This is a genomic window from Kineococcus aridisoli (genome assembly GCF_050871885.1).
Classification (GTDB): domain Bacteria; phylum Actinomycetota; class Actinomycetes; order Actinomycetales; family Kineococcaceae; genus Kineococcus.
This window is the reverse complement of record NZ_JBJLSF010000027.1, coordinates 1-50,035: the sequence shown is the minus strand read 5'-3', so window position 1 is coordinate 50,035 and position 50,035 is coordinate 1. Positions and strand designations below refer to the sequence as shown.

The window sequence follows — 50,035 nt, the reverse complement described above, 5'->3', positions numbered from 1 at the left end:
GACGGCCGGCACGGATCTCCCGTGCCGGCCGTCGTCGTGCTGTCGCCGTCCGCTCAGGCGGGTGCGTGGAAGCGCTGCTGCGCCGCCTCGAGCCCCTTGACCACGAGCTCCTCGACGGCGTCCGCCGCGTCCGCGAGCAGGAACGGCAGGTCCTTCTTCTCCGTGGTGGAGAACTCCTTGAGCACGAAGTCGGCCGGGTCCTGCCGCCCCGGCGGGCGGCCGATGCCCACGCGCACCCGCGCGTAGTCCTTGCCGCCGAGCGACTTGGTGATCGAGCGCAGGCCGTTGTGGCCGCCCTCGCCACCGCCGCGCTTGAGCCGGACGGCCCCGAAGGGCACGTCCAGCTCGTCGTGGACGACGACCAGGTGCTCCAGGTCGACGTCGAAGTACTTCGCCAGGCCGGCGACGGGGCCGCCGGAGACGTTCATGTACGAGGTCGGGGCCGCGAGCACGACCCGCGGCCCCGGCGCACCGCCGGGCAGGACGCCGAGGCGGACCTCGGCGACCCTGGCGCCCGAGCGGTGGCGCTTGGAGGAGCCGCCGGTGCGCGAGGCCAGCTCGTCGAGGACCATCTGCCCGACGTTGTGCCGGGTGCGCTCGTACTCGGCCCCGGGGTTGCCGAGGCCGACGACGAGCCAGGCGCCGCTCACCGGACCAGGACCTCCTGCAGCGGGTGGATCAGGACTGGTCGGCGGCGGGCTCGGTGGTCTCGGTGGGCTCGTCGCGCACGATGCCGGCCTCGGCCTCGAGGGCCTCCAGCTCCGCCTCGGCCTGCGCGGCGGTCGCGGCGCCCGTCACGACGACGACGAGCTGCTCGGGGTCACCGGCCAGCGAGGAGCCCTCGGGCAGGGCGATCTGCGAGGCGGCGACGTGCGCACCGGCCTCGAGGCCCTCGACGGAGATGGTGACGGCGTCGGGGATGGCGGTGGCCTCGGCCTCCAGCGACACCGTGGTCAGCTCCTGCTGCACGACGGTGTTCGCGGCGGCCTCGCCCTCCAGGTGCACGGGGACGTCGACGGTGACCTTCTCGCCGCGGCGGACGACGAGCAGGTCGACGTGCTCGATGAAGCCCTTGATCGGGTCGCGCTGGACGTCCTTGGGCAGGACCAGGTGCGACTGGCCCTCGACGTCCACGGACAGCAGGACGTTGGAGGCGCGCAGGGCGATCATCGTCGCGTGACCGGGCAGGGTCACGTGCAGCGGCGCCTCGCCGTGGCCGTAGATGACGGCGGGGATCTTGTCGGCGCGGCGGATGGTGCGGGCGGCGCCCTTGCCGAACGCGGTGCGCTTCTCGGCGGACAGCTTGGTCTCGGCCACGGTGGTGCTCCTCGGGTCTCGGGGTGGTGGTGCTCAAGGCCCCGGGAGGGCGCGCCGACGCGTCCACCGCGTCGATCACGGCGGCACCGGAGCGCCGCCCTCGCCGAGGCAACCGGACCCGAGTCTACCCGCTCCCGGCAGCACGACCGCCCCCGAGCCGGGAGGGCTCGGGGGCGGTCGGGCGGCGGCCGCGCCGCGGGAGCGGACGGCTCAGCTGTGGCCGTCGAACAGCGAGGTCACCGACCCGTCGTCGAAGACCTCGCGGATGGCCCGCGCCAGCAGCGGCGCGATGGAGAGCACCTTCAGCTGCGGGAACTGCTGCGACTGCTGGATGGGCAGGGTGTTGGTGACGACGAGCTCGGAGATCGGCGAGTTCTTCAGCCGGTCGACGGCCGGGCCCGACAGGACCGCGTGGGTGGCGGTGGCGATGACGTCGGCCGCACCGTTGGCCTTGAGGGCCTCGGCGGCCTGCACGATCGTGCCGGCGGTGTCGATGAGGTCGTCGACGAGGACGCAGGTGCGGCCCTCGACGTCGCCGACGACCTCGTGGACCTTCACCTGGTTCGGCACGTTGGGGTCGCGGCGCTTGTGGATGATCGCCAGCGGGGCGCCGAGGCGGTCCGACCACAGGTCGGCCACCCGCACGCGGCCCGCGTCCGGGGAGACGATGGTGATGTTCGAGCGGTCCACGCGCTTGCCGACGTGGTCGGCGAGGATCGGCAGCGCCCACAGGTGGTCGACGGGGCCGTCGAAGAAGCCCTGGATCTGCGCGGTGTGCAGGTCCACCGACATGAGGCGGTCGGCGCCGGCGACCTTGAACATGTCCGCGATCAGGCGCGCGGAGATCGGCTCGCGGCCGCGGCCCTTCTTGTCCTGGCGGGCGTAGCCGTAGAACGGCGCGACCACGGTGATCCGCTTGGCCGACGCGCGCTTGAGCGCGTCGACCATGATCAGGTGCTCCATGATCCACTGGTTGACGTTCGCCGTGTGGCTCTGGATGACGAACGCGTCGCTGCCGCGGACGCTCTCCTCGAAGCGCACGTAGATCTCGGAGTTCGCGAAGTCGTAGGCGCTCGTGGGCACCAGCTCGGCGCCGAGCTCCCTCGACACCTCCTCCGCGAGCTCCGGGTGCGCGCGCCCGGAGATGAGCACCATCCGCTTCTCGCCGGTGGTGGTGATGCCGGTCATCGCTGGTTCTCCCTGCCCTCTGTCGTGCCCGTGCTGCCCTGGTCCGCGGCGGCGGCCGCGGCGGCCGCCTCCCGCTGCTGCGCCCGTGCGGCCGCCTCCGCAGCCGCCGTCCCGGCACGCCTGCTCAGCGTCCACCCCTCGAGGTTGCGCTGCGGTGCGACGTTGATCGCCAGCGCCCCCGCGGGGACGTCCTTGCGGATGACCGTCCCGGCGCCCGAGTAGGCGCCGTCCCCGACCGTCACCGGCGCGACGTACATGTTGTCCGACCCCATGCGGACGTGGTCGCCGACGGTGGTGCGCGCCTTGTTCACCCCGTCGTAGTTCACGAAGACCGAGGCGGCCCCGATGTTGGAGTGCTCGCCGATCGTCGCGTCACCCACGTAGGACAGGTGCGGCACCTTCGAGCCGCGCCCGATCGAGGCGTTCTTCGTCTCCACGAAGGTGCCGATCCTGCCGTCGGCGCCCAGGCGGGTGCCCGGGCGCAGGTAGGCGAAGGGGCCCACCGAGGCGCCCTCCCCCACCACGGCCGAGGAGCCGTGGGTGCGCTCCACGACCGCGCCCGCCCCGACCTCGACGTCGGTGAGGGTGCAGTCGGGCCCGACGACGGCGCCCGCGGCGACGCGGGTGGTGCCGTGCAGCTGCACCCCCGGGCGGATCGTCACGTCCTGCTCCAGCACGACGTCCGCGTCGATCCAGGTGGTCGAGGGGTCGACCACGCTGACCCCGGCGAGCATCCAGCGCCGCAGGGTCCGCGCGTTGGCCTCGGCGGCCAGCTGCGCCAGCTGCAGGCGGTCGTTGACCCCGCGGATCTCCCACTCGTCCTGCAGCGGCAGCGCCTGGACGCGGCCGCCGTCGGCGCGCACGAGGCCGAGGACGTCGGTCAGGTAGACCTCGCCGGCGGCGTTGTCGCGCCCGACGCGGGCCAGCGCGGCGCGCAGGACGGCCGCGTCGAAGGCGTAGACGCCGGAGTTCACCTCGCGCACGGCCAACTGCTCGGGCGTGGCGTCCTTGTGCTCGACGATGGCGCTGACCCCGTCGGCGTCGCGCAGCACGCGCCCGTAGCCCGCCGGGTCCTGCAGCTGCGCGGTGAGCACCGTCATGGCGTTGGCCCCCGCGGCGTGCGCCGCGACGAGCTCGGACAGCGTCCGCCCGCTCAGCAGGGGCACGTCCCCGTAGGTGACGACGACGGTGCCGGCGAGGTCGTCCGGCAGCGCGGCCAGACCGCACTGGACCGCGCGGCCGGTGCCGGGCACCTCGTCCTGCAGCGCGGTGAGCACGTCCGGGTGGCCCGCGCGCACGACCTCCCCGACGCGCTCGGCCTGGTGGCGCAGCACGACGACGAGGTGGTCGGGGGCGGTGGCGCGGGCGGCGCGCAGGGCGTGCTCGAGCAGCGGGCGGCCACCGAGGGGGTGCAGGACCTTGGGCACCGCGGACTTCATCCGGGTCCCCTCGCCGGCGGCGAGGACGATCACGGCGGCTGGCGACTGGGGGGTGGTCACGCGGGGCGCGCTCCTCGCGGCTCGGTGCGGTGGCCTCGTCTGCGTCGAGGCGGACGAGCCGAGGATAACGGCCCGGCGGCGGCCCCCCGTCCCCCACGGGCAGCGGCCGGTGCTCCCGGGAGAGGATTCGAACCCCTACTGGACGGGACCAAAACCCGCCGTGCTGCCGTTACACCACCCGGGACAGCTGCTGCCCGCCCATCCTGCCAGGCACCGCCGGGGCCCCGCGATCAGGCGGTCGCCGCCCGGTCGCCGCCCGGTCGCCGCCCGGTGGTCACCCGGTCGGCGCAGCCGGGCGCCCCGCAGGGCAGGATGGTGCCGTGACGCCGGACCCGACGGGACGCTCCCGCTCCCGCATGACGGGTGGTGAGCGGCGCGAGCAGCTCATCGGCGTCGGCCGCCGCCTGTTCGCCGCCAAGGGCGTCGAGGGCACCACCGTCGAGGAGATCGCCGCGCAGGCGGGCGTGTCGAAACCGGTCGTCTACGAGCACTTCGGCGGCAAGGAGGGGCTCTACGCGGTCGTCGTCGACCGCGAGATCTCCGCGCTGCTGGGCGCCATCACCACCGCCCTGTCCGGTCGCGGCAGCCCCCGCACGCTGCTGGAGCGGGCCGTCACGGCCCTGCTGGACTACATCGACGCCTCCACCGACGGCTTCCGCATCCTCGTGCGCGACTCCCCCGTCGCCCAGACGACCGGCAGCTTCGCCAGCCTCATCTCTGACATCGCCCGCCAGGTCGAGCACCTGCTCGTCGACGCGTTCGCCGCCCGCGGGTACGCGCCGCAGCGCTCGGGCATGTACGCGCAGATGCTCGTCGGCATGGTCGCCGTGACCGGCCAGTGGTGGCTGGACACCCGCGAGCCGGGCAAGGAGGAGGTCGCCGCGCACCTGGTGAACCTCGCCTGGAACGGCCTGACGGGCCTGGAGCAGGAACCGCGGCTGTCCTCGCGCGCCCGCGACGGGCACCGCGGGCCCGGCGCTGCGGACGACCGGGGCGGGGAGCCGAGGCCCTAGGGTTCCGGACGTGGCTGCTCCGGACGACACGACTGCCCGCGAGGCCGCGGACGAGGTCGACCGCATCGTCGCCGCGTGGCGGCGCGAGACCCCGCAGCTGGACGTCGAGCCGCTGGAGGTGCTCTCCCGGGTGGCCCGCCTGGCCCGCCACCTGGACCGGCTGCGCCGCGACGCCTTCAGCGCGCACGAGCTGGAGACGTGGGAGTTCGACGTGCTCTCGGCGCTGCGCCGCGCCGGCGCCCCGCACGAGCTGTCCCCGGGGCAGCTGGTCGTCCAGACGCTCGTGACCTCGGGCACGATGACCAACCGGGTCGACCGGCTGGCCGGGCGCGGTCTGGTCGAGCGCCGCCCCGACCCCGAGGACCGCCGGGGCGTGCGGGTGCGCCTGACGGCCGCGGGCACCGCCGTCGTGGACGCGGCGCTGGCCGACCTCGTCGACGCCGAGCACCGCATGCTCGGCGTCCTCGCGCGCGAGGAGCGGCGGGCGCTGGCGACGCTGCTGCGCCGGGTCGCCGCCCCCTTCGAGCAGCAGCCCTGACGCACGGACCCGACGCAGGGACCCGACGCACGCAGAGGGCCCTCCCGCGCGGTGCGGGAGGGCCCTCTGCGTCCACCGGTCCGGCGGGCCGGGCGTCGCCTCAGTAGGCGCCGCGGCCGCGCAGGACGGCGCCGGCCGTCTTCCACAGGATCATGAAGTCGAACGTGAAGGACCAGTTCTCCACGTAGCGCACGTCCAGGCGCACCGACTCGTCCCAGTCGAGGTCGGAGCGGCCGTTGATCTGCCACAGACCGGTCAGGCCCGGCTTGACGAGCAGGCGGCGGCGCATGTCCGAGCCGTACGCGTCGACCTCCTTCTGCAGCGGCGGGCGCGGGCCGACCAGCGACATCTCGCCGCGGACGACGTTGATGAGCTGGGGCAGCTCGTCGATGGAGTAGCGGCGCAGGACGCGGCCCACGCGGGTGATGCGCGGGTCGACCTTCATCTTGAAGAGCACGCCGTTGCCGTCGGTGGAGTCGCGCAGGTCGATGAGGCGCTTCTCCGCGTCGGAGACCATCGAGCGGAACTTGAACATCGGGAAGGTCTTGCCGTCCTTGCCGACGCGCTGCTGCTTGAAGAAGACCGGGCCGCGGTCGTCGACCTTGATGAGGACGGCGAGGACCAGGAACAGCGGGCTGAGCACCACGAGCGCCAGGCCGGCGGTGACGCGGTCCACGGTCGTCTTGGCCAGCCGGCGGATGCCCTCCAGCTCGGGGCGCTCCACGTGCAGCAGCGGCAGGCCGCAGACGGGGCGGATGGCCACGCGCGGGCCGATGACCTCGGTGAGGGCGGGCGCGACGACGAGGTCGGCGCGGGTGGCCTCCAGCTCCCAGCCGAGCCGGCGCAGGCCGGGGCCGTCGAGCTCGGGGCAGGCGGTGACGGCGACGACGTCGGCGTCCACGCTGGTCACGGCGTGGCGGACGTCGTCCAGGCTGCCGATGACGGGGATGCCGAGCTCGCGCAGCTCCGCGTCCTCGGCCGCGGTGCCCTTGCCGCCGGGCACGCAGGCCCCGACGATGCGCATGCCGTGGTAGCTGGCGCGGTGCAGCTGGCGGGCCATGCCGGCCACGGCCGCGCGGTGGCCCACGGCGACGACGCTCTGGCCGGCCTCGCCGCGGGTTCGCTGGGCGTGCAGGTGCTGGCGGGTGGCGTAGCGGCCGACGAGCGTGAGCAGCGTCGCGATGGGGAAGGCGACCACGACGTAGCCGCGGGCGATCTCCAGGTCGAAGGCCCAGGAGCTGGTGCCCACCAGGGCCACCACGGCGAGCGCCGCGGTGAGCACCCGGTGGAACTCCTCCGAGCCGACGCCGAGGAAGCGGGGTTCGTAGGTGCGCAGCGCACCCATCGCGATGACCCAGATGACCGGCAGCAGCACCGCGCACGCGACGACGGCGCGCCCGGAGGTCGTGGACAGGTCGGCGGGCGAGTCGTTGAAGCGGGCGAAGAAGCCGACGAACGCGGCGAAGGCGGCTGCCAGGGCGTCCACCGCGACGATCTTCTGCACGTAGGTGCGCTGCCAGGCGGGTGTGCGCTCGGTGAGGCCGAGCGCGGTGCGCTGGCGCGGGACGAGCAGCCGCTCGCGGCGCGCCGCGTCGGTGTGGTCGTCCGCCGGTGACGTGCCGAGGAGCCGGTCCTCCAGCTCCCCCCGGTCCGTCCTGGCTCCGGGTGCGTCGCTGATGCTCAAAGTCCCCCCTGGACTGGTCCTGCAGCTCCCCGCCGGGCGGCGGCGGCGGCACCCCGGTCGAACGCCCCCACGTGGAGACCGGGCGGTGCGTGGCTCAGAGTAGGGGAAAGCCACCCGAACGACGCAAGGGGTGGCAGTCCCGGTGACGATCGAAGGGCATGATCCCCCCGATCAGCGTCACCCGTTCGACGCAATGAGCACAGTCAGCGACAGACAGTGATCAAAGCGCTGATCGCTCACTCCACGAGCTCGGAGGCCTCCAGCCAGGTCTCCTCCAGCTGCGCGCGCTCGGCGAGCAGCTCCTGCAGCTGCGCGTCCAGCGCCGTCACCGCGACCGGGTCGGTGGCCTGCGCGGCCAGCTGCTCGTGCAGCTGCGCCTCGCGGCGGGCCAGCTTCTCCAGCTGCCGCTCCACCCGGGCCATCTCCTTGCGGGCGGCCCGCACGGCGGCCCCGTCCGCCGCCGTGCCCGCGGCGGCGGACGCGGCGGCCGCACCCGCCGCGGCCCGGGCGCCGTGGTGCGCCGCCCGCGCCTGCGCGCGCCGCTGCAGGTACTCCTCCACGCCCCCCGGCAGGTCGCGCACGGTGCCGTCGCCCAGCAGCGCGACCTGCCGGTCGGTGATGCGCTCGAGCAGGTAGCGGTCGTGGCTGACGACGACCAGGGTGCCCGGCCAGCCGTCGAGCAGGTCCTCCACGGCGGCCAGGGTGTCGGTGTCGAGGTCGTTGGTCGGCTCGTCCAGCAGCAGCACGTTCGGCTCGCCCATCAGCAGCCGTAGCAGCTGCAGCCGGCGGCGCTCGCCGCCGGACAGGTCGTCCACCCGCGTCCAGGCCCGCTGGGCGGTGAAGCCCAGCCGCTCCAACAGCTGCCCGGCCGGGACGTCCCGGTCGCCCAGGCGCACGTGCCCGGCGACCTTCTCGACGGCCTCCAGGGCGCGCAGCCCGCCGACCTCGTCGAGCTCGCGGACCTCCTGCGACAGGGTCGCCACCACCACGGTGCTGCCGCGCCGGACGCGGCCGGCGTCCGGGCGCACGGTGCCGTTCACCAGCCCCAGCACCGAGGACTTGCCCGCGCCGTTGACCCCGACGACCCCGATGCGCTCGCCCGGGCCCAGGCGCCATGTCACCCGGTCCAGCAGCAGCTTGCCGCCGAAGCCCAGCGTGACGTCCTCGAGGTCGACGACGTCCTTGCCCAGCCGGGTGGTCGCCATCTTGGCCAGCTCCACCGAGTCGCGCAGCGGCGGCACGTCCTCGATGAGGGCGTTGGCGGCGTCGATGCGGAAGCGCGGCTTGCTGGTGCGCGCCGGAGCGCCGCGGCGCAGCCAGGCGAGCTCCTTGCGCAGCAGGTTCTGCCGGCGCTCCTCGGTGACCGCGGCGACGCGGGCGCGCTCGGCGCGGGTCAGCACGTACGCCGCGTACCCGCCGTCGTAGGGGTCGACGACCCCGTCGTGCACCTCCCACACGCGCTCGCAGACGGCGTCGAGGAACCAGCGGTCGTGGGTGACGACGAGCAGCGCGCCGGAGCCCGCGGGCCAGCGCGAGCGCAGGTGCTCGGCCAGCCAGGCCACGCCCTCGACGTCGAGGTGGTTGGTGGGCTCGTCCAGGACCACGAGGTCGTGGTCGCCGGCGAGCAGCGCGGCCAGCGCGACCCGGCGGCGCTGGCCGCCGGAGAGCGTGGAGACCAGGGCGTCCAGCCCGCCGACGTCGGAGGCGTCCAGGTCGCCGAGCAGGCCCGCGACGACGTCGCGCACGCGCGACTGCGAGGCCCACGCGTGGGCGGGCTGGTCGCCGAGCACGGCCTCGCGCACGCTGGCGCCCGGCGCCAGCGCGTCGCCCTGCGAGAGCATCCCCAGCCGCAGGCCGCCGGTGTGGGTGACCCGCCCGGCGTCCGCCTCCTGCGCGCGGGTCAGCAGCCGCAGCAGGGTCGACTTGCCGTCGCCGTTGCGGCCGACGACGCCGATGCGGTCCCCCTCGGAGACGCCGAGGGAGACGCCGTCGAGCAGCGTGCGCGAGCCGTGGACGACCGTGAGCGCCTCGGCGCTGACGAGGTTGGCCATCAGCGCACCCCCCCGTCGCGGTGGCGGACGGGGACGGCGACCGCCTCCAGCACCCGGGCGCCCGGCACGGGGCCGGTGGCGGTGCGGACGCGGGCTCCGCCGGCGAGCTGCCCGGCGAGCTGCCCGGCGAGCTCACCGGCGATCCGGTCCGCCTCGGCGGCGGAGGCGGCCAGCAGCGCCACCGTCGGCCCGGACCCGGAGACGATCCCGGCCAGGGCCCCGGCCGCGGCGCCCGCGGCGAGGGTGCCGGTCAGCTCGGGGGCCAGGGAGCAGGCGGCGGCCTGCAGGTCGTTGGAGAGCGCAGCGCCCAGCTGCGCGGGGTCGCCGGAGCGCAGGGCGGCCTCGACGGCCCGCAACCGGCCCTCGTCGCCGGCCTGGGCCGTGGGCGCGGGCGCCAGCCCCGCCGCGCGCAGCCGGTCGCACTCGGCGTACACCGCGGGCGTGGGCAGGCCGCGCACGCCCGGCACGAGCACCCAGGAGAACGCCGCCTCGGTGAGCACGGGCGCCAGCTCGGTGCCGCGGCCGGTGCCGACGGCGGTGCGCCCGTGCAGGCCGAAGGGCACGTCCGAGCCCAGCTCGGCGCCCAGCTCGGCGAGCGCGTCCAGACCGGCGTGCAGGCCCCACAGGGCGTCGCAGGCGACCAGGGCCGCGGCGGCGTCGGCCGAGCCGCCCGCCATCCCGCCGGCGACGGGGACGCCCTTGCGCACGTGCAGCGCGACGGCCTCGTCGACGCCGCCGCGCTCGGCGAGCAGCCGGGCGGCGCGCAGCGCGAGGTTCGCGCCGTCCAGGGGCACGTCCGCGACGTCGGTGCCGTCCACGCCCTCGACGGTGACCGAGAACTCCTCGGCGGGCGCGGCCGTGACCTCCTCGTAGAGCGAGAGGGCCTGGAAGACCGTCACGAGGTCGTGGAACCCGTCGTCGCGGCGGGGGCCGACCTCCAGCAGGAGGTTGACCTTGGCGGGAGCGCGCACGGTGACCTGCGCGTCGGGAAGAGGCACCACGACGTCAGACCCTAGGCGCACCCGCGGGCGTCCCGGACCGCCGGGCCGGACGCCGACCCGGCGGGGCTCAGCGCCGCGGCGCGCTGAAGGTCGACCCCCGCAGCCACCGCGCCAGGTGCACCCCGACGGCGGCGACGTCGCGCCCGGCGGCGGCCGGGCGGCGCTCGCGCAGGGCGGCGGGCACGCGGCGCGCCGCGGCGGCGCCGGCCTCGACCTGCAGGGCGCGCCAGGCCCGGCGGGCCGTGGCGCGCGAGCGCGGGTCGTCCTCCGGGTCGTGCAGCGCCTTGCGGTAGAAGGCGCGCGCGCCGACGCGGGCGGCGTCGCCGTCGTTGGTGGCGTTGCGCTCGTGGCGGCGGTAGTGGGCGACGACCTCGTCGAGCAGCAGCAGCGGCTGCCGCCGGGCCAGGCGGCGCACGTAGTCCCAGTCGTCGCACATCGGGATCGACCCGTCGAAGCGGCCGACGGCGTCGACCGCGCTGCGCCGGATGAGCCAGACGGCGGGCGGGTAGCCGCGCCAGTCGTGCAGCACGCTGTCCAGGGTGGTGGGCGCGTGCACCGGCAGCGGCACGAAGCGCCGGCCCTCCAGGCCCCAGCGCCGGCGCATGAAGTCGGGCCAGCCGCCCTCGTCGAGCAGCTCCCCGCGGAAGTCGACGGTCTCGGCGAGGGCGTGCACGAACTCGACGGAGGGGTTCGCCTCCAGCGCGGCGGTCAGCGCGGCCAGCGCGTGCGGGAGCAGGACGTCGTCGGCGTCGAGGAAGGTGACGAAGCGCGCGGAGGGCGGCAGGTTGTCCAGGCCGGTGTTGCGGGCGGCCGCGATGCCCCCGTTGGGGCGGCGCACCACGCTGATGCGCGGGTCGCCGAGCTGCTCGGCCACGGCGCCGGTGCCGTCCGTGGAGCCGTCGTCGACGACGACGGCGATCCAGTCCCCGCGCGTCTGGGCCTGCAGGCTGCGCAGCGTCTCGGGGAGGGTGGCGGAGGCCTGGTACGCCGGGATGAGCACGGCGATCCGCCCCTCGGGCGCACCGGCCCCGCCCGCCCCACCGGCCCGGTCGGCCTCGTCGAGCCCGCCCACCTCGTCGACTCCGTCGACCACGTCCTCGCTCCTCGCTGACGACGCCCCACGGTGCGTCACCACTGCCACCGTAGCCGGGGCGGTGCCGCCGCGACGACGACCCTCCCCCTGCGTGAGGGTGACGGGGGCCCGGTGCGCTCGCGACCGCCCGGCTCAGGCCGGCGGGCGGGGTGCGGCCGGACCGGCCTCGGCGATGCGGGCGAAGTCCTCGACGCCGAGCTGCTCGCCGCGCGCGGACGGGTCGACGCCCGCGGCGCGCAGGGCCTGCTCCGCCGCGGCGGCCGAGCCCGCCCAGCCGGCGAGGGCGGCCCGCAGCGTCTTGCGGCGCTGGGCGAAGGCGGCGTCGACGACGGCGAACACCTCCTCGCGGGTGGCCGAGGTCGACGGGGGCCGCCGGCAGGTGAAGGCGACCAGGCCGGAGTCGACCCGCGGCACGGGCCAGAACACCGGCGGGGGCACGGACCCGGCACGGCGGGCCTCGGCGTACCAGGCGGTCTTGACGCTGGGCACGCCGTAGGTGCGGCTGCCGGGCGGTGCCACGAGGCGGTCGGCGACCTCGGACTGCACCATGACCAGGCCGTGGCGCAGGGTGCCGAAGCGCGCCAGCATCGACAGCAGCACGGGCACCGCGACGTTGTAGGGCAGGTTCGCGACCAGGGCCGTCGGCGCCGGCCCGGGCAGCTGCTCGACGGCCACGGCGTCGGCGAGGACGACGTCGAAGGAGGTCCCGGCCCGCGCGCGGGCCCCCACGGTGGTGGGCAGCTCGGCGGCCAGGACGGGGTCGATCTCGACGGCGACGACCCGGTCGGCGACCTCCAGCAGCGCCAGGGTCAGCGAGCCCAGGCCGGGGCCGACCTCGACCACGACGTCGTCGCGGTCGAGGTCGGCCAGGCGCACGATGCGCCGGACGGTGTTGGCGTCGACGACGAAGTTCTGCCCGAGGGTCTTCGTCGGCCGCACGCCGAGCCGGGTCGCCAGGTCCCGGACGTCCCTGGCCGTCAGGAGGGAGCTCAGAGCTTCTTGCCGCACACGGGCCATTGTCCGGCACCGGCGCGCTGGTACAGCAGCTTGGCGCGGTGGGTCTGCTCCTCGGCGGAGGCCTGGCTGGGCAGCCCGCTGCCGCCGACGGCCCTCCAGGTGGAGACGCTGAACTGGTACAGGCCGTGGTACTTGCCGCTGCTGGAGACGATGCTCGGGTTCCCGCCGGACTCGCACCGGGCCAGGGCGGCCCAGTTCAGCCCGTCGGCGCCGCTGACGGACCCGCCGCCGGAGCCGCCGGAGCTCTCGGCGGGCGCCGGAGCGGGGGCGGGGGCGGGCTTGGGCTTGGTGCCCACCTGCACGACCTCCTCCACGGGGGCGGCGTCGACGACCTCACCGGTGAGGTCGTGCTGGGTGCGCACGCCGTCGCGGAAGACGTCGGCGAAGCTGAGCGTCTTGGAGCCGTCCACGCCCGCGGTGACGACCTCGCGCTCGCCGGTGAAGAGCCGGTCGGTCTGCTCGGTGCGGCTGCCGTGCGGGATCGCCACGACCTCGGTGGAGGTGGAGCGGTCCACGCGCACGACGTAGAGCTGGAAGCCGGGGGTGATGCGCGTCTCCGGCAGGGCGGAGACCTCGTCGCCCGGGCGGACGAGGACGCCGGACTCGGCGAGCAGGCCCGCGACGTCGGTGGCGGTGGTGGTCAGCTGCTGCTGCTGGCCGTCGTGGACGACGGCGGCCTGCTTGGGCGTCACGACGTCCAGGGCCAGGCCCGCGCGGCCCAGCGGCTCGGAGCGGGAGGCGGACAGCTTGGCGCCGTCGGCGCGCACGTCCAGGTCGGCCAGCGCCTCGTCGACGGTGCGGGCGGTGGTCCAGTAGGTCCGCTGCTCGCCGTCGAGGGTGAGGGAGAGCTGGCGGCCGTAGCGGACGACGATGGTCTGCCCGTCGGTGACCTCCGTGTCCGGCGCGGGGGCCACGACGTCGTGCGCGCCCAGGACGACGCCCTGCGCCTCGAGCACGTCGGCGACGGTGCCGCCGAAGGTGCTCACCTCGCTCGTGCGCCCGTCGGCGTCCAGGACGACGTCCTTGTCGAGGGCGGTGAAGGCCGCGGTGCCGCCGACGACGACGACCAGAGCGCTGCCTCCCGCGGCGATCCGCACGGTCCTGGAGGTCTTGCCGACGGTGCGGGAGACGAGCTGGCGCAACTGCACGAGGAGGTCCTTCGACGATGTGCCCGGGCACGAGCTCCGGGTCAGGCCGTCGAGGAGGGACCCCCGTCCCCACGTCGGCCGCGCGACCCGGCCGTCTCGATCCGGCCGACAGGAGCGGACCGTAACCGCTCCGAGACTTCTTCGACAAGTCGCCGTGATCCCTGGAGCTGGTCCCGCGCGCGGGCGGAGGGCGCCGGGACCCGTCACCGGGGTCCGTCACCGGGGCCCGTCACCGGGGGCCGTCACCAGGGGCCGTAGACCGCTTCCGCGGTGGCGGCCAGCTGCCCGCACAGCTCGTCGAGGTCGGCGCCGAGCGTGGCCGCCATCGAGCGCACCGTGAGCGGGACGAGGTAGCCCGCGTTGGGCCGCCCGCGGTGCGGGACCGGGGTGAGGTAGGGCGCGTCGGTCTCGACCAGGAGGCGGTCGCGAGGCGCCGCGCGCAGCGCCTCGCGCAGGGGCTCGGCGTTCTTGAACGTCACCGTCCCCGCGAAGGAGAGGTAGTACCCGGCGTCGGCGCAGGTGCGGGCCATCGCCGCGTCGCCGGAGAAGCAGTGGAACACCGTGCGCTCCGGCGCCCCCTCCTCGGCCAGGACGCGCAGGACGTCCTCGTGCGCGTCGCGGTCGTGGATCTGCAGCGCCAGGCCCAGCTCCTTGGCCATCGCGATGTGCGCGCGGAAGGAGAGCTCCTGCACGGCGCGGCCCTCGGGACCGGTGCGGAAGGTGTCCAGGCCCGTCTCCCCCACGACCCGGATCCGCGGGTGGGCGGCGAGGGCGCGGATCTCCGCCAGCGCCGCGTCCAGCTCGCCGCGCTCGGCCAGCAGGGGCGCCTCGTTGGGGTGGATCGCCACGCCGCCCAGCAGCTGCGGGTGCCGCTCGACGGCCTCGACCGTCCACCGCGCCGCCGGCAGGTCGCAGCCGATCTGCACCGAGCGCGGGACGCCGGCCGCCGAGGCCGCCGCGAGCAGCGCGGCGACCTCGGCGGGCGAGGACTCGCCGTCCAGGTGGGTGTGGTTGTCGGCCACGGGGACCGCCAACGGGGGCGGTGCCGGCGGCCGGGAGGTGTCGCGCGGGCTCACCGCTGCAGCCGTGCCAGTTCCTCCTCGACGACGGCCGCGACGTCGAGCTTGGTGAAGATCGGCGTGGGCGCGGCCACCGGGGTGCCCGGCACGATCGGCGCCGGGCCCCACGCGGGCAGCGTCGCGCCCTCGCCCGTGCCGCGCCGGTAGTCGCCGGTGAGGACGGGGTAGGAGCGGGAGGCGTCGTCGAGGTCGGTCACCTCGCGCAGCTGCGGCAGCGGGGAGACGGTGCCGGTGCCGCCGAGGGCCTCGTGGACCTGCTGCGCCGAGTGCGGCAGGTACGGCGAGAGCAGCGTGCGGCAGTCGGAGACGGCCTGGGCGGTCACGTGCAGCACGGTGCGCATGCGCTCGGGGTCGGAGTTCTTCAGCTTCCAGGGCTCCTGCTCGGTGAGGTACTTGTTGACCTCGCCGACCACGCGCATGGCCTCCCCCAGCCCGGCGCGCTGGCGGTGGTGCTCGATGAGCTCGCCCACGGCCGCGAAGCCGGCGCGGGTGGTGCCCAGCAGCGCCCGGTCGGCGTCGGTGAGCTCCCCGGCGGGGGGGATCCGCCCGACGTTCTTGGCGATGAGCGAGGCCGTCCGGTTGACGAGGTTGCCCCAGCCGGCGACGAGCTCGCTGGTGGTGCGGGTGGCGAACTCCTGCCAGGTGAAGTCGGAGTCGTTGTTCTCCGGGCCGGCGGCGGAGATGAAGTAGCGCAGCGCGTCCGGCTGGTAGCGGGCCAGCACGTCGCGGACGTAGATGACGACGCCGCGGCTGGAGGAGAACTGCTTGCCCTCCATGGTGAGGAACTCGCTGGCGACGACCTCGGTGGGCAGGTTGAGGTTCCCCAGCGGCCCCGGCTGCCCGCCGCGCGCGCCGCGGCCGTCGTGGGCCAGCAGCTCCGCGGGCCAGATCTGGGAGTGGAAGGTGATGTTGTCCTTGCCCATGAAGTAGTACGACTCCGCCGACGGGTCGGTCCACCAGGCCCGCCACGCGTCGTCGTCGCCGGAGCGGCGCGCCCACTCCACCGAGGCCGACAGGTACCCGACGACGGCGTCGAACCACACGTACAGCCGCTTGGCGGGGTTGTCCTCCCAGCCGGCCAGCGGGACGGGGATGCCCCAGTCGATGTCGCGGGTCATGGCCCGCGGCTTCATGTCCTCCAGCAGGTTCTGCGAGAACTTCAGCACGTTGGGGCGCCAGCGGCCCGTCTGCGCGCGCGTCTGCAGCCAGGAGCCCAGGGCGTCGGCGACCGCCGGCAGGTCGAGGTAGAAGTGCTCGGTCTCGACGAAGACCGGGACCTCGCCGTCGATGCGGCTGCGCGGGTTCTTCAGCTCGATGGCGTCCAGCTGGTTGCCGCAGTTGTCGCACTGGTCGCCGCGGGCGCCGTCGAAGCCGCAGATCGGGCAGGTGCCCTCGACGTAGCGGTCCGGCAGCGTGCGGCCCGTGGAGGGCGAGATGGCGCCCATGCCCTTCCTGGCCACCATGTACCCGTTGCGGTGCACGCTGCGGAACACCTCCTGCACCACGGAGTAGTGGTTGCGCGTGGTGGTGCGGGTGAAGAGGTCGTAGGACAGCCCCAGGCCCTGCAGGTCCTCGGCGATGACGCGGTTGTAGCGGTCCGCGAGCTCCTGGGGGCTGACCCCCTCCTGCTCGGCCTGCACGAGGATGGGCGTGCCGTGCTCGTCGGTGCCGGAGACCATGAGGACGTCGTGACCCGCCATCCGCATGTACCGGCTGAACACGTCGGAGGGGACGCCGAAGCCGGCGACGTGGCCGATGTGGCGGGGGCCGTTGGCGTAGGGCCAGGCCACCGCGGACAGGACGTGGGTCATGCCCCGATCCTAGGGCGAGCGGGCGGGGCGGGCGGCCGGGCCGCCGGCGGGCCGGGGCCGCTTCGGCGGGCACGTGTCGGAGCCTCGCCGTAGCGTCGCCCCCGTGAGCGAGAACGAGACCCCGGACCCCACCCAGAACGCCGAGAAGGACCCCGAGACGTGGGTCACCGGCGACGAGCCCATGACGGGCCCGCAGCGCAGCTACCTGCAGACGCTGGCCCGCGAGGCCGGCCGCGAGCTGCCCGACGACCTCGACAAGGCGCGCGCCTCCGAGCTCATCGACGAGCTGCAGCGCGAGACCGGCCGCGGTCAGTGACGCACCACCGCTGAGAGGAGCGCGGCGCTGAGCGACAGCCTGCTCGTCGACGTCGTCGTCGACGCCGCCGACCCCGGGCGGCTGGCGCACTGGTGGGCGCAGGCGCTGTCCTGGCGGATCGGCCACGTCGACGACGACGAGGTCGACGTGGACCCGCCCGAGGGCGAACCCGGTCTCGGGCTGGTCTTCGTGCCCGTGGACGACGTGAAGACGGGGCCGAACCGGATCCACCTGGACCTGGACACCTCCTCCCCCGCCGAGCAGCGCCGGACGGTGGAGCACCTGCTCGACCTGGGTGCGCGCCCCGCCGACGTCGGCCAGGGCGAGGTCCCGTGGACGGTGCTGGCCGACCCGGAGGGCAACGAGCTGTGCGTGCTGGACCCGCGGCCGGAGTACGACGGCTGCGGATCGGTGGCCGCCGTCGTCTGCCAGGCGCTCGACCCGCTCGCGCTGGCGAACTTCTGGGCACCGCTGTCCGGCTGGCGGCACGTGCGCTCCTCCCCCGAGGTGCAGGCGCTGCGGCACGGGGACACCGGTCCCCACCTGGAGTTCGTGCGCAGCCCCCACCCGCACGTCGGCAAGAACCGCTGGCACCTGGACGTGCGGGCCCGCCGGGGCGGGCGCGGGCGCGAGCACGTCATCGCCGAGGCCCTGCGCACCGGCGCCCGCCACGCCGACGTCGGACAGGGCGACCGGGTGCCGTGGACGGTGCTGGCCGACCCGGAGGGCAACGAGTTCTGCGTCCTGGGCGGCGAGGTCTGAGCCGTCGCCCGGGCCGCGCTCAGGGCAGCAGCAGCAGCTTCCCGGTGCTGCGCCGGCCCTGCAGGTCCTCGTGCGCGGTGCGCGCCCGCTCCAGCGGGTAGGTGCGCCCGATCCGCACGTCGAGGCGGCCGGCGGCGATCCAGCCGAAGACCTCCTCGGTGCGCGAGAGCAGCTCGGCGCGCGTGAGGGTGTAGGAGCCCAGCGTGGGGCGGGTGAGGAACAGCGAGCCCGCGGCGTTGAGCCGCTGCACGTCGAAGGGCGGCACCTGCCCGCTGGAGCCGCCGAAGAGCACCATGAGCCCGCGCGGGCGCAGCGCCTCCAGGCCGGCGTCGAAGGTGTCCCTGCCGACGCCGTCGTAGACGACGTCGACACCGCGCCCGCCGGTGAGCTCGCGGGCGGTGCGGGTGGCCTCGGCGTAGCGGACCACCGCGTCGGCGCCCGCGGCACGGCTGAGCTCGGCCTTGTCCTCGGTGCTCGTGGTGGCCAGGACGCGCCCGCCGCGCAGCTTCACCATCTGCGTCAGCAGCAGCCCGACCCCGCCGGCGCCGGCGTGCACCAGCGCCCAGGTGCCGTCGGTGACCCGGTGGGTGTCGGTGCACAGGTAGTGCGCGGTCAGCCCCTGGAGCATGACGGCGGCGGCCGTGGTGGCGTCGACCCCCGCCGGCACGGGCACCAGCTCCGCGGCGTCGACGAGGACCTGCTCGGCGTAGCTGCCGGGGGCCTCCTTCCACGCCACGAGCTGCCCCCGCGCGAAGCCCTCGACGCCCTCGCCGAGCGAGAGCACCCGCCCGGCGCCCTCGCCGCCGAGGACGGCGGGCAGCTGCAGCGGGTAGACCCCGCTGCGGCGGTAGGTGTCGATGTAGTTGACGCCCGCGGCCTCGACGGCCACGAGGACCTGCCCCGGCCCGGGGCGCGGGTCGGCCAGCTCGACGACGGCGAGGACCTCCGGTCCCCCGGTCCGGGTGATCTGCACGGCGCGCACGGGCGCGATGCTGCCAGCCCGCGCCACCGGCGGCCCGCCGGACCCACCGGGCGGCCCGGCGCCGTCGGCGCCGCCCGGGTCGGGTCAGCCGCCGGTGCTCTCCCGCACGACGAGCTCGCCCTTGACCGACAGCAGCCGGGGCGGGGCGTCGGAGCCGGCGAGGCGGTCGGCCAGCAGCCCGAGCGCGAGGTCGGCCATCTCGGAGCGGTCCAGGGCGATGGAGGTCAGCGTCGGCGCGGCGAACTTCGCGTCCTCGACGTCGTCGACGCCGACGACCGCCACGTCCTCGGGCACCCGGCGCCCCGACAGGCGCAGCGCGTGCAGGGCCCCGAAGGCGACGAGGTCGTTGGCGGCGAAGATCGCGTCCACGTCCGGACGGGCCCGCAGCAGGGCCGTGGCGCCCTCGAAGCCGTACCGGCGCTCCCACTCCGGCAGCGGCCACAGCAGGCCGGGGTCGACGTCGAGGCCGTTGCGCTCCAGGGCGGTGCGGTACCCGGTGGCGCGCTGGGCGACGACCGGGGAGCGGTGGGTGGACTTGTCGCCGAGGAAGGCGATGCGCCGGCGGCCCGCGTCGATCAGGTGCTGGGTGGCGGTGGTGCCGATGTCCACGGAGTCGATGGTGACCCGGTCCAGGCCGGAGCCCTCGCCGTGCTCGCCGATGAGGACCGCCGGTGTGCGGTCGCGGCGCAGCGCGAGCTCCTCCACGTCCATCGTGAGCGGGACGAAGACCAGCCCGTCGACCATCCGGACCGGGAAGCCGGCCGCGACCTCGCGCTCGCGATCCAGGTCGGCGTCGGTCTGCTCCACCAGCAGCGTGAGGCCGCGGGCGCGGGCGGCCGTCACCAGCGCCGAGGTCAGCTCGCCGTAGTAGGGGTAGGTGACGTTGGGCAGGGCCAGGGCCACCAGGCCGGTGCGCCCCTGGCGCAGCTGACGGCCGATGCCGTTGGGGCGGTAGTCGAGCCGCTCGATGACGGCCCGCACGCGCTCGCGCATCTCCGGGCGCACGTGGGGGTGGTCGTTGACGACGTTGGAGACGGTCTTGATCGACACTCCCGCCGCCTCGGCGACGTCTCGCAGCGTCGTCGCTCGCACGGTCGCTCGGGAGGTGGGCACCGGCGCATTCTGCCACCGGCGCCTTGACGCCGTCGCCGACTTCGCGTTGACTGCCTTCCAACGTTGCAATCAAGGTTGCAATCACACCGACGTGACGCGAACCCCAGGAGACTCCTCGTGCGCACCGCTCGACTGGCCCTCGACCCCGCCTTCACCGTGGGCCCGGTCCCACGCCGCCTCTTCGGCTCGTTCGTCGAGCACATGGGCCGCTGCGTGTACACCGGCATCTTCGAGCCCGACCACCCCACCGCGGACGAGGACGGCCTGCGGACCGACGTCCTGGAGCTGACCAGGGAGATCGGCCCGACGGTCGTCCGCTACCCCGGCGGGAACTTCGTCTCCGGCTTCGAGTGGGAGGACTCCGTCGGCCCGCGCGAGGAGCGCCCGCGCCGCATCGACCGCGCCTGGCGCTCGGTGGAGACCAACCAGTTCGGCCTGGCGGAGTTCGACGCCTGGGCCCGCAAGGTCGGCACCGAGACGATGATGGCCGTGAACCTCGGCACCCGCGGCCTGCAGGAGGCCTGCGACCTGCTGGAGTACACCAACCTCGACTCCGGGACGAAGTTCTCCGACCTGCGCAAGGCGCACGGCAGCAAGGACCCGTTCGACATCAAGCTGTGGTGCCTGGGCAACGAGCTCGACGGCCCCTGGCAGACCGGTCACAAGACCGCCGCCGAGTACGGCCGCCTCGCCGCCGAGACCGGCATGGCGATGCGTTCGATCGACCCGAGCATCGAGCTCGTCGCGGTGGGTTCCTCCAGCCGTTCGATGCCGACGTTCGGCGAGTGGGAGTCGACCGTCCTCGACCTCGCCTACCACGCGGTGGACTACGTCTCCTGCCACGCGTACTACGAGGAGAAGGAAGGCGACGTCGGGAACTTCCTGGCCTCCGCCGTCGACATGGACCTGTTCATCGAGCAGGTCGTCGCGACCGCGGACGCGGTGCGCGCCAAGGGGAAGCACTCCAAGAAGATCAACCTGAGCTTCGACGAGTGGAACGTCTGGTACCAGTCGCGCCCGCACCACGCCGAGGGCGTGCAGCCGTGGGACGTGGCCCCCCGCGTCATCGAGGACGAGTACTCCATCACCGACGCCGTCGTCGTCGGCACCCTGCTGAACTCGCTGCTGCGCCACAGCGATCGCGTGACGATCGGGGCCCAGGCCCAGCTCGTCAACGTCATCGGCCTGCTGCGCAGCGAGCCGGGCGGGGACGCCTGGAAGCAGACCATCGCGCACCCGTTCGAGCAGGTCCGCCGCCTGGCGAGCGGGAACGTCCTGCAGGTCGTCACGCAGTCCGACAAGTACGAGAGCTCGAACTTCGGCGGCGTCGACGTCGTCGACGCGTCGGCCACCTGGGACGAGGAGACCCTCACCCTCTTCCTGGCCAACCGCGACCTGTCGGAGCCGGCGTCCGTGGACGTCGCGCTGCGCGGTTTCGGCGTGGACCGCGTGGCCGGGGCCAAGGTCCTCGCCGCCACCGAGGGCCAGGACCGGCACACGACCAACGCGACGGGCGACCACCAGCAGGTCGGCCTGCGCCCGCTGGAGGACGTCAGCGTCACCGACGGCACCGCGACCGTCGTGCTGCCGCCGCTGTCCTGGGCGGTCGTGCAGCTGCGCAAGGGCTGACCGGCCCGAGACCGGCCCGACGACCGGCCCGCGGTCCCGCGCGCAGCGGGGCCGCGGGCCGTCGTCGTCCCCGCGGTGCAGGTGCGGCGTGCGGGTGCGGCGCGCGGCCCCGCGTCAGAGCAGCAGGTCCGCGGGGCGCCCGACCGGCCGCCAGGCGGGCACCCCGCCCTCGATGGCGGCCGGGGTGGGCACCAGCTCCGGCAGCCGGTCGGCCGCCACGAGCGGGCCGAGGTCCAGGGCCGTCAGCTCCGCGATGTCGGCCACCGGCACCTGGAAGGTGCGGAACCCCCCGATCTCGGGGACCTCCTGGGCGGACGGCGCACCGACGACGTCGGCGACGAGCGGGGTCTGGTCCAGGACGAAGCCGGTGCTGGCCAGCTGCGGGGCGCCGCCGCCCGCCGGCTCGCGCAGGTGCGCGGCCACCTTGTAGAACCGGCGCGGGATGCGCACCCCGCGGTACTCGGGGTCGTCGTCGGCGAACACCGGCCCGGTGACGACGACGAGGCGCTGGTCCCAGCGCCGCGCGTGGTCCAGGACGTGGTCCTCCAGCCCCAGCCACAGCTCCAGGGACTGGTTGAAGCGCGAGGCCTGCGGGGCGGCGTTGGCGTAGGAGAACGTGTCGGCGTTCGCCTCCCGCGCGTCCGCGCCCCAGCCCGCGTCCCGCCGGCGGACCAGGTGCCCGCGGTCGAAGTCGTTGCGCGCGTAGAGCTCCGCCCCGGCCTGCTCGTCGGGGGCGATGCGCGGGTCGAGGAACCAGGCGTCCCCCGAGCGCGGGACGTCGACCAGGCTCGCGCCGTCGACGGCCACGACCGTCGCGGCCGCCAGCCGCCGGTCGGGGCGCTGGACGATCGAGAAGTGCGTGTAGGGCAGGACCACGACCGGCGTGCCGTCGGTGGGCACCGGCACCGGCACCGCGGGCCCGGGCGCCAGGAACAGCGGGTCGTAGCCCGCGCGTCCCGACAGCTCCGCCGCGCCGACGCGCTGCACCGCGCCGTCGGCCCCCGCCGTCCCCACGCCGCCCACGACACCGCTCGCTCCGCTCATGCGACCAGCCTGCACCCGGCCCCCGACACGGCGGCGGCGCGCGGTGGTCGGGCCGGTGACGCGCGGGCGTCAGCTCAGCGACCGCCCGGCGAACACGTCCGCGGCCTCGTGCAGGTAGCGCGCGGTGCCGGGGCCGGCGGCGTCGTAGGCGGCGCGGAACCGCTCGTCGTCCACGTACCCGCGCGTCAGGGCGCGGTACGCCTCGGCCGAGGGGGTCCAGAACAGCGACACCCACGCGTGGTGGCGGCGCACGAGCTCCTGCACGTGCGGTGCACCCGCGTCGTCCCCGCGGGCGGCGGCGTCGGCCAGCGCCCGCGCGAGCGCGGCGTGCTCGGCCGCGTGGGCCTCGCGGCCCCGCTCCCCCAGCGACTCCCAGGCCCGCCGGACGCCGTCGGCCGCCTCGCGCCCCCAGCGCTGCACGACCTCCTCCTCGTGACGGCCGTGGTCGAAGCCGTCGAACACCTGCTCCACGTCGAGCTCCTCTCCTCGCTGCGTCCTCTCCAGGGTGGTGCGCACGGACTCGACGAGCCGTGCCGTGCGGGCCGCCTCGGCCCGCAGCAGGTCGAGGTGGGCGCGCAGCGCGCTCACCTCGTCGGTGCGCGCCTCGAGCACGTCGCGGATGGCCGGCAGACCCATCCCGAGCTCGCGCAGCAGCATGATCCGCTGCAGGCGCCGCAACGCGGCGTCGTCGTAGTAGCGGTAGCCGTTGGGGCCGGTGCGGCTGGGCGCGAGCAGCCCGACGTCGCCGTAGTGGCGCAGCGTGCGGCTCGTCGTGCCCGCCGCCCGGGCGACCTCCGAGATCGTCCACTCCACGCTCCCCGCCCCCTCCTGCCGTCCGGTGCACCCACCGGTCCCGAGGACGGTAGGAGTTGACGCAGCGTCGGGGTCAAGGGAAGACGGGGTCGAGCGAGGGCGGGGTCGAGCGAGGCCCGGCGCTTCCGCTGCGCCGATCTTGACCCGAGGCGCACACTCTCAGTAGACAGGTTCTCTACGGTGAGTGCTCTGACGGAGCGGACGGGGGTGGCGGGTGCGCGTGGACCGCGCCGTCGTCGTGCTGCCGGTGCCGCCCGCGGACACGCCCCTCGCGGAGGCCTGCCTGGAGCACCTGGTGGCCGCGGCGGACGAGGCCGCGGCGGGCGGCGTCCCCACGACCGTGCTGCTGGCCACGTCCGCGCCCGCCGCGCTCGAGCGGCTGCTGGCCTCGTGGGCGCCGCTGGTCGCCCTCGTGGACGGCGTCGACCTCGCCGTCGACCACCACCCGCGGGCCGAGGACGCCGGGCAGCTGATCGACGCGGCCGCCGCCGAGGTGGCCCGCCGCGCGGCGCACGGCGGGACGGGCGGGGCGGGGACGGGCGGGGCGGCGGGCACGCTGCTGCTGGTGACGAGCCCGGACGTGGTCGTCGGACCCGGCTGGATCGCCGAGCACGTGCGCCACCGCCGCGCCGGCGCGCGGGCCAGCACCGGGCCTGTGCGCGGCGGCGGGGACCACCGCCTGGTCGCCAACTGCGCGCTGGGGCTGGACCTGCTGGGCGCCGGCGGGCCCCCCCTGTCGCAGCTGCTGCCGCGCACCGGGGTCGTGCACGCCGTCACGCCCGTCGTGGCGCGCACGCGCGTCAGGGCTCCGGCGTCTCCCTGAGGTCCTGGGCCAGGACGGCGACCAGGTCGCGGCGGCACTGCTCCAGCACGTCCCCGGCCCGGCGCAGGTCGGCCGGGCGGCCGGTGACGGCGATCTGCTGGTAGGTGGCCGCGATGCCGGCGAGCTGGCGGCGCAGCTCGTGCGCCTGCTCGCGGCCGGGGGCGTCCTCGGCCGCCTCCCACGGCGGCGGGACGTCGGCCAGCTCCTCGGCGACGTGGCGGCGCCCCTGCTCGGTCAGCGCGAACCGCCGGGCGTCCTGCGCGTCCGCCTCCACGAGCCCCTCGTCCTGCAGCTGCTGCAGGGTCGGGTAGACCGAGCCGGGGCTCGGCCGCCACCGCCCGTCGCTGCGGCGGGCGACCTCCCCGATGATCCGGTACCCGTTGCTGGGCCCCTCGGCCAGCAGCACGAGCACCGCGGTCCGCACGTCGCCGCGCGGGCGGCGCCCCCCGCCGCGCCCGAACCCGCCGGAGCCCCGCGGTCCGCGCCCCTCGAACGGCCAGTCCGGCCCGCCGAACCCGAACGGCCCGCCGAACCCGAACGGCCCGCCGGGGTGGTGCCGGCGACCACCGCGCGGACCCCACGACCCTGCCCCGAACGCCTCGCCCCTCACGTCCCACCTCCACGCCCGGCGCGGCCGCGTGCCGCACTCGATGCATCGACGATATGTCGTTGACTGTCGTTCGACAAGGGAGCCGACGCGGTCGCGACGGCCGGGGCGCCGCGGGCCGGGGACGTCAGCCGCGGTGGCGCAGGGCGCGGCCGGGCACGGCACCGGTGCGCACGCCGTCGGCGACGACGGGGGTCCCGGCGAGCAGGACGTGCGGGATGCCGACGGCCTGGCGGCGGGGTTCGGCGAAGGTGGACCCGGCGGCGACCGTGGCGGGGTCGAAGAGGACGAGGTCGGCGACGGCGCCGGGGCGCACGACGCCGCGGTCGGTCAGGCCCAGGCGCCGGGCGGGCCGGGAGGTCAGGTGCGCCACGCACTCCTCCAGGCCCAGCACGCCCTCCTCGCGCACGTAGCGGCCCAGGTAGTGCGCGAACGTCCCCCAGGCGCGCGGGTGGGGTTTCGCGCCCACCAGCAGGCCGTCGCTGCCGCCGCAGTGGCGGGGGTGGGTCATGACGGCGCGCACGTTCTCCTCGTGGCCCACGTGCTGCAGGACCGTCGTGCCGAGCCGGTCGCGGCGCAGCACGTCGGTGAACACCTCGAACGGCGCGGCACCGGTGTCCGCGGCGATCTGCGCGATCGTCCGCCCGACGAGCCCGGACAGCTCCGCGTGGCGCACGCCGGAGACCTCCAGCGTCGCCCAGTCGGCGACGACGCCGTGGCAGCCGTCGGAGCCCTCGACCTCGACCGCGTGGCGGATGCGCTGCAGCGCAGCGGGTTCCTCCAGCCGCCGCAGCGTGGCCGCCGGTCCGCCGGCCGAGGCCCAGCCGGGCAGCACGGCGGCCAGGGTCGTCGAGCCGGGCAGGTAGGGGTAGGTGTCGAGGGTGACGTCGACGCCGTCGGCGAGCGCGGCGTCGACGAGGGCGAGCAGCTCCCCGGCGCGGCCGGCGTTGACGGCGAAGTTCATCGTGGCGTGGGTCAGGTGCAGCGCGGCGCCGGAGCGGCGGGCGACCTCGACGACCTCGGCGTACGCCTCCAGCGCGCCCCGGCCGTAGGAGCGCTGGTGCGGGGCGTAGAAGCCCCCGTGCGCGGCGACCACCTCGCACAGCGCCACGAGCTCGTCGGTGTCCGCGTACATCCCGGGCACGTAGGTCAGCCCGCTGGACATCCCGAAGGCGCCCTCGCGCATCCCCGCGTCGACGAGCTCGCGCATGCGCGCCAGCTCGGCGGCGCTCGCGGGGCGGTCCTCGGTGCCGACGGCGAGCATCCGCACGGTGCCCTGCGGCACGAGGTAGCAGACGTTCACCGCCGCGCCCGCGTCGACGCGGTCCAGGTACTCCCCCACGCTCCGCCAGGACCAATCCAGGTCGGGGACGCCGTTCCAGCCCGCCAGCTGCTCGCGCAGCACCTCCAGGGCCGCGTCGTCGACGGGGGCGTAGCTCAGCCCGTCCTGGCCGACGACCTCGGTCGTCACGCCCTGGGTGGTCTTGGCCAGGTGCTCGGGGTCGGTGAGGACGGCCAGGTCGGAGTGGGCGTGCATGTCGATGAACCCGGGGGCCAGCACGAGACCGCCGGCGTCGAGCACGCGCGCCCCGGCGGTCGTGGTGACCTCGCCGAGCTCGGCGACGCGCCCGTCCACCAGGAGCGCGTCGGCGCGGCGGGCCGGTGCCCCCGTGCCGTCGACGAGCAGGGCGCCGCGCACCAGCAGCGGCTCGCCCGCCCGGTCCCCGCCCGCCCGGGACCCGCTCACCCGAACACCGTCCGCACCCAGTCCACGAGCACCGGCTGCGGAGCCAGCGCGTCGTCGAGCACGGGCAGCAGCTGCCACTTGTCGAACGTCGTGCACGGGTGCGAGAGCCCCAGCCGCAGCACGTCGCCGACGCGCACCTCGCGCGCCGCGCCCTCCAGGCGCACGAACAGGTGCTGGTCGTTGAGCGCGGTGACGCTCGCCCCCTGCAGGGGTGCGGTGTCGCCGTCGCCGCCGCGGCGCACGGCCTGGACCTCCGGCAGCCCCTCGTCGAAGGGCAGGTCGCGCTTGCCCGCGTCGGCCAGCGCCAGACCGGGTTCGGGGCGGGAGACGACCCGCGCCCACCCGTGCAGGGCCGAGCGCAGCTCGCCGGCGGCGCCGCGCGCCATGGGGGTGATGGAGCGGTAGAACCCGTCGTCGTGGGCGACGGAGGCGCCGGCGCGCACGACGACGCGCACGGGCACCGGCCCGCCGGGGTCGTGCAGCGGGCCGAGGACGTCGGCGACGGCGTCGAAGTAGGCGCTGCCGCCGGCGCTGACGACGATGCCCTCCGGCAGCTCGGGGTAGAGGCCCTCGGCCAGCAGCCGGGCGTGCAGCGAGCGCAGGTCCGACAGGTAGGTGCGCACGACGGTGAGGCTGGCGGGGGCGGCGTCGTGGGCGAGCGCGCCCTCGTAGCCGGCCACCCCGGCCAGCCGCAGCCCGGGAGTGGCGGCCACGGCGCGGGCGACCTCGAGCGCGGCCGCGCCCGAGCGCGCCCCGGTGCGCCCGCCCGGCGCGCCGAGCTCGACGAGCACGTCCACGGGCCGCGCGGCACCGCTCACGTGCGGGGCCATCGCCGCGACGACGTCCACGCCGTCGGCCCAGCACAGCACGCGCGCGGGGCCGCGCTGCGGGCCGGTGACCAGCCGCAGCACCTGCGGGTCCAGCAGCGGGTAGGCGGCCAGCACCCACGGCACCCCCGAGCGCAGCGCCACCGTCAGCTGCCAGGGCGTGGCGACGGTCAGGCCGAGGGCGCCGGCGGCCAGCTGGGCGCGCCAGATCGAGGGCGCCATCGTCGTCTTGCCGTGCGGGGCGAGGTCGACGCCCCGCCCGCGCGCCCAGGCGGCCATCGCGGCGACGTTGGCCTCCAGCGCCCCGGCGTCGAGGGTGACCAGCGGGGTCGGCAGCTGCACCAGCCCGGGCCGGGCGGCGGCGACCTCCTGCGCGTCGCGCCCCCAGGCGTCGACCGGGACGGCCTTGTGCCGCGGGTCCAGCGGCCCGAGCTCCTGCGCGTCGTACCCCACGGCGACTCCCGTCGCGGACCCGGCGGCCCGTCCTCGTCGCAGGTCGCCCCGACCCGCGTTGCGCTCCGTGCAACGGTCGTTGCACCCAGGTGGGACGCCGTTCTAGCATCGCCGCGTGGTCCGGTCAAAGGTCCCCTCCCCGGCGGCGCCGTGAGCGCCTCCCTGGGGCGGGCGCTGGGCCTGCTGGACCTCGTGGCCGCGGGCACCTGCACGCTGGGCGGTCTCGCCGCGGCCAGCGGGACCCACAAGAGCACCGTGCTGCGGCAGCTGCGGGTGCTCGAGGACGCCGGGTACGTCCACCACGACGACCAGCACCGCTACGTCCTCGGCGCGCACCTGTTCCGCCTCGCCCAGCAGGCGCTGGACTCCTTCGACGTGCGCACCGCGGCCGCACCGCGCCTGCGCCGGCTGCGCGACGCGGTCGGCCGGACCGTCCACCTGGCCGTGCTCGACCCGCGACCGGGCGCGGGCTGCGTCTACGTCGACGAGCTGGAGCCGGCCGGCGCGCCCGTGCGGACGGTCTCCCGCATCGGCGGCACCGCGCCGCTGCACCGCACGGCCGTCGGCAAGGTCCTCCTCGCCGGCCTGCCGCCCGCCGAGCGCGAGCGCCTCGTGCGCGCCCTGCCGGTGCCGGCGTCCGCGGCGCGCACCACCACCGACCCCGACGCCCTGCTCGCCGAGGTCGCCGAGGTCGCCGAGCGCGGCTGGGCGCAGGAGCGCGCCGAGGACGGGTCGTTCGTCAACTGCGTCGCCGCACCCGTGCACGGCGCCGACGGGCGGGTCCGGGCCGCCGTCTCGATCTCGGTGCCCGACGTCCTGCTGCCCCACGAGGCCCTCCTGGCCCTCGTGCCCACCCTGACGTCCGCGACCGCGGACATCTCCCGCGACTGCGGGTACGACACCCCTGGAGGGACCTCCCCGTGACCGACGCGACCGACCGCACCGCCGTCAGCACCCCCGACGCGCCCGCCCCCGCCCACACCTTCTCCCAGGGCGTGCGCAAGGGCGGGCTGCTGCAGGTCTCCGGCCAGGGACCGGTCGACCCGGCGACGGACGAGTACCTGCACCCCGGCGACGTGCGGGCGCAGACCGTGCGCACGCTGAGCAACGTCGAGGCCGTCCTGCGCGCCGGCGGGGCCACCTTCGACGACGTCCTCGTGCTGCGCGTCTACCTGACCACCCGCGACGACTTCGCGGCGATGAACGAGGCGTACGGCGAGTTCGTCACCGCCCGCTGCGCCTCGGGCGTGCTGCCCGCGCGCACGACGGTGTTCACCGGCCTGCCGCGCGAGGAGATGCTCGTGGAGATCGACGCCCTGGCCGCCCTGGGCTGAGCGCCGCCGCGGCGCGGCTCAGGCGAGCTCGACGACGGCGGGCTGGGCCAGCCCCTCGGAGCGGGCCCAGGCCAGGGCCGCGCCCGCCGGCAGCGGGCGGGCGAAGAAGTAGCCCTGCAGCTCGTCGCAGCCCAGGGCGCACAGCCGGTCCGCGGCCGCCACCGTCTCCACGCCCTCGGCCACGACCACCAGGCCCAGGCGGTGGGCGAGCGCGATGACGGTGGAGACGATGACCTCGTCCTCGGGGTGGGCCGCCAGCTCGGCGACGAACTGCCGGTCGATCTTCAGCTCGTGCACGGCGAGACCGCGCAGGTGCCCCAGGCTGGTCGAGCCGGCGCCGAAGTCGTCGACGGCCACGCGGACCCCGCGCTCGCGCAGCCTGGCGACGGTGCGCCGCGCACCCGCGGGGTCCGCGATGACGGCCGTCTCGGTGATCTCCAGGACGAGGTCCTGCGGCTTCCAGCGCGCCAGCGCCAGCGCCTCCTCCACCACGCCCAGCAGCCCCTCGTCGAGGCTGACCGCGGAGACGTTGACCGCCATCGAGGTGCACAGCCCCTGCGCGCGCCAGGTCGCCGCCTGGCGCAGCGCGGTGATCATCGTCCAGCGGGTGAGGGCGTGGATGAGGTGGGTGCGCTCGACGTGCGGCAGGAACTCCGCCGGCAGCAGCAGGCCCCGGCGCGGGTGCTCCCAGCGCACCAGCGCCTCGAAGCCGAGCAGCCGGGCGCCGTCGCCGGAGACCTTCGGCTGGTAGTGCAGGACGAGCTGGTCGTCCTCCATCGCCTGCCGCAGCTGTCCCAGCAGCTCCAGGCCGCCGGCGGAGTGCGGGTCGGTCGCGGCGTCGTAGCGCAGGACCCCGCAGCGGGCGCGCTTGGCGGCGTACATCGCCACGTCCGCGCGCTGCAGCAGCTGCCCGAGGTCGCGGCCGTCCTGGCCGGCGAGCGCGATGCCGATGCTGCCGGAGAGGTCCAGCGGGACCGTCCCGGCGTGGAAGCCGCCGACGGCGAGCGCGGCCAGCAGCCGCTTGGCCAGCACCTCCAGCTCCTGCGCGCCCGCGGGGTCGGCGACGAGGACGGCGAACTCGTCGCCGCCCAGGCGGGTGACGCGCCCGCGCCCGCCGACGGTGGCGCTCAGCAGGCGCGCCACCTGGACGAGGACGTCGTCGCCGGCGGTGTGCCCGAGGGTGTCGTTGACGTCCTTGAAGCCGTCGAGGTCGAGCAGCAGCAGGCCCGCACCGCGCCCGGCGGCCAGCACCGGGTCGGCGGACTCGGCGAGCGCGCGGCGGTTGCCCAGCCCGGTGAGGGGGTCGGTGCGGGCGAGCTCGGCGCGGTCGCGGTCGCGGCGCAGGCACAGCACGAGCAGCGCCGCGGCGGCCAGCAGCGTCTCCAGGACGGCGATCGTCCACGCGATCGAGGCGGCGCTCACGGACGTCCATCGGCACGCAGGGCGACGAGGTGAACCGTCCGGGCGAGCGGTCTCACCCGGGCGGGCTCACCCGACCGGCGGAACGCTCCAGCGCACCAGCACCGGGCGCCCGTGCTCGCGGCCCAGCTCGCCCCAGGTGCCGGCCTCCAGCGCGAAGAGCGCACCGGCGGTCGGCGACAGCCCCAGCCAGGTCGCGGCCAGCACGCGCAGCAGGTGGCCGTGGGCCACGAGCACGACGTCGCCGTCCCCCTCGGGCACGGCGTTCGCGCGGGTGAGGACGGCGCGGGCGCGGGCGGCGACCTCCTGGACCGACTCCCCCGGCGTGGCGCCCGGCACGACGCCGTCGTGCCAGACCGACCACTCGTGGCCCACCTCCGCGGAGATCTCGGCGGTGGTGCGGCCCTCGTAGGCGCCGTAGTCCCACTCGACGAGGTCGTCCTCGACCTCCACGGGCGCGCGGCCGTCGGTGAGGCCGGCGAGCTCGGCGGTGCGGCGCGCGCGCTGGCGCGGGCTGGTGAGCACCAGCGCCAGGCGCCGCTGCGCGAAGAGGGGGGACAGCGTGCGGGCCAGCCGCTCCCCCTCGGTGGTCAGCGGGATGTCCGTGCTGCCGGTGTGCTGCCCGGACAGGCTCCACTCGGTCTGGCCGTGGCGGACGACGAGGATCGACACAGCAGCGGACCCTACGCCCTGACGGCCCTCCCGGCGCTCCGCCCGCGCCCTGCCAGGGTGGTCCCGTGCACCCCCCGCTCACCGCCGCCCGCCGGCGCGCCGCCCTGTTCGCCGTCTTCGCCGTGCAGGGCGTGGCCTTCGCCTCCTGGGTGACGCGCACCCCCGGCATCCGCGACGCGGTGCGGGCCAGCACGAGCGGGATGGGGCTGGTGCTGCTGGGGCTGTCGGCGGGCGCGATGGCGGGGATCCTGGCCTCCCCCCGGCTGGTGGCCCGCCGGGGCGCGCGCTCGGTCGTCCTGGCCGGCGGGCTGCTGCAGGTGCTGGGCGTGGCCACCGTCGCCGCGGGCGCGGGCGCCGGCAGCGCGCCGGTCGTGGCGGGCGGGCTGGCCCTCTTCGGCGCCGGCACCGGGTCCGCGGAGATCGCCGTCAACGTCGAGGGCGCCGACGTCGAGCGCGCCCTGGGCCGCTCCGTGCTGCCGGTGCTGCACGGCTGCTTCAGCGCGGGCACCTGCGCCGGCGCGCTGGCCGGGGTGGCGCTGACGGCGGCGGACGTGCCCGTCCCGGTCCACCTGGGCGCCGTGGCGCTGCTGCTGCTCGTGGTCGTCGCCGCGGCGGTGCGCTCGCTGCCGGGCGGCACCGGCCGCGAGCCGGTGCGCGCGCACCGCACCGGGCCGCGCCCCGCGGTGCACCGCGAGCGCCGCGTGCTGCTGCTGGCGGTGCTGGTGCTCGGGATGGCGCTGGCGGAGGGCTCGGCCAGCGACTGGCTGCCGCTGATCGTCGTCGACGGCTTCGGCCTGGACGCCTCGGCCGGTGCGCTGGTGTACGCGGTGTTCGGGTTGGCGATGGCGCTGGGGCGGGTGGGCGGCGGGCCGGTGGTCGACCGCGTCGGCCGGGTGCCGGTGCTGCGCGCGAGCGCGGGGTTGGCCGCGGTCGGCCTGCTGCTGGTGGTGCTCGCGCCGTCGGCGCTGCTGGGCGCGCTCGGGGTGCTGTGCTGGGGGCTGGGAGCGGCGTTGGGGTTCCCGCTGGGCGTCTCCGCGGCCGGTGACGAGGTGGAGGGCGCGACGGCGCGGGTGAGCTTCGTGGCCACCGGCGGGTACCTGGCCTTCCTCGTCGGCCCGCCGCTGCTGGGCTTCGTCGGCGAGGAGGTCGGCCTGCGCGCCGCGATGCTCCTCGTGCTGGCGGCCGTGCTCGTGTCCGGCGGCGCGGCCGCGGCCGCCCGCCGCCCGCGCCCCGTCCCGGCCGCCTGACGGCGCTCCTCCCCGCACCGTGGTCTTCCACGGTGCGGGACGGGACGGGACCGGGCGCGCAGCGCGTCGCGGCGGGTGCCACGATGACCTGCCGTGGATGACTTCTCCGACGTCCTGACCGCCAACGCCGCCTACAGCGCGAGCTTCGTCGACGACGGCCGCCCCGGGGTCGCGGGCCGCGGCCTGGCGGTCCTGACCTGCATGGACTCGCGCATCTCCCCGCTGGACGTGCTCGGCCTGCGCCCCGGCGACGCCAAGATCCTGCGCAACGCCGGTGCCCGGGTGACCGACGACGTGCTGCGCACCCTGGTGCTCGCGCACTACCTGCTGGGCGTGGAGCGGGTGCTGGTCCTGGCGCACACCGACTGCGGGATGACCAAGAACACCGACGCCGACGTGCACGCCAAGGTGCTGGCGCAGGGCGTGGACTCGCGCAGCATCGAGTTCCGCACGATCGCCGACCAGGAGGCCACGCTCGTCGCGGACGTGCAGCGCATCCGCTCCTGGCCGTTCCTACCGCCGGCGATGCCCGTCGGCGGCGGGGTCTACGACGTGCGCACCGGCGCGATCCGGATGGTCGTCGAGCCCTGAGGCCCGCGCCGCCCGCTGCCGGGGCAGGGCTCCGGCGGCGGGCCGCAGGGCCAGCGTGGACAGCAGGCCCAGACCGGCGAGGAGGGCACCGGCCAGCGCCGGTGCGCGCACGTCGGCGCCCAGCAGCAGCCCGCCGGCCCACGCGCCGGCGGCGATGCCGACGTTGAAGGTCGCGTTGACGAGCGCCGGGGCCGCGTCGCTGCCGCCGCTCGCGCGCAGGGCGGCGGTCTGCAGCAGCGTGGGCAGCGCGCCGAAGGCGGCGCCCCACAGCGCGACGACGCCGACGGTGGCCACGACGCCGTCGACGAGGACCAGCGCGAGCAGGCACGCCACGGCCAGGGCCACGCCGCAGCGCAGCACCGCCGAGCCGCCGCGGTCGGCCAGGCGCGCGGTGAGCGCGAGGCCGACGAGGCTGGCCAGGCCGTAGGCGAAGAGCACGAGGCTGACCGAGCCGGTCGGCACGCCGGCGGCCAGGACGATCGGCGTCACGTAGGTGTAGGCGGTGTAGTGCCCCAGGGTCACCAGCGTCGTGGTGAGCGCGACGGCCAGCAGCGCCCGGCCGCGCAGCGCCTGGCGCACCGACGGCGGCCGGTCGGCGGGGGCGGCCGGTCGCCCGGGCGGCAGCAGGGCCGCCACGGCCGCGGCCAGGACGAGCAGCAGCAGCGAGGTCGTGGCGAACGCCCACCGCCAGCCCAGCGCGGCGCCGAGCGCGGTGCCCAGCGGGACCCCGGCGGTGAGGGCGAGGGTGACCCCGGAGTTCACCAGCGCCAGCGCCCGCCCGGAGCGCTCGCGCGCGACCAGCTCGACGGTGGTGGCCACGACGACCGAGAAGATGCCCGCGTGCGCCAGTCCCCCCAGCAGCCGCGCGGCGAGCGCCCACCCGTAGCCGGGGGCGAGCACGATCGCCGCGTTGCTCAGCGCGTAGCCGACCAGGAGCGCGACGAGGACCGGGCGGCGCGGCCAGCGGGCCAGCCAGGCCGTCACGGGGATCGCGCCCGCCGCGACGACGACCGCGTAGGCGGAGACCCACCAGCCGATGCGCGACTGGTCCACGGCGAAGGCCTGCGCCAGCTGCGGCAGCAGCCCGACGGGCAGCACCTCGGTGGTGACGGCCGCGAAGAGCGCGGCGGTCAGCAGCAGCAGGGGCGGCAGCGGCGGTCGGGGGGTCGGGCGCACGGCCCCGAATATACTCGCCTGTCGAGCAAAAAGGAGGGACGATGACGAGCGGAGCGGCCCGCGGCCCGCAGCTGCTGCGCCTGGTGCACGCCGGCCCCGGCCTGACCCGCGCCGAGGCCGCCCACGCCCTGGGCGCGGGCACCGGCACCACCACCGAGGTCGTCACCCGGCTCGTCGCCGAGCAGCTGCTCCAGGAGGGGGCGCCCACCTCCGGCGGCCGCCGCGGGCGGCCCACCCGCCCGCTGACCGCCCACCCGCAGGGCCCGCTGGTGCTGGCCGCGGTCGTCAGCCACGAGAGCTGGCGGCTGCAGGCCGTGCAGCTGGGCGGCACCGCCGTGGCCGCGGCCGGCGGCCACCACGACGGCACGGACCCGGCCCGGGTCCTGGCCGCCGTCCGGGCCGCCGCGCTGCGCACCGCCCGCCGCTTCCCCGGCCGCGTCCGCGGCTGCGGGCTGGCCGTGCCCGGCCTCGTCACCGACGGGCACCGCCTGCACGCCCCGCTGCTCGGCTGGTCCGGCGTCGACCTGCGCCGGGCGTGGCCGCGCGAGCTGCTCGACGGCGGTGGTCCCGGGACGGGCCCCGGGGCCGGTCGCGGGATCGACGACGAGCTCCTCGTGGCCGGCAACGACGCGAGGCTGGCCGCCGTCGGGGAGTCCGCGCGCGGAGCCGCCGTCGGAGCGCGCGCCGCGCTGCACCTGCACCTGGACGCCGGTCTCGGCGGGGCGCTGACGGCCGGCGGCGTGCTGGTGGACGGCGCCCGCGGCAGCGCCGGGGAGTTCGGGCACCTCCCCTTCGGCGACCCGGGCGTCGCCTGCGGCTGCGGCGCCAGCGGCTGCTGGGGCACCGCCCTCGACGGCGCCGCGCTGGCCCGCGCCCTCGGCGAGCCGGTGCCGCGCGACCCGGTCGCCTCCAGCCACCGGGTCCTGGACCGGGCCGCGGCCGGGGAGGCCGGCGCGGGCGCCGCGGTGCGCGGCGTGGCCGCCGCGCTGGGGCGCGGTGCGGCCGGGCTCGTCAACGCGCTCGACGCCGACCTGGTCACCCTGGGCGGCCTGGGCGTGCGGGTGGCCGACGTGGCCGGGGACGTGCTGCAGGAGTCCTACCGCGCCGGGCTCATGGCCTTCCGCCGCGCCGACCCGCCACCGGTGCGGGCGGCCGCCCTCGGCGAGGACGGCCCGCTCACCGGCGCCGCGGAGCTGGTGTGGTCGCGCTTGTGGGCGCGCTGCTGACCGGCGCCCGCCTCAGATCTTGATCTTCGCGGCGCGCATGCGCTTCTTCTTGCGCTGCTGGGCCTCCTTGAACGCCCGCTGCACCTTCAGCCCCCGGCGCCGGAAGGTCAGCAGGTCCATGGCGTGGTCGAGGACCTCCTGGTCGGTGGCCTTCAGCCCGAGCGCGGCGTACGTCTCGTTGAACGCCGCGTCGAGGACGTCCGCCGGGGTCTGGTCGATGTTGGGGTGGGTGCCGGCGAGCCGCTCGACGAACGCCGCCACGGCCGCCGCGTCCTCGGCCGAGGAGGCCAGCCCCGGCGGCAAGCCGGGCTGCGCCGCGGGCTGCTCCACCGGCGCGGGCGCTTCCGCCGGCGCGGGCGCTTCCGCCGGCGCAGGCGCCTCCACGGGCGCAGGCACCTCCGCGGGCGCTTCCACGGGCGCAGGCACCTCCGCAGGCGCAGGCACCTCCGCAGGCGCAGGCACCTCCGCGGGAGCCTGCTCCTCGGCCCGGCGCGCCTCCTCCTCGGCCCGGCGCGCGCGCACCTGCGCACCCGCCCGCCGCCACGCCTCGACGACGCGCTGCACCTCCCGCTGCGGGTCGCGGTGCCACGCCGTGCTCCAGAGGCGGTGGACCGCCCAGCCCGCGTCCTCCAGCTGCTGCGGGCGCAACCGGTCGCGGTCGCGCACCGTGGGCAGCGCGCGGTAGGCGGGGCCGTCGAGCTCCACGGCCAGCAGGGTCTCGCCGCTGCCCTCGGCCGCTGCGACGGCGACGTCGACGGGGTAGCCGCCGACCCGGCGGCCGTGCGCCAGGGGCAGGCCGGCCGCCCGCAGCGCCGCCTCGACGGCGCGCTGCAGCGGCGAGTCCGGCACCTGCTCCAGCGCCGGCGGCCAGCGCAGGTCCTGCACGGGCAGCAGCTGCGCGAGGGCGCTCCACGCCGAGCCGTCCACGGCCGCGGCGCCCGCGCCGAGGGCGACCAGGCGCCGGCCGCGCCGGGCGGCCGCCAGCACCTGGGCGAGCGGTCGCCGGTGCACGTCGTCGACGACGACGACGTCGAACCCCGCACCACCCTCGGACCCCGCCTCGGACCCGGCCTCGTCCAGCAGCCAGGAGGTGACCGGCGGCTGCGCGGCGCGGGCGAGCTCGTCCCGCAGCCGTCGTGCGGCGGCCTGCTCCCGCTGCACCTCGAGGGCGCGGAACCCGGCCACGCGCTCGTCGTGGTCGCCGACGGCGTCCTCGAGGGCGGGCAGCACGGCCGCGGCCAGGGCGCGCAGGGACACCGAGCGCACGAGCGCGGCGACCTCCGCCTCGGACGCACCGGCGGGCACGGCGGTCAGCAGGTCCGCCAGCCCCTGCTCGCCCACCTGCAGCCGGCGGCGGTGCGCCAGCAGCGGCGCGCGCAGCGACTCCTGCCGCGCCGCGGCGGCGCGCAGGGCCTCCAGGTCCCCGGTGGCGTCAGCGGTGGACGGGTCGCCGGGTGCCGGGGTGCCGGCGAGCGCCTCGCGCACGGCGCCCACCTGCTGCGCCAGCTGCGCGCGGCCCGCCCAGGGCCGGGGCCGGCCGGGGGCGTGCGCGGACCACTCCTCGCGCAGCTGCTGCAACCGGTCGACGTCGGCCGGGGTGAAGGCGCCGTCGTGGCGCAGGGCGGCCAGGGCGCGGACCTCGCGGCGGCCCGCCCGGCCCTCCGCGGTGAGCAGCGAGCGCGAGGCCTGCGCGAATGCCGTGCGCGCGAGGTCGAGGTCGGTGCCGAAGGCGGCCGGTGCGTAGTCGCGCCCGGCCCGCTCGACGCGCTCCAGGACCGCGAGCGCCGCGTCGGCCTCCGCCAGCGAGCGCGGCCGCCGCCACGACAGCTCGGACTCCAGCGCCGCCAGGGACGCCTCGAGGGCGTCCAGCGCGGTGGGCAGCCGCCCGAGCGAGTCCAGCTGCCGGTCGACGTCCTCGACCGTGCGGGCACCCGCGCCGTCCGGGACCTCGGCGCCGCCGCCGTCGTCGGAGCGGCGGGCGGCCAGCAGGAGGTCGACGACCTCGGCGCGGCGCCGGGCGTCCCAGTCCGCGGCCCCGGCCGGCACCGGCGGGGCCGCACCGCCCTGCGCGCCCAGCTCGCCGAGCACCTCGAAGGCGCTGCGGCCGCTGTCGCCCAGCGGGGCGTGCAGCAGCTGCGCGTAGCGGGCCAGGCGGGCGCGGTCCTCCACCCAGCGCTCGTCCTGCGCAGCGGCCGGGGACCCGGTGGCCGGGACCGCCTGCGCGGGCGCACCCGCCGGCGCCCCGTCGGCCGGGTCACCGAGCAGGCCTTCCAGGCCGTCGCGGGCCAGCTCGGCGCGCAGCGCCTCGAGCCCGGCCGGGCCGGTCGCGAGCAGGACCCGTCGCCCGCGCAGCGCTTCGGCGGCCAGCAGGGCCACGAGCAGGCCCTCGGCGCCCAGCCCGCCGGTGCCGCGGGGCGCGTCGAGCAGCACCGGCCCCGACAGCGCCGCGGCGAGGGCCCGGCTCTGCGCGGAGGTCACCGGGCGGACCAGGACCTCCTCGGCGGGGGCGACCTCGTCGGGTGCGGCCGACGGCACCGGGGGGCGCTGCGCCAGGCGCTCGCGCAGGGACGTCGCCGCCGCGCCGTCCCCGCTCAGGGCGGCCAGCAGGTCGTCGTGCGGGTCGGGGTGCGGCGTGTTCACGAGGAGGCTCTCCAGACGGGGACCGGTGTGCGCCCTCATCATGCTCGCCGCCGCCCGCGCGGCGCGCGGGGCGGGCGGCGGCGCACGGCCCGCGCGGGTGGCACGGGCAGGACCGAGCGGTCACGATGATCCCGTGGACGGGGACGGAGCACGGGAGCCGGGCGGGGACCTCGGGCAGCGGCTGGCGCGGCTGGCGCTCGAGCTGCACCCCGAGCAGTCCCCCGAGGCGGTGATGGAGCGCGTCGTCGCCGCCGCCGCCGCGCTGGTGCCGGGCGCCCAGGAGGCCACCTTGACCCGGGTGCGCTCCCGGCGGGTGTTCTCCGCCGCCGCGAGCGGCGAGCGCGGCCGCGGGCTGGACGAGCTGCAGGACCAGACGGGCCAGGGCCCGTGCCTGGACACGCTCTTCCACCAGGCGGTCACGCACGTGGCCGACCTGAGCACCGACGAGCGCTGGCCGCAGCTGGCCGCCCGCGCCGGGGAGGTGGGCCTGCGCAGCATGCTCTGCTTCCGGCTCTACGTGGCGGGCGAGAACCTCGGCGCCCTCGACCTCGTCTCGGCGCTCCCCGGCGCCTTCGACGAGGAGTCCGAGGAGGTCGGGCAGCTGTTCGTCGCCCACGCCGCCCCGGCCCTGGCCGCCACCGAGCAGGTGGCGGACCTGCGGGTGGCCGTGGCCAGCCGCGACGTCATCGGGCAGGCCAAGGGCATCCTCATGGAGCGCCACCGGATCACCGCCGACCAGGCGTTCACGCTGCTGAGCCGGGTGAGCCAGGAGAGCAACCGCAAGCTGCGCGACGTCGCCGACGAGCTCGCCGCCACCGGGCAGCTGCGCCGCTGAGCACCCCCGGCGGGGACGGGTCCTAGCCGAGGACCCCGTCCAGCCAGGTCTTCCAGGCGCGCTGCGCCGCGGCGACGTCCAGCGTCCCGGACACGTCGTGCAGGCTCACCGCCGTGCCGGCGCCGAAGGCCTCGCGCCCGAAGACGCGCACCAGCAGGTCGGGGGCGGTGAGGCCGAGGAAGTGCTCGCTGCGGTGGTCGACGACGGCCTCGAACGGCGGCGTGCCGGGCACGGCGACGGTGACGGCGTCCCCGACGGCGGCCTCGCCGACGCCGAGCGCGCGGACGACGGCCTCGAAGGAGCCGGGCCGCGAGGAGCTCTCGGGGCCGTCGATCCCCACGTACCGGGCGGGGCGGCCGCCGAGCCGCTCCACGTACTGCTTGAGGGTGGCCAGGTAGAAGGCGGTGTGCTTGCGGACGCCGTCGTACTGGCCCTCCCAGTCGTCCTCGCCGAGGACGCCGGCGTGCACGTAGCGCAGGTGCGCCCCGCCGCCGCGGGCCTCGATGCGGTAGTCGAGGACGTTGGAGGAGCCGTCCTCGCCCTCCAGGCGGTTGGCGTAGTGGAACGGCGGGTCCCACGCGGTGACGGTGCTGCCCCAGGCCCCCTTCCCGCCCTCGCGGTGCTCGGGGGCCTCCATCTCCCACATCCAGCCGGCCGTGCCGTCGGTGACGGCCTCGAACAGCACCTGCGGGGGGACGTCGACGGTGAGCTCGTCGTGGACCTCGAAGTTCTTCACGGCAGTTCCTCCGGTCTGGGGTCGGGGTGGAGCGCGGGGTGGTGCTCGGGTGCGGGGTCCTTCAGCGCGGGGTGCAGCGCGACGACCAGCCGGTGGCGCCGGCCGGCCGGGCCGCCGGGGACGGGTTCGGCGTGGTGGCGGGCGACGAGGTCGGCGACGGTGCGCGAGAGCTCGGCGGCGAAGCGCGAGCGGTCGGCGGCCGAGGCGAAGACGAGCTCGGCGTCCAGGGCGTAGGTCGCCAGCGGGCGCCGGGCCCGGGCGGCCCCCGCGATCAGGGTGCCGACGTCCTGCACGAGCTTGGCGCCCAGGGCGAGCAGCCAGCGCGCGGAGGACTCCTCGCGCGAGCGCGCCGGGTCGGGCGCCACGGCGGGCAGCGCGGCGGGCGAGATGACGTAGGAGGCGGCGCTGGCCTGGACCACCCGCTCCACGACGTTGCCCTTGCGGCGCTCCTCGACCAGCCGCACGAGCCCGTGCCGCTCGAGGGTGCGCAGGTGGTAGTTCGCCTTCTGCCGCGTCAGGCCGACGGCGGGGGCGACGCTCGAGGCGGTGCCGGGGGTGCGCAGCGCCGCGAGCAGCGCCGCGCGCACCGGGTCCAGCGACGCCTCGGCCGCCGCCGCGTCCTCGATGACCGCCACCTCGTCCACGTCGCCAGCGTCCTACCGACAAGAACAGTTGTCAAGGAGATTCCTCTTGTCGGGCCTCGCGCGCGAGGATGCCCGGGTGCCGGGGCCCATCCAGTCGATCGAGCGCGCCGCCGCCGTGCTGCGGCTGCTGTCCGGCGCCGGGCAGGGCCTGGGCGTCGTCGACGTCGGCAACGCGCTCGGCCTGGCCAAGACCACCGCGCACGGCATCCTGCGCACGCTCGTCGACGTCGGCTTCGTCGAGCAGGACGAGGCCGGCGACTACCGCGCCTCCCCCGGGCTGGCCGACCTCGGCCGTCCCCGCATCGACGCCAACGACCTGCGCGCGCACGCGGTGAACTGGGCCGACTCGCTGGCCAGCCGCACGGGCGAGTCGGTGAAGCTGGCCACCCTCGTGGACGGCCGGGCCCTCGTCGTGCACCACGTCTTCCGCCCCGACGACAGCGCCCAGGAGCTGCTCACCGGCACCTCGCTGCCCGCGCACGCCTGCGCGCTCGGCAAGGTGCTGCTCGCCTCGGCGCCGGTGCGCCCGCGCGGTCGCCTGAGCGCCCTCACCGCGCGCACCACCGTCGAGGCGGCCGCGCTGCGCCGCACCCTGGCCGCGGTGCGCGAGCAGGGCTGGGCCCTGGACGTGGAGGAGCTCGCCGAGGGCACGGCCGGCATCGCCGCCCCCGTGCGCGACCGCGGCGGCCTCGTCGTGGGGGCCGTCGGCATCGACGGCGACGCCGACCGCCTCGTGGACACCCGCGGGCGCCCGCGCGCCGGGCTGGTGCCCGCCGTCCGCCAGGCCGCCCGGTCCATCTCGCGCGGCCTGGGCTCGCGGGCGGACTGACTCGGGCAGGATGGCCGCCGTGAGCGACGAGCGCCGGCCCGAGCACCGGGGCTACGTCGTCGCGATCGACCAGGGCACCACCTCGACGCGCTGCATCCTCTTCGACCACGCGGGCCGGCTGGTGGCCGTCGCCCAGCGCGAGCACCGCCAGCACTACCCGCGCCCCGGCTGGGTCGAGCACGACGCCGCCGAGATCTGGCGCAACGTCGCCCGGCTGGTGCCGCAGGCGATGGCGCAGGTGGAGGCCACCCCCGCCGACGTCGTCGCCGTCGGCGTCGCCAACCAGCGCGAGACGGTCGTGGCCTGGGACCGGCGCACCGGGGACCCGGTGAGCCCGGCCGTCGTCTGGCAGGACACCCGCACGGCCGACCTCGTCACCGAGCTGGCCGGCGCGGCGGGCCCGGACCGCTTCGCCGACGTCTGCGGCCTGCCGCTGGCCACCTACTTCGCCGGCCCGCGGATGACGTGGCTGCTGCGCCGCGACCCGGGGCTGCGCCGGCGCGCGGAGGCCGGCGACGTGCTGTTCGGCACCATCGACTCCTGGCTGGTGTGGAACCTGACCGGCGGCCCCGACGGCGGCCGCCACGTCACCGACGTCACCAACGCCAGCCGCACGATGCTCATGGACCTGCGCACGCTGGACTGGTCCGCGGAGCTGCTGGCCGCCTTCGAGGTCCCGCGGGCCGCGCTGCCGACGATCCTGGCCAGCTCGCAGGTCTACGGCAGCGCGCGCTCGGTCGTGCCGGGCGCCCGCATCGCGGCCGCGCTCGGCGACCAGCAGGCGGCGCTGTTCGGCCAGACCTGCTTCTCCCCCGGGGAGGCGAAGTGCACCTACGGCACGGGCAGCTTCCTGCTCATGAACACCGGCGCCGAGATCACCCGCTCCTCGCACGGCCTGCTGACGACGGTGGCCCACCGCATCGGCGACGAACCGCCCGCGTACGCGCTGGAGGGCTCGATCGCGGTGACCGGCGCCCTCGTGCAGTGGCTGCGCGACAACCTCGGGCTCATCTCCACCGCCCCCGAGGTGGAGACGCTGGCCCGCACCGTCGAGGACAACGGCGGCTGCTACTTCGTCCCCGCGTTCTCCGGGCTGTTCGCCCCGCACTGGCGCGCCGAGGCCCGGGGCCTGATCATCGGCCTCACCTCCTTCGTCACCAAGGGCCACATCGCCCGCGCCGCGCTGGAGTCCACGGCCTGGCAGACCCGCGAGGTCGTCGAGGCGATGGACGCCGACTCGAACCTGCGGCTGGCCTCGCTGCGCGTCGACGGCGGGATGACCTCCAACAACCTGCTCATGCAGACCCTCGCCGACGTCCTCGACGCGCCCGTGGTGCGGCCCATGGTGAGCGAGACGGTCTCGCTGGGCGCCGCGTACGCGGCGGGGCTGGCGGTGGGCTTCTGGCCCGACACCCAGGCGCTGCGCCGGCGCTGGCACCGGGCCGGGCAGTGGGAGCCCACGATGGACCCCGCCGAGCGCGAACGGGGCTGGGAGGACTGGCAGCAGGCCGTCCGGCGCACGTTCGACTGGATCCGCACACCCGCCACCGACCCGACCGCCCGCTGATGACCGCCCGCTGACAGGAGACCCCGTGTTCGCCATCGCCGTCCGCTTCGACCTGCCCGACGCCGACTCCGCCGCCGCGTTCGACCGGCTGGTCGCCGAGACCGTGCCCGGCATCCGCGCCGAGGAACCCGGCACGCTCGTCTACACCCCGCACCTGGTCGACGGCGAACCGCTGGCCCGGCTGTTCTACGAGGTGTACCGCGACCGCGACGCCCACCGCGACCACGAGGCGCGGCCGGCGACGGCGGAGTTCCTGCGCCGGGTGGGCGAGCTGGTCTCCTCGGTGCGCGCCGAGCTGCTCACCCCCGCCGACGACGGCAGCTGAACCCGCGGCGGCCGGACCCACGCCGCTCGGCCCGGCGCGCTCAGGGTCGCAGCGGCGTGCCGAGCAGCTCGCCGGCGTAGCGCAGGTCGAACGTGCCCGCCGGCGGGTCGCCGGGGGCGCACTCGCCGTCGGAGTCCCCGGGCTGCTTGACCCACAGCAGCGCGTCGACCCGGTCGATGCCGGGGTCGGTCGTGGGCGGCTGCCCCAGGCGCACGCCCTCGGGGTTGCACCACGAGGGCGCCTCGCCGGTGCCGGTGCCCACCGGCGGGCCGGCGCCGTTGCGGGAGGTGTCCACGACGAAGCGGGCTCCGCCCAGGCGGTCGGACAGCTCCCGGCCGTAGGCGGCGCTGGCCGCGGTCGTCTCGAAGTTGCTGACGTTGAGCGCGAAGCCGTCCGCCCGCTCGACACCGCTGTCGCGCAGCGCGTCCGCGAGCCGGTCCAGGTCGTCCACCCAGGAGGCGTTGCCCGCGTCCACGTAGAGCCTGACGCCCGGCCGCCGCTGCAGGATCTCGACGGCCTGCGCGAGGGCGCGGTAGCGCGCCGGGGCGTCCTCCACGCACCCCTCGACGGCGTGCGCCACGGCGTCGGGTTCGAGCACGACGACGGCGGGGCGCTCCTCGATGCCCGCGGCCAGCGACCCCACCCAGGCCAGGTAGGCGTCGACGCCGGCGGCCCCGCCGGCGGAGTGCTGACCGCAGTCGCGGCCGGGGACGGCGTAGACCACCAGCACCGCCGTCTCGCCCCGCGCGGCGGCCGCGCTCGTCAGGTCCCGGGTCCTGGCGTAGGGGTCGGCCTCGGTCCCCGTCAGCCAGGTCGCGACCGGTTCGCCGGCCAGCGGCGCCAGCGCGTCCGCGAGGTCGGTGCGCCCGGCCGCGGTGGACTCGCGCACCTGGCGGACGGCGTGCCCCTCGGGGTCGGTCCACAGCCGCGTCCCGGCCAGCGCGCTCGTGGGCCGCGGGCTCGGCCGCCCCCCTCCGGACCCGTCCCCGGTGCAGGCGGTCGCGCTGACGCACAGCAGGGCCGCGGCCGCCGCGAGCACGGGCAGCCGCGCACCCCGCCCCGGCCGCCGGGTCCACCGACGCGTGCCCGTCACCGGACCTGGACCCACTGCCCCACCGACGGCACGCCCCGGTCGTCCAGCAGGACGAGCAGGTAGGGCCCGTCGGGGGTGATGCCCTCGGCGCCCTCCAGGTGCAGGTCGTAGCCGTCGACGGCGCCGTCGGCACCGGTGGTCGGCGTGAGGCCGAGCGCGACGGAGCGCTGCTCGGTGTCGGTCTGGTGGGTCACCGCCGACGGGCGCAGCAGCCGGGCCGAGACGATGGAGCCGCCCTCGCGGACACCGGCCTCGACGTGGGAGGTGCTGCCGCGCTGCAGGACCGGCCGCGGTGCGGGCGGGTCCACCGACTCCGGGGCGGGCTGGGCGGATTCCTCGGCGGCGTGCCCCGCGTGACCGGTGTTGCCGGTGCTGGAGCTGTTGGCGTCCACCGTGTCCCGGAGGGCGTCGACGACGCCCGTCGTCCCCGCACCTGCGCTGCTGGTCTCGCTGCCGCTGGAGGAGGGCACCGGGAACACCGCGCGCGGCGCCCCGGCGGGCGTGATCGCGGTGACCGTCGGCCGCTCGGTGCCGGTGTGCAGGTACGGCGGGGTGTAGATCTCGATGCGGGTCTCGAACTGCCCCGGCAGCGTGTCGTCCGCGTCGGAGAACAACGGGTCCGAGCCCATCGTCATCACGCGGCCGTCCGGCAGCAGCAGCGCCGTGCCGTGGTAGTTCCGGCCGATGCGGTTGGGCGCGGCCTCGGTCAGGGTGCCGGCGGCGGGGTCGTAGATCCGCGACAGGTGCAGGTCCGAGTCCCCCTTCCCGCGGTAGCCGGTCGAGCCGCCGGTGAGGAGCACGGTGTCGTCGGGCAGGGTGACCGCGTTGAGGTAGCGCACGTCCGCGGGGTAGTCCGGACCCGGCTGCCAGCCGGGGGCGGCGCCGGCGTCCAGGTCGACGACGTCGAAGCGGTTCGTCGAGCCCGGGGCGTCGCCGACGGCGCCGCCGCCGACCACGGCGACCCTCTGCTCCTGCACCGGGGGCAGCAGGAACGAGGTGGCCGTCTCGTTCATGTCCGCGTCCCGCAGGCCGCCGACGTCCTGGAAGGAGTTGGTGCTGAGGTCCCAGATGCCGCTCTGGCGCCCCTCCTCGGCCGGGCCGTAGCCGGTGTTGGCCCCGGAGTAGAAGATCCGCCCGTCGGCGAGGCGGAACAGGTGGGGGTAGGTGGGGAAGTACTGGTCCAGCTCGGGAGCCCGGCTCCACGTGCCGTCCTGCGCGGAGAACACCTCGGTGTCGCCGTCGAGGACGCGCCCGTACTCGTCGAGGCCGGAGACGGCGAGCACGTCACCGCCGTCGCGGCTGACGAGGGTCGGGTACCAGCGGGACTCCTCCAGCCGGCCGGTCTCCACGTAGCGCTCGGTGGCGACGTCGAAGACGTAGGAGGCGTCGAGGCCGCGGTAGTTCTGCTTGTCCAGCGTCAGGCCGTCGGAGACGCCGTAGACGTAGCGCGAGACCTCCGGGGCCAGACCGGTCAGGTCGTACTGCGCACCGCCGGTGACGACCGGCGCCTCGCCCTCCTCCTCGGCCTGCACCCACACGTCCCGGGTGGAGGCCATGAGGCTGCCGTCGCCCATCCGGTGCGCCGGCGCCACGACCACCTCCTCGGTGCTGACGTACGCGTGGCCGCCGGCCGAGGTGAACCGGGTGCCCCGGGGCAGGCGCACCTCGCCGGTGTCGGCGGACTCGTTCTTGACGGTCATCACCCCGGCCGCACGGGTGACATCACCGGCCAGCACCTCGTACTCGCGGGTGCCGCCGGCGATGAGCAGGTCGCCGTCCGGCAGGTAGGCGTGGCCGCCGCAGAACAGGTCCTCCGGCGTGGGGATGCTCCTGGCCGCGCCGGTGGCCGGGTCCCACAGCACCGTCGAGAACGTGCCCGCGTCGAACTGGGCCTGGCTGTTGCCCGACCCCGCCACCAGCAGCACCTTGCCGTTGTGCAGCAGCGCCGCGTGCATGGCCCGGGCGCGGTACTGCTCGGGCAGGCTCACGGTGCGCCAGGAGCCGTGCGTGGCCGTGTAGGCCGGCCGGGAGGTGCGGTAGGCCTCGACGGCCCGCCCGCCGGCGGAGGCGGCGACGGGACCGTTGATCGCCACGACGACGACCGCGGTGACGGCCACCAGCACCTTGTTGCGGGTCTTCCGCGACGTCCGGCGCCGGCTGCGGCGGGCAGCGGCGACCGGACCCGGCGCGGCGGGGGACGGCCGGCCGTCGTGGTCGTGGCCGTCGATCGGCTCGCGGGTCATCGGGTGCTCCAGTCGATGTCGTGGGAGGTCTGGGCGGGGACGGCGACCGGGGGTCCGGGGGTCCCGGCGGCACCCTCCGGCGCGGTCAGGTCGATGCTCCCCGGCGCGTGCGGGGCGCCGTCGGCCGCGGCGGGGCTCCGGCGCCCGTTCCAGCGGGCGGCGGTGCGCCCGGCCAGCCAGGTGGCCATGGGCAGGAAGGCGGTGACGACGGACAGGACCGCCCAGCCGCGCATGGCCGGCTCGTCGTGGCCCAGCACGAACGAGGTGACCAGCGCGGCCAGCACGAGCAGTCCCCAGGCGTTGTTGCGGCGGAACGTGGCGGCGTGGTCCCGCTGCCCGTCCGCGCCCTTGGGGGTGACGGCGAAGGGGACGTTGCGCCCGCGGACCGCGTCGACCAGCGCGGAGACGTACATGGGCGCCGACAGCACCGAGACGTACATCCCGGAGATCCCGGAGGAACCCTCCTCCTCGTGGGGGCTGACGTTGTAGCGGCGGTTCCAGAAGTAGATGCCGACCTGCAGGACCGCGGCGTTCACGTAGAGCATCAGCCACAGGTTGGCGGCCACGACCAGACCGCCGATCCCGGTGGTCAGGTAGACGACGACGTTGAGGGTCCCCAGGACCAGCGACAGGGCCGCCGACGGGTAGTACGACATCAGCAGCAGGTAGTGCAGCGCCCGCCCGGCGGGCAGGCGCGGCAGGAACCGCCACGCCTGGCGCAGCAGCACCTCGTCGGTGCCGCGGGCCCAGCGGTGCTGCTGGGTGAAGTAGTCGCTCCAGGAGGCGGGGCCCTCCCCCACCGCCAGGACGTCCGGGGTGTAGACGCTCTTCCAGCGGCGTCCCGTGCCCGGGTTGCGGCGGCCGTGCCAGACCAGCGAGGTGGCCGCGTCCTCGGTGATGGAGTCCGCGAGGCCGTCGATGTCCTTCAGCGCGCTGATGCGGACCGCGTTGTTGGTGCCCACGAACATCGCCGTGCCGTGCCGGTTGGCCGCGCGCTGCAGCACGCCGTGGAAGAGGTACTGCTGGCTCTCGGCGAGGCGGGAGACGAGGTTCCCGGTGTTGCCGTACACCTGCGGGCCGACGACGAACGCCACGTCGGGGTCGCGGAAGTAGCCCAGCAGCCGCTCGGCGAGGTCGGGCAGCGGGACGTGGTCGGTGTCGACGCTGACCCAGAAGTCGTAGCCGTCGCCGTGCTCGTCCAGCCAGGCGTTGTAGTTCCCGTGCTTGGTCCTCGCCTTGTTGCGGCCGGTGGGCCGGTTGTACTCCGGGATCCCCTTGCGGCTGGAGTGGCGCACGCCCAGCCGCCTGCACATCGCGATGACGTCGGGGTCGTCGCCCTCGTCGAGCAGCCAGACGTCGAACTGCCCGTCGTGGCGCACCCGCCGGGCCGCCGCGAGCGTGCGCTCGGCCATCTCCAGGGGTTCCTTGCCCGGTACGATCGTCGTCAGGAACGCCACCCGGGAGCCCGGCTCGGGTGCGACGGGGACCGGGTCGGCGCTCAGCCAGGTGGCGCGGGTGAGGGTCAGGACGTTGACGAGCCGCATGAGCTCGATCGCACCGATGGAGACGACCAGCGAGACGGCCAGCCAGTGGTGCCACGTCCCGTCGTCGACGGGCAGGTGCCCCGGCAGCAGCAGCCAGGCGAGGAACAGCGCCTCGAAGGCGATGGCCGCGAACGCCATGAGCACCACGCGGCCGCGGCGGCCGTCCCGGGCCACCAGGCGGCGGAACCGCACCCGGTACGGGCGGTCCGCGGGCACCGGCTCGAAGGGCCCGGCGAGCGTGGCGTAGCGGGCGTAGTCGTAGCGGTCCTCGCGCTCCTCGCGCTCGCGCTCCGGCAACCTCGACGGCACGGCGCCGGGGCCGCGGTGGCGCGCGCTGCGCACGGCGGTCGCGGACGGCGAGGAGGCGTGCGGGTCTTCAGGTGCGGGCAAGGCCTCTCCCAGGACATCCGGACCGGGTCCGGGACGACTGCGTCACACCGGCACCCCGAGGTCCAGCGTCCCCGTGCGGCGTCCGGCGCGCACGGATCCCCCCGGCGCAGCCCCGTGCCTGCACAGGACCTGACCAGCGGACTCTAGGAAGCTCCTGGGCGTTGCGCCCGCTGAAACTTCGCCTCCGGCAACATTTCACCGTCGGTGGTGGTTGAACGTCGGACAGTCATTGGGAAAGCGTTTCCGCACGCCCTCCGGAGATCGGGCTCAAGGTTCGGCCACCTGCTGCCGAGGAAGGGGGCCGAGGACGGCGCAGTCGGCGCCTCCAGCTCGGGAGGTGGCATGCGCAGCTCGTCGCAGGACCGGTCCACGTCGCAGGTCCGGTCCGCGCCGGAGGCCCGCGGGCGGCGCACCGCTCACCGGCGGGTCGCCGCCACCGGCTCGGTCGCGCTGCTGGCCGCCGCCGCCGCGGCCCTCGCCGCTCCGGCGCAGGCCGCCGCGTCCTGGACCCTGTCGTCGCCCTCCGTCGGGCAGGTGGACGCCGCCGGCGCGCTGCTGTGGTCCGACGGCAGCGCCTCCACCCGCGTCGAGGTCGCCACCGCCACGAGCGCGTCCGTCCCCGGGCGCCTGGTGCTGCGGGCCAGCGCCGACCTGTGCGGCAGCGCCGCCCCGGAGGCCGAGATCAGCCTCGACGGCTCCGTCCTCGGGCGCACGCACGTCGTCAACGCCGCTTCCGCCGGCTCCTGGGACTACCCGGTGCAGCTGCGCCCCGGCGTCGCCGCGGGCACGCACACCGTCTCCGTCCGCTTCCTCAACGACCACCGCGACGCCACGTGCGACCGGAACCTGCGCCTGGAGCGGGTCACCGCGAGCACCGGCGCGGCGCCCGGCACCGCTCCCCTCGTGCCCGCCGGGCCGCGGGCGACCGCCCCGGCGACCGCACCCGCGACCACGACCACACCCGCGACCGCCCCCGCGACGCCGTGGACGGCCGCCAACCCGTTCGCCGCGGGCGCCCCCTACGCCGACCCGGCCTACGCCGCGGCCGCCGTGGAGCAGGCGCGCCGCGCCGGCGACCTCGCCGGGGCGGCCGCGCTGGAGCGCATCAGGAGCGGCGGGGTCTCGCTGTGGGTCGGCGACTGGAACAGCACCGCCACCGTCGCCGCCACCGTGCGCGAGTACGCGCTGCGGGCCAACGCCGCGGGCCGCACCGGTGTGGTGACCACCTACGCGGTCCCCGGCCGCGACTGCGGCAACCACTCCGCCGGCGGCCTGACGCCCCAGACGTACTCCGCGTGGAGCGCCCAGGTCGCCGCCGGCCTGCGCGGCACCCGCACGGCCGTCGTCGTGGAGCCCGACGCCATCGCCCAGGTGGGGGCCTGCGCCGGGCAGGGCGACCGCCTGGGTCTGCTGCGCACCGCGGTCCAGCAGCTGCGCGCCGCCGGCGTCGACGCCGTCTACCTCGACGCGGGCAACTCCGGGTGGACCGGTGGGCAGGTCGCGCTGGTGGCCGAGCGCCTGCGCCAGGCCGGGGTCGAGCAGGCGCGCGGCTTCGCCACCAACGTCAGCAACTTCATGACCACCGCCCAGGAGCGCACCTACGCCGAGGCCCTCTCGGCACGCCTGGGCGGCGCCCGCTACGTGGTCGACACCAGCCGCAACGGCGTCGGGGGCAACGGCGAGTGGTGCAACCCGGGCGGGCGCAAGCTCGGCGCGGTCCCGGGCGCGGTCGCCGACGGCAGCCGCCAGGACGCCAACCTGTGGATCAAGCGGGCGGGCGAGTCGGACGGGCCGTGCAACGGCGGCCCGGCCGCGGGCACCTTCTGGCCCGGCTACGCCATCGGCCTCGGCCGCCCCTGAGAGCTCCGCGGGGGGGGGGGGGGGGGGGGGGGGGGGGGGGGGGGGGGGGGGGGGGGGGGGGGGGGGGGGGGGGGGGGGGGGGGGGCGGGCGGCCGGGCCCGCGCCCCCC

General features: G+C 76.4%; 44 protein-coding genes and 1 tRNA gene. 16 read left to right on the top strand and 29 right to left on the bottom strand.

Annotated features, from left to right (window positions below; all coding sequences use genetic code 11):
- Nucleotides 1-53: 53 nt before the first annotated feature.
- The 5 genes from pth to ACRYM2_RS09810 all read right to left on the bottom strand — a co-directional run bounded on the left by pth (nucleotide 54) and on the right by ACRYM2_RS09810 (nucleotide 4,188).
- Nucleotides 54-650 (bottom strand): aminoacyl-tRNA hydrolase, encoded by a 597-nt coding sequence (pth, locus tag ACRYM2_RS09830; RefSeq protein ID WP_432521851.1) that lies wholly within the window; start codon nucleotides 648-650, stop codon nucleotides 54-56.
- A 28-nt stretch (nucleotides 651-678) separates the two neighbouring features.
- Nucleotides 679-1,317, bottom strand: coding sequence for a 50S ribosomal protein L25/general stress protein Ctc (locus ACRYM2_RS09825; RefSeq protein WP_432521849.1), 639 nt, complete (start codon nucleotides 1,315-1,317; stop codon nucleotides 679-681).
- Nucleotides 1,318-1,527: 210 nt separating this feature from the next.
- Nucleotides 1,528-2,505, bottom strand: a complete 978-nt coding sequence (locus ACRYM2_RS09820; protein WP_432521847.1) for a ribose-phosphate diphosphokinase — start codon at nucleotides 2,503-2,505, stop codon at nucleotides 1,528-1,530.
- Nucleotides 2,502-4,004 (bottom strand): bifunctional UDP-N-acetylglucosamine diphosphorylase/glucosamine-1-phosphate N-acetyltransferase GlmU, encoded by a 1,503-nt coding sequence (glmU, locus tag ACRYM2_RS09815; protein ID WP_432521846.1) that lies wholly within the window; start codon nucleotides 4,002-4,004, stop codon nucleotides 2,502-2,504. The genes ACRYM2_RS09820 and glmU overlap by 4 nt, the downstream gene beginning before the upstream one ends.
- A gap of 112 nt (nucleotides 4,005-4,116) precedes the next feature.
- Nucleotides 4,117-4,188, bottom strand: a tRNA-Gln gene (locus ACRYM2_RS09810).
- 172 nt (nucleotides 4,189-4,360) lie between these two features.
- On the opposite strand from ACRYM2_RS09810, the gene ACRYM2_RS09805 reads away from it, so the two are divergent.
- Together ACRYM2_RS09805 and ACRYM2_RS09800 are read left to right on the top strand one after the other, a co-directional pair.
- Nucleotides 4,361-5,017, top strand: coding sequence for a TetR/AcrR family transcriptional regulator (locus ACRYM2_RS09805; protein WP_432521854.1), 657 nt, complete (start codon nucleotides 4,361-4,363; stop codon nucleotides 5,015-5,017).
- Between the two features lie 10 nt (nucleotides 5,018-5,027).
- A complete protein-coding gene (locus tag ACRYM2_RS09800) occupies nucleotides 5,028-5,555 on the top strand; it encodes a MarR family winged helix-turn-helix transcriptional regulator (RefSeq protein WP_432521844.1) in 528 nt (175 codons plus the stop codon).
- Between the two features lie 100 nt (nucleotides 5,556-5,655).
- On the opposite strand, the gene ACRYM2_RS09795 is transcribed toward ACRYM2_RS09800, so the two are convergent.
- The 8 genes from ACRYM2_RS09795 to metG form a co-directional block, all read right to left on the bottom strand.
- Nucleotides 5,656-7,128 (bottom strand): sugar transferase, encoded by a 1,473-nt coding sequence (locus tag ACRYM2_RS09795; RefSeq protein ID WP_432521853.1) that lies wholly within the window; start codon nucleotides 7,126-7,128, stop codon nucleotides 5,656-5,658.
- 347 nt (nucleotides 7,129-7,475) lie between these two features.
- Nucleotides 7,476-9,290 carry an ABC-F family ATP-binding cassette domain-containing protein gene (locus tag ACRYM2_RS09790; RefSeq protein WP_432521842.1) on the bottom strand — a complete coding sequence of 605 codons (1,815 nt, stop codon included), beginning with the start codon at nucleotides 9,288-9,290 and terminating at the stop codon, nucleotides 7,476-7,478.
- A complete protein-coding gene (locus ACRYM2_RS09785) occupies nucleotides 9,290-10,291 on the bottom strand; it encodes a 4-(cytidine 5'-diphospho)-2-C-methyl-D-erythritol kinase (protein ID WP_432521840.1) in 1,002 nt (333 codons plus the stop codon). Before ACRYM2_RS09785 ends, ACRYM2_RS09790 begins: the two co-directional genes overlap by 1 nt.
- A gap of 67 nt (nucleotides 10,292-10,358) precedes the next feature.
- On the bottom strand, nucleotides 10,359-11,384 hold the full coding sequence (locus ACRYM2_RS09780) for a glycosyltransferase family 2 protein (protein WP_432521838.1): 1,026 nt from the start codon (nucleotides 11,382-11,384) through the stop codon (nucleotides 10,359-10,361).
- A gap of 132 nt (nucleotides 11,385-11,516) precedes the next feature.
- On the bottom strand, nucleotides 11,517-12,401 hold the full coding sequence (rsmA, locus tag ACRYM2_RS09775; protein WP_432521835.1) for a 16S rRNA (adenine(1518)-N(6)/adenine(1519)-N(6))-dimethyltransferase RsmA: 885 nt from the start codon (nucleotides 12,399-12,401) through the stop codon (nucleotides 11,517-11,519).
- Nucleotides 12,374-13,549 carry a resuscitation-promoting factor gene (locus ACRYM2_RS09770; protein ID WP_432521833.1) on the bottom strand — a complete coding sequence of 392 codons (1,176 nt, stop codon included), beginning with the start codon at nucleotides 13,547-13,549 and terminating at the stop codon, nucleotides 12,374-12,376. Before ACRYM2_RS09770 ends, rsmA begins: the two co-directional genes overlap by 28 nt.
- Nucleotides 13,550-13,791: 242 nt before the next feature.
- Nucleotides 13,792-14,625: a TatD family hydrolase gene (locus ACRYM2_RS09765; protein WP_432521831.1), complete on the bottom strand. Its 834-nt coding sequence runs from the start codon at nucleotides 14,623-14,625 to the stop codon at nucleotides 13,792-13,794.
- Nucleotides 14,622-16,439 (bottom strand): methionine--tRNA ligase, encoded by a 1,818-nt coding sequence (gene metG, locus ACRYM2_RS09760; protein ID WP_432521829.1) that lies wholly within the window; start codon nucleotides 16,437-16,439, stop codon nucleotides 14,622-14,624. Before metG ends, ACRYM2_RS09765 begins: the two co-directional genes overlap by 4 nt.
- A gap of 103 nt (nucleotides 16,440-16,542) precedes the next feature.
- On the opposite strand from metG, the gene ACRYM2_RS09755 reads away from it, so the two are divergent.
- Nucleotides 16,543-16,755, top strand: coding sequence for a DUF3072 domain-containing protein (locus tag ACRYM2_RS09755; RefSeq protein WP_166617276.1), 213 nt, complete (start codon nucleotides 16,543-16,545; stop codon nucleotides 16,753-16,755).
- 27 nt (nucleotides 16,756-16,782) lie between these two features.
- A complete protein-coding gene (locus ACRYM2_RS09750; protein ID WP_432521852.1) occupies nucleotides 16,783-17,517 on the top strand; it encodes a VOC family protein in 735 nt (244 codons plus the stop codon).
- A 19-nt stretch (nucleotides 17,518-17,536) separates the two neighbouring features.
- On the opposite strand, the gene ACRYM2_RS09745 is transcribed toward ACRYM2_RS09750, so the two are convergent.
- Complete coding sequence (locus ACRYM2_RS09745) at nucleotides 17,537-18,499, bottom strand: quinone oxidoreductase family protein (protein WP_432521827.1); 963 nt, start codon at nucleotides 18,497-18,499, stop codon at nucleotides 17,537-17,539.
- 84 nt (nucleotides 18,500-18,583) lie between these two features.
- The gene (locus ACRYM2_RS09740; RefSeq protein WP_432521825.1) at nucleotides 18,584-19,612 is read right to left on the bottom strand and encodes a LacI family DNA-binding transcriptional regulator; all 1,029 of its coding nucleotides are present in this window, start codon (nucleotides 19,610-19,612) and stop codon (nucleotides 18,584-18,586) included.
- A 117-nt stretch (nucleotides 19,613-19,729) separates the two neighbouring features.
- Between ACRYM2_RS09740 and arfA the strand changes: the two genes are divergently transcribed.
- Complete coding sequence (gene arfA, locus ACRYM2_RS09735) at nucleotides 19,730-21,241, top strand: arabinosylfuranosidase ArfA (protein ID WP_432521823.1); 1,512 nt, start codon at nucleotides 19,730-19,732, stop codon at nucleotides 21,239-21,241.
- A 114-nt stretch (nucleotides 21,242-21,355) separates the two neighbouring features.
- On the opposite strand, the gene ACRYM2_RS09730 is transcribed toward arfA, so the two are convergent.
- On the bottom strand, nucleotides 21,356-22,285 hold the full coding sequence (locus ACRYM2_RS09730) for a DNA/RNA non-specific endonuclease (protein ID WP_432521822.1): 930 nt from the start codon (nucleotides 22,283-22,285) through the stop codon (nucleotides 21,356-21,358).
- Nucleotides 22,286-22,354: 69 nt separating this feature from the next.
- Entirely contained in the window at nucleotides 22,355-23,098 is a 744-nt protein-coding gene (locus tag ACRYM2_RS09725; protein WP_432521820.1) for a MerR family transcriptional regulator, read from the bottom strand.
- Nucleotides 23,099-23,312: 214 nt separating this feature from the next.
- Between ACRYM2_RS09725 and ACRYM2_RS09720 the strand changes: the two genes are divergently transcribed.
- On the top strand, nucleotides 23,313-23,921 hold the full coding sequence (locus ACRYM2_RS09720; protein ID WP_432521818.1) for a hypothetical protein: 609 nt from the start codon (nucleotides 23,313-23,315) through the stop codon (nucleotides 23,919-23,921).
- Here ACRYM2_RS09720 and ACRYM2_RS09715 read toward each other — a convergent pair.
- The 3 genes from ACRYM2_RS09715 to ACRYM2_RS09705 all read right to left on the bottom strand — a co-directional run bounded on the left by ACRYM2_RS09715 (nucleotide 23,899) and on the right by ACRYM2_RS09705 (nucleotide 27,555).
- The gene (locus ACRYM2_RS09715; protein ID WP_432521816.1) at nucleotides 23,899-24,531 is read right to left on the bottom strand and encodes a PadR family transcriptional regulator; all 633 of its coding nucleotides are present in this window, start codon (nucleotides 24,529-24,531) and stop codon (nucleotides 23,899-23,901) included. The genes ACRYM2_RS09720 and ACRYM2_RS09715 overlap by 23 nt on opposite strands.
- A gap of 124 nt (nucleotides 24,532-24,655) precedes the next feature.
- Entirely contained in the window at nucleotides 24,656-26,275 is a 1,620-nt protein-coding gene (locus ACRYM2_RS09710; protein WP_432521814.1) for an N-acyl-D-amino-acid deacylase family protein, read from the bottom strand.
- Complete coding sequence (locus ACRYM2_RS09705) at nucleotides 26,272-27,555, bottom strand: alanine racemase (RefSeq protein ID WP_432521812.1); 1,284 nt, start codon at nucleotides 27,553-27,555, stop codon at nucleotides 26,272-26,274. The genes ACRYM2_RS09710 and ACRYM2_RS09705 overlap by 4 nt, the downstream gene beginning before the upstream one ends.
- A gap of 150 nt (nucleotides 27,556-27,705) precedes the next feature.
- Between ACRYM2_RS09705 and ACRYM2_RS09700 the strand changes: the two genes are divergently transcribed.
- Together ACRYM2_RS09700 and ACRYM2_RS09695 are read left to right on the top strand one after the other, a co-directional pair.
- Nucleotides 27,706-28,479 (top strand): IclR family transcriptional regulator, encoded by a 774-nt coding sequence (locus ACRYM2_RS09700; protein ID WP_432521810.1) that lies wholly within the window; start codon nucleotides 27,706-27,708, stop codon nucleotides 28,477-28,479.
- Complete coding sequence (locus ACRYM2_RS09695) at nucleotides 28,476-28,889, top strand: RidA family protein (RefSeq protein ID WP_432521808.1); 414 nt, start codon at nucleotides 28,476-28,478, stop codon at nucleotides 28,887-28,889. Before ACRYM2_RS09700 ends, ACRYM2_RS09695 begins: the two co-directional genes overlap by 4 nt.
- A gap of 18 nt (nucleotides 28,890-28,907) precedes the next feature.
- Here the strand turns inward: ACRYM2_RS09695 and ACRYM2_RS09690 are convergent, their stop codons facing one another.
- Both ACRYM2_RS09690 and ACRYM2_RS09685 read right to left on the bottom strand, forming a co-directional pair.
- Nucleotides 28,908-30,311, bottom strand: coding sequence for a putative bifunctional diguanylate cyclase/phosphodiesterase (locus ACRYM2_RS09690; protein ID WP_432521806.1), 1,404 nt, complete (start codon nucleotides 30,309-30,311; stop codon nucleotides 28,908-28,910).
- A gap of 66 nt (nucleotides 30,312-30,377) precedes the next feature.
- The gene (locus tag ACRYM2_RS09685; protein ID WP_432521804.1) at nucleotides 30,378-30,980 is read right to left on the bottom strand and encodes a histidine phosphatase family protein; all 603 of its coding nucleotides are present in this window, start codon (nucleotides 30,978-30,980) and stop codon (nucleotides 30,378-30,380) included.
- 65 nt (nucleotides 30,981-31,045) lie between these two features.
- On the opposite strand from ACRYM2_RS09685, the gene ACRYM2_RS09680 reads away from it, so the two are divergent.
- Entirely contained in the window at nucleotides 31,046-32,227 is a 1,182-nt protein-coding gene (locus tag ACRYM2_RS09680) for an MFS transporter (protein WP_432521802.1), read from the top strand.
- A 93-nt stretch (nucleotides 32,228-32,320) separates the two neighbouring features.
- On the top strand, nucleotides 32,321-32,818 hold the full coding sequence (locus ACRYM2_RS09675) for a beta-class carbonic anhydrase (RefSeq protein WP_432521800.1): 498 nt from the start codon (nucleotides 32,321-32,323) through the stop codon (nucleotides 32,816-32,818).
- Here ACRYM2_RS09675 and ACRYM2_RS09670 read toward each other — a convergent pair.
- A complete protein-coding gene (locus tag ACRYM2_RS09670; RefSeq protein ID WP_432521798.1) occupies nucleotides 32,741-33,994 on the bottom strand; it encodes an MFS transporter in 1,254 nt (417 codons plus the stop codon). The genes ACRYM2_RS09675 and ACRYM2_RS09670 overlap by 78 nt on opposite strands.
- A 41-nt stretch (nucleotides 33,995-34,035) precedes the next feature.
- On the opposite strand from ACRYM2_RS09670, the gene ACRYM2_RS09665 reads away from it, so the two are divergent.
- Nucleotides 34,036-35,220 carry an ROK family protein gene (locus tag ACRYM2_RS09665; protein ID WP_432521796.1) on the top strand — a complete coding sequence of 395 codons (1,185 nt, stop codon included), beginning with the start codon at nucleotides 34,036-34,038 and terminating at the stop codon, nucleotides 35,218-35,220.
- Nucleotides 35,221-35,232: 12 nt separating this feature from the next.
- Here the strand turns inward: ACRYM2_RS09665 and ACRYM2_RS09660 are convergent, their stop codons facing one another.
- A complete protein-coding gene (locus ACRYM2_RS09660) occupies nucleotides 35,233-37,860 on the bottom strand; it encodes a hypothetical protein (RefSeq protein ID WP_432521794.1) in 2,628 nt (875 codons plus the stop codon).
- Nucleotides 37,861-37,993: 133 nt separating this feature from the next.
- On the opposite strand from ACRYM2_RS09660, the gene ACRYM2_RS09655 reads away from it, so the two are divergent.
- Complete coding sequence (locus ACRYM2_RS09655; RefSeq protein WP_432521792.1) at nucleotides 37,994-38,695, top strand: GAF and ANTAR domain-containing protein; 702 nt, start codon at nucleotides 37,994-37,996, stop codon at nucleotides 38,693-38,695.
- Nucleotides 38,696-38,717: 22 nt separating this feature from the next.
- Here the strand turns inward: ACRYM2_RS09655 and ACRYM2_RS09650 are convergent, their stop codons facing one another.
- The gene (locus ACRYM2_RS09650) at nucleotides 38,718-39,431 is read right to left on the bottom strand and encodes an SRPBCC family protein (RefSeq protein ID WP_432521790.1); all 714 of its coding nucleotides are present in this window, start codon (nucleotides 39,429-39,431) and stop codon (nucleotides 38,718-38,720) included.
- Nucleotides 39,428-40,075 carry an ArsR/SmtB family transcription factor gene (locus tag ACRYM2_RS09645; protein ID WP_432521788.1) on the bottom strand — a complete coding sequence of 216 codons (648 nt, stop codon included), beginning with the start codon at nucleotides 40,073-40,075 and terminating at the stop codon, nucleotides 39,428-39,430. Before ACRYM2_RS09645 ends, ACRYM2_RS09650 begins: the two co-directional genes overlap by 4 nt.
- 76 nt (nucleotides 40,076-40,151) lie before the next feature.
- Between ACRYM2_RS09645 and ACRYM2_RS09640 the strand changes: the two genes are divergently transcribed.
- Genes ACRYM2_RS09640 through ACRYM2_RS09630 form a run of 3 tightly spaced genes read left to right on the top strand, consistent with a single transcriptional unit; the run spans nucleotide 40,152 to nucleotide 42,796 of the window.
- Nucleotides 40,152-40,904, top strand: a complete 753-nt coding sequence (locus tag ACRYM2_RS09640) for an IclR family transcriptional regulator (RefSeq protein ID WP_432521786.1) — start codon at nucleotides 40,152-40,154, stop codon at nucleotides 40,902-40,904.
- Nucleotides 40,905-40,923: 19 nt separating this feature from the next.
- The gene (gene glpK, locus ACRYM2_RS09635; RefSeq protein ID WP_432521784.1) at nucleotides 40,924-42,471 is read left to right on the top strand and encodes a glycerol kinase GlpK; all 1,548 of its coding nucleotides are present in this window, start codon (nucleotides 40,924-40,926) and stop codon (nucleotides 42,469-42,471) included.
- Nucleotides 42,472-42,496: 25 nt separating this feature from the next.
- Nucleotides 42,497-42,796, top strand: coding sequence for a putative quinol monooxygenase (locus tag ACRYM2_RS09630; protein WP_432521782.1), 300 nt, complete (start codon nucleotides 42,497-42,499; stop codon nucleotides 42,794-42,796).
- A 40-nt stretch (nucleotides 42,797-42,836) separates the two neighbouring features.
- Here the strand turns inward: ACRYM2_RS09630 and ACRYM2_RS09625 are convergent, their stop codons facing one another.
- From ACRYM2_RS09625 to ACRYM2_RS09615, 3 genes are read right to left on the bottom strand one after another with little or no spacing between them, the layout of a single operon-like run.
- Nucleotides 42,837-43,889, bottom strand: a complete 1,053-nt coding sequence (locus ACRYM2_RS09625; protein WP_432521780.1) for a glycoside hydrolase family 6 protein — start codon at nucleotides 43,887-43,889, stop codon at nucleotides 42,837-42,839.
- On the bottom strand, nucleotides 43,886-46,132 hold the full coding sequence (locus ACRYM2_RS09620; RefSeq protein WP_432521778.1) for a galactose oxidase early set domain-containing protein: 2,247 nt from the start codon (nucleotides 46,130-46,132) through the stop codon (nucleotides 43,886-43,888). Before ACRYM2_RS09620 ends, ACRYM2_RS09625 begins: the two co-directional genes overlap by 4 nt.
- Entirely contained in the window at nucleotides 46,129-48,066 is a 1,938-nt protein-coding gene (locus ACRYM2_RS09615; RefSeq protein ID WP_432521776.1) for a glycosyltransferase family 2 protein, read from the bottom strand. The genes ACRYM2_RS09620 and ACRYM2_RS09615 overlap by 4 nt, the downstream gene beginning before the upstream one ends.
- 342 nt (nucleotides 48,067-48,408) lie before the next feature.
- Between ACRYM2_RS09615 and ACRYM2_RS09610 the strand changes: the two genes are divergently transcribed.
- Entirely contained in the window at nucleotides 48,409-49,926 is a 1,518-nt protein-coding gene (locus tag ACRYM2_RS09610) for a glycoside hydrolase family 6 protein (RefSeq protein ID WP_432521775.1), read from the top strand.
- The last annotated feature ends 109 nt before the right edge of the window (nucleotides 49,927-50,035 follow it).

What these genes read in the sequence shown, in the direction of transcription:
- ACRYM2_RS09610 (WP_432521775.1), top strand. Translation starts at nt 48,409, where the DNA reads ATGCGCAGCTCGTCGCAGGACCGGTCCACGTCGCAGGTCCGGTCCGCG.
- ACRYM2_RS09820 (WP_432521847.1), bottom strand. Translation starts at nt 2,505, where the DNA reads ATGACCGGCATCACCACCACCGGCGAGAAGCGGATGGTGCTCATCTCC.
- ACRYM2_RS09665 (WP_432521796.1), top strand. Translation starts at nt 34,036, where the DNA reads ATGACGAGCGGAGCGGCCCGCGGCCCGCAGCTGCTGCGCCTGGTGCAC.
- rsmA (WP_432521835.1), bottom strand. Translation starts at nt 12,401, where the DNA reads ATGGCCCGTGTGCGGCAAGAAGCTCTGAGCTCCCTCCTGACGGCCAGG.
- ACRYM2_RS09805 (WP_432521854.1), top strand. Translation starts at nt 4,361, where the DNA reads ATGACGGGTGGTGAGCGGCGCGAGCAGCTCATCGGCGTCGGCCGCCGC.
- ACRYM2_RS09730 (WP_432521822.1), bottom strand. Translation starts at nt 22,285, where the DNA reads ATGAGCGGAGCGAGCGGTGTCGTGGGCGGCGTGGGGACGGCGGGGGCC.
- metG (WP_432521829.1), bottom strand. Translation starts at nt 16,439, where the DNA reads ATGACCCACGTCCTGTCCGCGGTGGCCTGGCCCTACGCCAACGGCCCC.
- ACRYM2_RS09790 (WP_432521842.1), bottom strand. Translation starts at nt 9,290, where the DNA reads ATGGCCAACCTCGTCAGCGCCGAGGCGCTCACGGTCGTCCACGGCTCG.
- ACRYM2_RS09620 (WP_432521778.1), bottom strand. Translation starts at nt 46,132, where the DNA reads ATGACCCGCGAGCCGATCGACGGCCACGACCACGACGGCCGGCCGTCC.